Origin of the sequence: Alkalibacterium sp. AK22 (genome assembly GCF_000585255.1) — a bacterium.
Lineage (GTDB): Bacteria > Bacillota > Bacilli > Lactobacillales > Carnobacteriaceae_A > Alkalibacterium.
On the sequence record NZ_JANL01000042.1, the window covers coordinates 1 to 57,671 of the forward strand.

The 57,671-nt window shown below is 45.6% G+C and carries 59 protein-coding genes (1 of these 59 running past the window's edge); 57 read left to right on the plus strand and 2 right to left on the minus strand.

Going from position 1 to position 57,671, the window contains the following annotated elements:
- Positions 1–48: 48 nt before the first annotated feature.
- Positions 49–1,422, minus strand: coding sequence for an MATE family efflux transporter (locus ADIAL_RS09430; RefSeq protein ID WP_034302941.1), 1,374 nt, complete (start codon positions 1,420–1,422; stop codon positions 49–51).
- A 345-nt stretch (positions 1,423–1,767) separates the two neighbouring features.
- On the opposite strand from ADIAL_RS09430, the gene ADIAL_RS09435 reads away from it, so the two are divergent.
- The 51 genes from ADIAL_RS09435 (at position 1,768) to ftsE (ending at position 48,212) form a co-directional block, all read left to right on the plus strand.
- Entirely contained in the window at positions 1,768–5,055 is a 3,288-nt protein-coding gene (locus tag ADIAL_RS09435) for a DEAD/DEAH box helicase (RefSeq protein ID WP_051503845.1), read from the plus strand.
- A gap of 196 nt (positions 5,056–5,251) precedes the next feature.
- Positions 5,252–5,431: a four-helix bundle copper-binding protein gene (locus ADIAL_RS11580; protein WP_231492178.1), complete on the plus strand. Its 180-nt coding sequence runs from the start codon at positions 5,252–5,254 to the stop codon at positions 5,429–5,431.
- 283 nt (positions 5,432–5,714) lie between these two features.
- On the plus strand, positions 5,715–6,191 hold the full coding sequence (locus ADIAL_RS09440; RefSeq protein ID WP_155849212.1) for a hypothetical protein: 477 nt from the start codon (positions 5,715–5,717) through the stop codon (positions 6,189–6,191).
- Between the two features lie 41 nt (positions 6,192–6,232).
- Complete coding sequence (miaA, locus tag ADIAL_RS09445) at positions 6,233–7,168, plus strand: tRNA (adenosine(37)-N6)-dimethylallyltransferase MiaA (protein WP_034302945.1); 936 nt, start codon at positions 6,233–6,235, stop codon at positions 7,166–7,168.
- Complete coding sequence (hflX, locus tag ADIAL_RS09450; protein ID WP_034302947.1) at positions 7,169–8,404, plus strand: GTPase HflX; 1,236 nt, start codon at positions 7,169–7,171, stop codon at positions 8,402–8,404.
- Between the two features lie 481 nt (positions 8,405–8,885).
- Positions 8,886–11,207: a methyl-accepting chemotaxis protein gene (locus ADIAL_RS09455; protein ID WP_034302949.1), complete on the plus strand. Its 2,322-nt coding sequence runs from the start codon at positions 8,886–8,888 to the stop codon at positions 11,205–11,207.
- A 14-nt stretch (positions 11,208–11,221) separates the two neighbouring features.
- The gene (locus ADIAL_RS09460) at positions 11,222–11,692 is read left to right on the plus strand and encodes a chemotaxis protein CheW (protein ID WP_034302951.1); all 471 of its coding nucleotides are present in this window, start codon (positions 11,222–11,224) and stop codon (positions 11,690–11,692) included.
- Between the two features lie 25 nt (positions 11,693–11,717).
- Positions 11,718–12,200 (plus strand): chemotaxis protein CheD, encoded by a 483-nt coding sequence (locus ADIAL_RS09465; protein ID WP_034302953.1) that lies wholly within the window; start codon positions 11,718–11,720, stop codon positions 12,198–12,200.
- Positions 12,201–12,221: 21 nt separating this feature from the next.
- Positions 12,222–13,235, plus strand: a complete 1,014-nt coding sequence (locus tag ADIAL_RS09470; protein ID WP_051503846.1) for a protein-glutamate methylesterase/protein-glutamine glutaminase — start codon at positions 12,222–12,224, stop codon at positions 13,233–13,235.
- A 4-nt stretch (positions 13,236–13,239) separates the two neighbouring features.
- Complete coding sequence (locus ADIAL_RS09475) at positions 13,240–14,019, plus strand: CheR family methyltransferase (protein WP_034302955.1); 780 nt, start codon at positions 13,240–13,242, stop codon at positions 14,017–14,019.
- Between the two features lie 18 nt (positions 14,020–14,037).
- Positions 14,038–16,089: a chemotaxis protein CheA gene (locus tag ADIAL_RS09480; protein ID WP_034302957.1), complete on the plus strand. Its 2,052-nt coding sequence runs from the start codon at positions 14,038–14,040 to the stop codon at positions 16,087–16,089.
- A gap of 1 nt (position 16,090) precedes the next feature.
- Positions 16,091–16,687 carry a chemotaxis protein CheC gene (locus tag ADIAL_RS09485; RefSeq protein ID WP_034302959.1) on the plus strand — a complete coding sequence of 199 codons (597 nt, stop codon included), beginning with the start codon at positions 16,091–16,093 and terminating at the stop codon, positions 16,685–16,687.
- An 18-nt stretch (positions 16,688–16,705) separates the two neighbouring features.
- Positions 16,706–17,068, plus strand: coding sequence for a response regulator (locus tag ADIAL_RS09490; protein WP_034302961.1), 363 nt, complete (start codon positions 16,706–16,708; stop codon positions 17,066–17,068).
- An 86-nt stretch (positions 17,069–17,154) separates the two neighbouring features.
- Positions 17,155–17,571: a chemotaxis protein CheW gene (locus ADIAL_RS09495; RefSeq protein WP_034302963.1), complete on the plus strand. Its 417-nt coding sequence runs from the start codon at positions 17,155–17,157 to the stop codon at positions 17,569–17,571.
- Complete coding sequence (gene fliM / locus ADIAL_RS09500; protein ID WP_034302965.1) at positions 17,568–18,572, plus strand: flagellar motor switch protein FliM; 1,005 nt, start codon at positions 17,568–17,570, stop codon at positions 18,570–18,572. Before ADIAL_RS09495 ends, fliM begins: the two co-directional genes overlap by 4 nt.
- Positions 18,565–19,683, plus strand: a complete 1,119-nt coding sequence (gene fliY / locus ADIAL_RS09505) for a flagellar motor switch phosphatase FliY (protein WP_034302967.1) — start codon at positions 18,565–18,567, stop codon at positions 19,681–19,683. The genes fliM and fliY overlap by 8 nt, the downstream gene beginning before the upstream one ends.
- A 559-nt stretch (positions 19,684–20,242) precedes the next feature.
- Positions 20,243–20,521 carry a flagellar biosynthesis anti-sigma factor FlgM gene (gene flgM / locus ADIAL_RS09510; RefSeq protein ID WP_197017797.1) on the plus strand — a complete coding sequence of 93 codons (279 nt, stop codon included), beginning with the start codon at positions 20,243–20,245 and terminating at the stop codon, positions 20,519–20,521.
- 6 nt (positions 20,522–20,527) lie between these two features.
- Positions 20,528–20,893, plus strand: coding sequence for a flagellar export chaperone FlgN (locus ADIAL_RS09515; protein ID WP_034302971.1), 366 nt, complete (start codon positions 20,528–20,530; stop codon positions 20,891–20,893).
- A gap of 12 nt (positions 20,894–20,905) precedes the next feature.
- The gene (gene flgK, locus ADIAL_RS09520) at positions 20,906–22,408 is read left to right on the plus strand and encodes a flagellar hook-associated protein FlgK (protein ID WP_034302973.1); all 1,503 of its coding nucleotides are present in this window, start codon (positions 20,906–20,908) and stop codon (positions 22,406–22,408) included.
- Positions 22,409–22,410: 2 nt separating this feature from the next.
- On the plus strand, positions 22,411–23,331 hold the full coding sequence (flgL, locus tag ADIAL_RS09525) for a flagellar hook-associated protein FlgL (protein WP_034302975.1): 921 nt from the start codon (positions 22,411–22,413) through the stop codon (positions 23,329–23,331).
- Between the two features lie 140 nt (positions 23,332–23,471).
- Positions 23,472–24,329 carry a flagellin N-terminal helical domain-containing protein gene (locus tag ADIAL_RS09530; RefSeq protein WP_034302977.1) on the plus strand — a complete coding sequence of 286 codons (858 nt, stop codon included), beginning with the start codon at positions 23,472–23,474 and terminating at the stop codon, positions 24,327–24,329.
- Between the two features lie 114 nt (positions 24,330–24,443).
- A complete protein-coding gene (locus tag ADIAL_RS11150) occupies positions 24,444–24,827 on the plus strand; it encodes a flagellar protein FlaG (protein ID WP_051503847.1) in 384 nt (127 codons plus the stop codon).
- Between the two features lie 5 nt (positions 24,828–24,832).
- Positions 24,833–26,242, plus strand: coding sequence for a flagellar filament capping protein FliD (gene fliD / locus ADIAL_RS09540; RefSeq protein WP_034302979.1), 1,410 nt, complete (start codon positions 24,833–24,835; stop codon positions 26,240–26,242).
- A 13-nt stretch (positions 26,243–26,255) separates the two neighbouring features.
- Positions 26,256–26,621 carry a hypothetical protein gene (locus tag ADIAL_RS09545; protein WP_034302981.1) on the plus strand — a complete coding sequence of 122 codons (366 nt, stop codon included), beginning with the start codon at positions 26,256–26,258 and terminating at the stop codon, positions 26,619–26,621.
- A 10-nt stretch (positions 26,622–26,631) separates the two neighbouring features.
- Complete coding sequence (fliS, locus tag ADIAL_RS09550) at positions 26,632–26,997, plus strand: flagellar export chaperone FliS (protein WP_034302983.1); 366 nt, start codon at positions 26,632–26,634, stop codon at positions 26,995–26,997.
- Positions 26,998–27,454: 457 nt separating this feature from the next.
- On the plus strand, positions 27,455–27,835 hold the full coding sequence (gene flgB / locus ADIAL_RS09555; RefSeq protein ID WP_034302985.1) for a flagellar basal body rod protein FlgB: 381 nt from the start codon (positions 27,455–27,457) through the stop codon (positions 27,833–27,835).
- An 18-nt stretch (positions 27,836–27,853) separates the two neighbouring features.
- Positions 27,854–28,294: a flagellar basal body rod protein FlgC gene (flgC, locus tag ADIAL_RS09560; RefSeq protein WP_034302987.1), complete on the plus strand. Its 441-nt coding sequence runs from the start codon at positions 27,854–27,856 to the stop codon at positions 28,292–28,294.
- Between the two features lie 28 nt (positions 28,295–28,322).
- Positions 28,323–28,637 carry a flagellar hook-basal body complex protein FliE gene (gene fliE / locus ADIAL_RS09565; protein ID WP_034302989.1) on the plus strand — a complete coding sequence of 105 codons (315 nt, stop codon included), beginning with the start codon at positions 28,323–28,325 and terminating at the stop codon, positions 28,635–28,637.
- Between the two features lie 33 nt (positions 28,638–28,670).
- Complete coding sequence (gene fliF, locus ADIAL_RS09570; RefSeq protein WP_034302991.1) at positions 28,671–30,266, plus strand: flagellar basal-body MS-ring/collar protein FliF; 1,596 nt, start codon at positions 28,671–28,673, stop codon at positions 30,264–30,266.
- A gap of 60 nt (positions 30,267–30,326) precedes the next feature.
- Positions 30,327–31,322 carry a flagellar motor switch protein FliG gene (gene fliG / locus ADIAL_RS09575; RefSeq protein WP_034303444.1) on the plus strand — a complete coding sequence of 332 codons (996 nt, stop codon included), beginning with the start codon at positions 30,327–30,329 and terminating at the stop codon, positions 31,320–31,322.
- Positions 31,306–32,082 (plus strand): FliH/SctL family protein, encoded by a 777-nt coding sequence (locus tag ADIAL_RS09580; RefSeq protein WP_034302993.1) that lies wholly within the window; start codon positions 31,306–31,308, stop codon positions 32,080–32,082. The genes fliG and ADIAL_RS09580 overlap by 17 nt, the downstream gene beginning before the upstream one ends.
- Positions 32,083–33,408 carry a flagellar protein export ATPase FliI gene (gene fliI, locus ADIAL_RS09585; RefSeq protein ID WP_034302996.1) on the plus strand — a complete coding sequence of 442 codons (1,326 nt, stop codon included), beginning with the start codon at positions 32,083–32,085 and terminating at the stop codon, positions 33,406–33,408.
- 14 nt (positions 33,409–33,422) lie between these two features.
- Entirely contained in the window at positions 33,423–33,860 is a 438-nt protein-coding gene (fliJ, locus tag ADIAL_RS09590) for a flagellar export protein FliJ (RefSeq protein ID WP_034302998.1), read from the plus strand.
- Positions 33,861–33,895: 35 nt separating this feature from the next.
- Positions 33,896–35,413 (plus strand): flagellar hook-length control protein FliK, encoded by a 1,518-nt coding sequence (locus tag ADIAL_RS09595; RefSeq protein WP_034303000.1) that lies wholly within the window; start codon positions 33,896–33,898, stop codon positions 35,411–35,413.
- A 17-nt stretch (positions 35,414–35,430) separates the two neighbouring features.
- On the plus strand, positions 35,431–35,856 hold the full coding sequence (locus ADIAL_RS09600; RefSeq protein WP_051503848.1) for an FLgD tudor-like domain-containing protein: 426 nt from the start codon (positions 35,431–35,433) through the stop codon (positions 35,854–35,856).
- A gap of 1 nt (position 35,857) precedes the next feature.
- Positions 35,858–36,253, plus strand: coding sequence for a TIGR02530 family flagellar biosynthesis protein (locus ADIAL_RS09605; RefSeq protein ID WP_231492161.1), 396 nt, complete (start codon positions 35,858–35,860; stop codon positions 36,251–36,253).
- A gap of 80 nt (positions 36,254–36,333) precedes the next feature.
- Positions 36,334–37,236: a flagellar hook-basal body complex protein gene (locus ADIAL_RS09610; RefSeq protein ID WP_034303002.1), complete on the plus strand. Its 903-nt coding sequence runs from the start codon at positions 36,334–36,336 to the stop codon at positions 37,234–37,236.
- Positions 37,237–37,308: 72 nt separating this feature from the next.
- Positions 37,309–37,506: a flagellar FlbD family protein gene (locus ADIAL_RS09615; protein ID WP_034303004.1), complete on the plus strand. Its 198-nt coding sequence runs from the start codon at positions 37,309–37,311 to the stop codon at positions 37,504–37,506.
- 3 nt (positions 37,507–37,509) lie between these two features.
- A complete protein-coding gene (locus ADIAL_RS09620; RefSeq protein WP_034303006.1) occupies positions 37,510–38,316 on the plus strand; it encodes a motility protein A in 807 nt (268 codons plus the stop codon).
- Between the two features lie 75 nt (positions 38,317–38,391).
- Positions 38,392–39,198, plus strand: a complete 807-nt coding sequence (locus ADIAL_RS09625; RefSeq protein ID WP_034303008.1) for a flagellar motor protein MotB — start codon at positions 38,392–38,394, stop codon at positions 39,196–39,198.
- The gene (locus ADIAL_RS09630) at positions 39,185–39,685 is read left to right on the plus strand and encodes a flagellar basal body-associated FliL family protein (protein WP_034303010.1); all 501 of its coding nucleotides are present in this window, start codon (positions 39,185–39,187) and stop codon (positions 39,683–39,685) included. The genes ADIAL_RS09625 and ADIAL_RS09630 overlap by 14 nt, the downstream gene beginning before the upstream one ends.
- 61 nt (positions 39,686–39,746) lie before the next feature.
- Positions 39,747–40,151 (plus strand): FliO/MopB family protein, encoded by a 405-nt coding sequence (locus ADIAL_RS09635; protein WP_034303011.1) that lies wholly within the window; start codon positions 39,747–39,749, stop codon positions 40,149–40,151.
- The gene (gene fliP, locus ADIAL_RS09640) at positions 40,148–40,813 is read left to right on the plus strand and encodes a flagellar type III secretion system pore protein FliP (protein ID WP_034303013.1); all 666 of its coding nucleotides are present in this window, start codon (positions 40,148–40,150) and stop codon (positions 40,811–40,813) included. The genes ADIAL_RS09635 and fliP overlap by 4 nt, the downstream gene beginning before the upstream one ends.
- A gap of 42 nt (positions 40,814–40,855) precedes the next feature.
- Entirely contained in the window at positions 40,856–41,119 is a 264-nt protein-coding gene (gene fliQ / locus ADIAL_RS09645) for a flagellar biosynthesis protein FliQ (protein ID WP_034303015.1), read from the plus strand.
- A gap of 4 nt (positions 41,120–41,123) precedes the next feature.
- Positions 41,124–41,879, plus strand: a complete 756-nt coding sequence (gene fliR / locus ADIAL_RS09650) for a flagellar biosynthetic protein FliR (protein WP_034303017.1) — start codon at positions 41,124–41,126, stop codon at positions 41,877–41,879.
- Positions 41,880–41,973: 94 nt separating this feature from the next.
- Positions 41,974–43,044, plus strand: coding sequence for a flagellar biosynthesis protein FlhB (flhB, locus tag ADIAL_RS09655; RefSeq protein ID WP_034303019.1), 1,071 nt, complete (start codon positions 41,974–41,976; stop codon positions 43,042–43,044).
- Between the two features lie 19 nt (positions 43,045–43,063).
- Entirely contained in the window at positions 43,064–45,145 is a 2,082-nt protein-coding gene (gene flhA, locus ADIAL_RS09660; protein WP_034303021.1) for a flagellar biosynthesis protein FlhA, read from the plus strand.
- Between the two features lie 15 nt (positions 45,146–45,160).
- A complete protein-coding gene (locus ADIAL_RS09665) occupies positions 45,161–45,877 on the plus strand; it encodes a sigma-70 family RNA polymerase sigma factor (protein WP_051503849.1) in 717 nt (238 codons plus the stop codon).
- Positions 45,870–46,646 carry a flagellar hook-basal body protein gene (locus ADIAL_RS09670; protein WP_034303022.1) on the plus strand — a complete coding sequence of 259 codons (777 nt, stop codon included), beginning with the start codon at positions 45,870–45,872 and terminating at the stop codon, positions 46,644–46,646. The genes ADIAL_RS09665 and ADIAL_RS09670 overlap by 8 nt, the downstream gene beginning before the upstream one ends.
- Before the next feature lie 15 nt (positions 46,647–46,661).
- Positions 46,662–47,438 carry a flagellar hook-basal body protein gene (locus ADIAL_RS09675; protein WP_034303023.1) on the plus strand — a complete coding sequence of 259 codons (777 nt, stop codon included), beginning with the start codon at positions 46,662–46,664 and terminating at the stop codon, positions 47,436–47,438.
- Between the two features lie 54 nt (positions 47,439–47,492).
- Positions 47,493–48,212, plus strand: a complete 720-nt coding sequence (gene ftsE / locus ADIAL_RS09680) for a cell division ATP-binding protein FtsE (protein WP_034303025.1) — start codon at positions 47,493–47,495, stop codon at positions 48,210–48,212.
- A gap of 489 nt (positions 48,213–48,701) precedes the next feature.
- On the opposite strand, the gene ADIAL_RS09685 is transcribed toward ftsE, so the two are convergent.
- Positions 48,702–50,300, minus strand: a complete 1,599-nt coding sequence (locus tag ADIAL_RS09685; protein ID WP_034303026.1) for a methyl-accepting chemotaxis protein — start codon at positions 50,298–50,300, stop codon at positions 48,702–48,704.
- A gap of 143 nt (positions 50,301–50,443) precedes the next feature.
- Here ADIAL_RS09685 and ADIAL_RS09690 point away from each other — a divergent pair, with 143 nt between their 5' ends.
- The 6 genes from ADIAL_RS09690 to ADIAL_RS09715 form a co-directional block, all read left to right on the plus strand.
- Positions 50,444–51,793 carry a DUF2254 domain-containing protein gene (locus tag ADIAL_RS09690; protein ID WP_034303028.1) on the plus strand — a complete coding sequence of 450 codons (1,350 nt, stop codon included), beginning with the start codon at positions 50,444–50,446 and terminating at the stop codon, positions 51,791–51,793.
- A gap of 243 nt (positions 51,794–52,036) precedes the next feature.
- A complete protein-coding gene (locus ADIAL_RS09695; RefSeq protein ID WP_197017798.1) occupies positions 52,037–53,509 on the plus strand; it encodes a methyl-accepting chemotaxis protein in 1,473 nt (490 codons plus the stop codon).
- A gap of 160 nt (positions 53,510–53,669) precedes the next feature.
- Positions 53,670–55,250: a putative bifunctional diguanylate cyclase/phosphodiesterase gene (locus ADIAL_RS09700; protein ID WP_051503850.1), complete on the plus strand. Its 1,581-nt coding sequence runs from the start codon at positions 53,670–53,672 to the stop codon at positions 55,248–55,250.
- Between the two features lie 285 nt (positions 55,251–55,535).
- Positions 55,536–57,248: a GGDEF domain-containing protein gene (locus ADIAL_RS11155; protein ID WP_051503851.1), complete on the plus strand. Its 1,713-nt coding sequence runs from the start codon at positions 55,536–55,538 to the stop codon at positions 57,246–57,248.
- Positions 57,235–57,648 carry a hypothetical protein gene (locus ADIAL_RS09710; protein WP_034303033.1) on the plus strand — a complete coding sequence of 138 codons (414 nt, stop codon included), beginning with the start codon at positions 57,235–57,237 and terminating at the stop codon, positions 57,646–57,648. The genes ADIAL_RS11155 and ADIAL_RS09710 overlap by 14 nt, the downstream gene beginning before the upstream one ends.
- Positions 57,649–57,658: 10 nt before the next feature.
- A protein-coding gene (locus ADIAL_RS09715) for a prepilin-type N-terminal cleavage/methylation domain-containing protein (protein WP_034303035.1) crosses the window boundary here: on the plus strand, positions 57,659–57,671 show its start. Its footprint extends 428 nt past the window's final position; the window shows 13 of its 441 coding nt (coding positions 1–13); its start codon is at positions 57,659–57,661; its stop codon lies off the right edge, out of view.

Genomic DNA, 57,671 nt, shown 5'->3' on the forward strand with positions numbered 1-57,671 from the left:
TCAAATCAGCAGGTCAGTCTAGTGGTCAGTCCGGCTTCGTATGCCTGTTCAGGCTTGAGTGGGTCCTTTCACGAGACGTTTGTTCATCCAGCGTTTCTTTTTCCAACGGAAGTACATCAAGCTGCCTCTGATCCATTCGTCAATCAGCATGGCAAACCATATGCCAGGAAGGCCTAAACCCAAAACAATGGCAAACAGATAGGCCAGTGGAACGAGAATCCCCCACATGACGGCAATGCCGACTAGGACTGGGAATTTGGCATCACCAGCGGCTCGCAGCGCGCTAATAATGACCAGGTTCCCGGTCCGGGCCGGCTGCAGCAGCAGTTCGATAATCATGATCGTTGAACCCAGTGCAATCAGCTGAGGATCGTCAGAGAAAAAGCCGAAGATCTGCCGGCCGAAAAGGGCAAAGAGGCTGCCGATAATCACCGTAACAATGACCGCAAATTTAAAGCCGGTAAACATGTACTGGTAGGCCTCATCTTCTTTGCGGGCACCGACTAGCTGGCCGATAAAGATCTGCATGCCCTTGGCAATTGACAAAGAGAAAATGACCAGGACAGACAGGAAGTTCTGCGAATAGACGCGGGTAGCCAAGGCCGTCGCACCAAGAGTTGTAACCATGACGGTCAAAACGAGCTGACTGACATTGTAGGACAGCTGCTCACCGGCAGACGGGACCCCGATATTCAATATCTTGGATGCAAATTCCTTTTTCAGCTTGAAGAAGTCACTAAAGGGCATCCGTACCGGCAGACGTTTGACCAGGAGGAAAAACATGCCCACCATAATCAGAATTCTGACAGACGCAGTTGAGATTGCCACGCCGGTGACACCCAGTTGTGGAAAGTTCAAAGCCCCAAAAATCAAGACGTAGTTACCGAAAATATTTAGTATATTCATGATCAGTACGGAAACCATAACATCCTTTGTAAAGCCCATCGCCTGAAGCAAAGAAGACAAGGTCAAAATCATGGCATGAGCAAACAAGGCAAAGCCGACAATCATCGCATAATTGTTGGCATAGGCAAAAAGTTCCGCTTCCAGGGAGAACAGGCCTAAAAGCATGTGGCGGTTGAGGCCGACAAACAGACTCACACCGAGCCCGAAAAGCAGGTTAATCGTGACCGCACTGGCAATCGTTCGCCGGATTCCTTCTTTGTCGTTAGCACCCACGTACTGGGAAACAACCACACCGGCACCCATCGCAGTAAAGTTGAATAATACAAACATAAAGGTCATTAGCTGATTGACTACGCCGACAGCAGCGACTGCTTCATCTGAAATAAAGCTGATCATAAATACGTCAGTCAGTTTCATAAGCATTTGCAAAAACACTTCAATAAAGATCGGCCAGGTGATCATAAACATATAGCGTTTGGCAGAAGCTGGATTATCTAAGGTAATGGCTTTTAACATGGTTATCCTCTTCCCTTGCTTTTGTTAAGCACAAAGTGAATTCTACCATTATCAGTCTGATTAGCAAGGAATACTTGACATAATTAAGGTAATTTAAGAATAAAGAGGGGACAGTAGTGTAAACGCCTCATTTAGGAAAAGAATCGGACTTTTTATTTATAAAACAAGTGGATTAAAGAAGTCTTTAAGTGTGCACGCGTACGCAATCGGGTCGTGAACGTATGGATTTATGTAAAAAGGTCCAATTAAGGCGCTTTTTTTGATATAATAAATTGATAAACTTTTCGATGGATGAATGAGCAGAAGAAAATTAGACACTATAGTTGAAAAGGGATGACGGATATAATGAAGAAACAGGCCTTTCCAGAAATGACAATCACTTCGCTAGCCAGTAATTACTCAACTTTTCTTCAAGGAAAAGAAGTGTATAAAAACAGGGCAGTAAGCAATCTTAAAGTTGACAGTAAAAATAATACCATTCAGCTGTCGGTTGAAGACCGTGAAACGGAGACTGTACACTTGCGGTTTTATCCTAATGGAGTGGCTAGGAAGTATCACTGCAGCTGTAAGGCTTTTGAAAAAGCGTCTGGTGCGTGCAAGCATGTTGTTGCTGGACTCTTTTACTTGAACGACTTGGATGCTGAAGATCTTAAAGAGAAAAAGGAAAGTAAAGGAGCTACTTCAAGTAGCCAACCGGTCCAGCCCATGTTTTCTTACAAAAAAAGTGAAAAGGCCGTCCAGGAACTGTTGAACTTGTCGAAGCAGGAAATTGCTAGGCAGACAGATTCACTGTATAAACGCCCGGTTTATGTAGAGTACATCCTCAATGTCAGCGGGACAATCCATAACCCAATTTATGAAATTTTCATGAAAATCGGTAAAGATTATCTTTATATCATCAAAAATACATCTAAGGTGATCGATGACATTATTGCAGGTGAGCCGATTGAATTCGGTAAGAATTTCACTTTTGAGCCCAATGACTATGCACTCATGCCGGAAGACCGGATGGTGTTTGAAAAATTGAATGACATTCAGGAAATCACGCAGTCTCTGGTCCCTGTTGGTTATGACAACCAGTTCTCCAATCGGGAAAGTTTCACTGTCCCATCCTTATATATTAAAGAAGTGATTCAGCTTTTGGAAAAGACTATGGGGGCCTTTATTCGCTTTGGACGCCCTCCACGCCAGCTCACTCAAATGGAGCGGGAAGACAGTCTGAAAGTAGAAAGAGGAGTCAGTAAATTAGATCTGATATTTACCTTTGAAAAGCACAACAATTTATTCCATTTTTCGTTGGCCGACACAAGCATTGATGTTGAAGCCTTTCATTTTCATCAGAAAGCAAAAATGATTGAGTTTGAGGGTATCTTTTATCTGATGACCTCCCCGACGTTTGAGCTGCTTTATAGTATTTTTGATGGCCTCAAAACATCTGGCTCTTATACCCTGGTAATGCGCAAGTCAGAAATTGAGACCTTTCTTTCCGTTACGCTTTCTCAGCTCAGAGAAGTGGTAAAAATAAATATGGATGAAGCTGTCCAGCAACTGGTGTATCAGGCAACGTTTGAACCCCAGCTCTATATCGATACGGAAGGGGCCAATCTCCTGATTCGTCCAGTCTTCTCGTATGGCCAAACCACTCTTTACCCGCTAGAAGAAAATGAAGTCTCTCAAGAAGACAGTATCCTCGTCCGTGAATGGACCAAGGAATCCGATACCTTGAACACGCTCTACACGCATATTCCATCAGTAGCCAGAGAAAACAGTATGTGGCGCTTGACAGAAACAGATACAATCAGCAGTTTTTTATATGATTCGCTGCCTGAACTGGCCGACACGATGGAAATCTTCCTGTCTCAGTCTGCTCGCCGTCTGATTTACAGCCCGAACAAGCAGCCCCGGGTAACAATGGAGATGCGGGAATCTTCAAAACTGCTGGATATCAGTTTTGAAACAGAAGATATTCCAGGAAATGAACTGCAGGCTCTACTTAAAGATCTGGAGAACAACCAGCCGTTTTTCCGGCTTTCAAGCGGCCAACTGGTCAACCTCAAAGATCCGGCATTCCAGGCCATGAAGCGGGCCAAGCAGTCGCTGGATATCGAAGATGACGAATTTGACAGTGAAATGACGGTATCTGTCTTCCAAGGTTTGTCTGCTTTGGATGAAGATACAATCAGTCGGGGAAGACGCTTCAAATCACTGGTTAACCAGCTGCTCAGCCCTGAAGAGCTGGCTTTCGAACTGCCTAAAAAGATCAAAGTCGATATGCGCCCCTATCAGATTACGGGATACAAATGGCTCAGAAGTTTGGATCATTACGGATTCGGCGGCGTACTGGCTGATGACATGGGTCTGGGGAAAACTGTTCAAACGATTGCTTTCCTCCAGTCTAAAATAGAAGAAAAAAGCGGACGCTATCTGATTATCTGCCCGTCAAGTGTGGTGTACAACTGGCAGCATGAGTGGTCCAACTTTGCCCCGGATACGGAAACCATCATTATCTCCGGGACGCGGGAAGAGCGTGAAGCTAAAAAGCGCGAGGCAATCGAGAATAATATTCCGGTCTGGATTACCAGTTATCCACTCATTCAACGGGATTCGGATTTGTATGAAGAGGAAGTGTTCGAGACCATCATACTGGATGAGTCTCAGACAGTAAAAAACAGTGCCACTAAAACTACGCAGGCTGTTAAGCGTCTGAAGGCAGAAAATAAGTTTGCCTTGTCTGGCACTCCAATCGAGAATCACCTGGGTGAACTCTGGTCACTCTTTTCGATTATTCAGCCTGGGCTTTTTCGAAATAAAAAAGCTTTCCAAGCGATGGAAGCCGACCGGATCTCTGCTAAAATAAAGCCGTTCATTCTTAGACGTCTCAAGCGCGACGTGCTGGATGATCTGCCCGAGAAAACAGAGACAACAGAATACATCGAACTCTCTGATAGTCAGAAGCGTCTGTATCAGACGCAGCATGCCGCTATTAAGCAGGAAATCAAGACATTAGTAGACAGCGACTCGCTGAATGCCAATCGTATCAAAGTTCTCGCCGGGATGACTCGACTGAGACAAATTTGCTGTGATCCCAGGTTAATCACTTCGAAATTTGAAGGGACGTCCAGCAAGCTGGAGCGGTTGATGGAGTATCTGGAAGAAGCCCGGGCCAACGGCAAACGGGTCGTTCTGTTCTCCCAGTTCACTTCCATGCTCAAACTTATTCGTGAGCGTCTGGATGCTATCGGTGTAGATTACCACTATCTGGACGGACAGACAAAAAATGAGGACCGTCTGCATCTGACGACCCGCTTCAATACAGGCGAAAAAGATTTATTTCTTATTTCCCTGAAAGCCGGAGGAACGGGCTTGAACTTGACTGGTGGAGATACAGTGATCCTTTACGATTCTTGGTGGAACCCGGCGATTGAAGATCAGGCAGCGGACCGAGTGCACCGTTTCGGTCAGAAAAAATCGGTTCAGATCATTCGCCTGATTACGACCGGCACAATCGAAGAGCGCATCAATGATTTGCAGGAGAAGAAACGGGAACTGATCGATTCGGTCATCACGAAGGGCAATGAGCAGTCTCTGTCTAGCTTGTCGACCCAAGAAGTGCTGTCTTTGCTGGAAGATTAAATTGAGAAACAGGTCGGGGTGATGACAATCCTAACCTGCCCGTATCTTGTCTTTTTGTAGCGTAAATGCAACAGGTTGATAACGGCTATAAGTTGAAGCGGTCCATTTGAACTAACTACACTGAAGGCACAAAACAGTATAGGGTGGGAGAAAATGGATGCTCAGCTGGAGCTGCAGGATTGTCTGACGGTTGTCCATGACTGCTTGCCATCACTACTTCGATTTCTGTCTGGATGAAGAAGATGTGAATCATGTGCGTACCTGTATTCGTCTGGACCGGGAATGTGCGGATGTGTGTCAGATGGTGCTGTATTCAGGGGGGCGTCTGGACTCGCTGAGAAATGACCTGGTTGCCTTGTGTGCCACGATCTGTTAGGCCTGCGGCAAGGAAGGTGAACGGCATGACTATGATTACTGTCTGCAGTGTGCAAAAACCTGCTTCGCCTGTTTTAAAAGCCTGTCACACCTATCTCAGAGACTGAAATCTGTTGTAATTCAAAGGCCTGCAAGGCTGTTGTCACTGCTTTGAGCAGAGGCTTGTCCTTGCAGGCTTTTTGGGTTGACACAGAAATCTGCCAACTTCATCTTTTGTTAACGGAAGCGACTTGTCTTGCAAGTCGCTTTTTCACATACAAATAGAATAGAAGGGAGGCTTTGCTTTGGCAAAGCGTTTCATTATGATGCAGGGGTTAGGGTGTAAGCCATCGTGGGCAGCTTTGAATATGCGGAGCGACTCGGGCGGGAAAGTAGTGGAGCTGCCGCGCAAAATGGGTTTGCGGAGCGACTCGGACGGGAAAGTTTTGGAGTTGCCGCGCAAAATGAGTTTGCTGAGCAACTCGGGCGGGAAAGTAGTGGAGCTGCGGCGCAAAATGAATTTGCGGAGCGACTCGGGCGGAAAAGTAGTGGAGCTGCGGCGCAAGATGAGTTTGCGGAGCGACTCGGGCGGGAAAGTAGTGGAGCTGCCGCGCAAAATGAGTTTGCGGAGCGACTCGGGTGGAAAAGTTGTGGAGCTGCGGCGTAAAGGTTTCAGTACCGTATCCGTTGTTTTTAAGAAGGTTAAGTTTGAATCGTCTTTAGCCAGTCAGGAGGGAATCGGGCACGTTGCACCGACATATGCTTTTAATCAGTCCCTCTGATTATGCTATACTTAAGCTACTATCATGCTTGGAGGATTACTGTGAAAGATAAGATTATAGTTATTGTAGGACCAACAGCTGTAGGGAAAACAAAGCTGGGGATCGAGTTGGCAAAAGCTTTTGATGGAGAAGTGATCAATGGGGATTCGATGCAGGTGTACCGTGGACTGGATATCGGAACGGCAAAAGTAACGCCTAATGAAGCGGAGGGTATAGTCCACCATTTGATCGACATCAAAGATCCGGCGGAACCATATTCTGTCTCGGATTTTAAAACCGATGCAGCAGAGAAGATAAAAGAAATAACTGCCAGAAAGAAAATCCCGATTATTGTCGGAGGCACTGGATTGTACGTGGAATCGCTATTGTTTGATGTTAGCCACGGAGGAGAAGCTCAGCCGAACCAAGCCTTTAGGCAGAGGATGCAGCAATTGGCTGAAGAGTCAGGGAAAGATGTCCTTCACCGCAAGTTGACTGAGAAGGACCCTGAGGCTGCGGCTAAAATTCACCCAAATAATGTGAGGCGAGTCATTCGGGCGCTTGAAGTGATTCATGAAACAGGAGAGCCCTTTTCATCCTATCAGTCAGAGAAAGTGAAAACGCCTCTTTATGATACTTTGACAATCGGCCTGACGGCAGAGCGAACCCTATTGTATGAACGAATTGAAAAGCGGGTCGATCTGATGATGGAGGCTGGACTGTTAAATGAGGCCAAGGAGTTAATTGAAACAGTTTCAGAAGATGCCCAAAGTATCAAGGGTATCGGCTATAAAGAGTTTATTCCTTATTCGAAAGGTGATTGTAATATAGAAGAAGCCGTCCAGAAAGTGAAACAGCATTCCCGTAATTATGCCAAAAGACAGCTGACCTGGTTTAGAAACCGTTTCGATTTGTCGCTATGGGCAGATCTGACAGCGAATGAACAGGCGATGCAGCAGGTTTTCCAGGCAGTTAAAATTCATATAGGACGTGATTAGATGGAAGAGAAAAAGACTTACGAGCGCGTGATTATTGTGGGCATTGAAAAACAGAACGAAGCCGACGCTTTTCGCTATTCTTTTGATGAGCTGGAGCAGCTGGTCGAGAATGCAGGAGGCAGAGTGGTTGCCCGACTTTCACAGAAAAGAGAAAAAATCGATCACAAGACGGTGATTGGAAAAGGAAAGATTACTGAACTGAAAAACCTAGCAGAAGAGCTGGACGCCCAGACGATTGTATTCAACCAGGAACTGTCTCCTAGCCATGTAAGGAACATTCAGGAGATGGTGGACACGAAGGTAATCGACCGGATACAAGTGATTCTGGATATTTTCGCCTTAAGGGCACAGAGCAAGGAAGGAAGGCTGCAGGTCCAGTTAGCCCAGTTGTCCTACATCCTGCCGCGACTGGCCGGTCAAGGAGAAAATATGTCCCGACTTGGTGCCGGTATTGGGACACGTGGACCGGGGGAAACCAAGCTGGAAACAGACCGGCGTCATATCCAGCGTCAGATGACCGATATCAAGCGGGAGCTGGACAAAATTGCGGCCCACCGCCAGAGAAGCCGCCAGCAGCGCAAGGACAGCAACGTTTTTCAAATCGGCCTGATCGGCTATACCAATGCCGGCAAGTCGACTCTTTTGAATCAGCTGACGGAAGCGGAGACCTATGAAAAAGACCAACTGTTTGCGACGTTGGACCCCCTGACCCGACAGTGCGAGCTGCCTTCAGGCATGCAGGTGACCCTGACAGATACGGTCGGTTTTATACAGGAGCTGCCGACTCAGCTGATTGAGGCGTTCAAGTCAACGCTTGAGGAATCCAAGTATGTGGACATGCTTTTACATGTTGTTGATGCGTCGTCTGAGAATATTAAAGCGCATGAGGAAACGGTCATGACCTTGCTAGATGAACTGGGTATGAGGCACATTCCGATATTGACAATCTACAATAAACGGGACTTGATAGATCAGCCGGTGCGCTCTACCTTGTATCCCAATTATACAATCTCTGCCAGAGATCCAAAAGATATCGATCATTTGAGAGAAGCAATCGAAAAAGAAATGAAAAAGCAGATGACCCATTATCAGCTGAGCATTCCTAGTGACCGGGGCGACTGGCTGATTGACCTACGTCAGCACACCTTGCTTGAGCGCCAGCTATTTGACGAAGACGAGCAGGCCTACTGCGTTGAGGGCTATGCTAAAAAAGGGTCCCGCTGGGTCCAGAACTGAGCACTAAACAGTCCCCTGACTCCTCAGCCTTCATGAGGTCAGCGGATAATTCGATAGGTTAGAAGCAGAACCCCTGTATAATTAAGCCTTTCATGCAGGCTGACTCATTTTTTCTGTTCTGAAGAGTGCTCAATCAGGCAGGCCTCTTGTCTTTTAAGGCAGGGGGCTTTTTGCTTGCTTAAAAAAGGCAGTATAGCATCTATTCTAAGCTGTGGCAGCGTACAGAAGTCTAGTGAATATTAGAAGATAGAGACTGGCAAAAGCCACTGCCGGCTCCTATGAGATAAAGAGAAAGGGAGGTGTTCAGTTTAAAATGATTCTAATTCGAGTATATTATAAGCCGAAAATTACCTTAAATTCGGGACTTTTGTGTCTGAAATACGAACAATGCCTTTATTCCTGATTTAACATAAACTTTTACAAGGGGTGACCGATAATATGAGGAGAGGCAGACATGAAATAAATAATGAGGAGCGTTTGTATGGAAAAAAGCAAAAAGCAGCTAAAAAGGATGAGAGAGCAGTTTCAGGCTGTAAAATGGCCCAAACTAGATACAGGAGGGTTTAGGGAAAAGATGGGGAAGCTGAAAGTATCGCGTAAACATAAAAACAGACACAAGAGTCTGCGCCTACCGATTGCTCTGAGCCTGATCATTCTGATGCTAGTACCGGCTCTTGGCGCGTTAACTTATACATATTATAGTACGACAGATATTGTCACTGAACGGGTGGAGGCTCAGGAGCGGCAGATCACATCCAACCTGGCTACAAGTATCAGCGATACCGGTGAGGCCGCTGAAGAAGTACTTAGAATGCTACTTCAGGGGGGAGGACTGCAACGGCTGACTTCAGAGCGGGATGAGAACCGTCAGGAGCTGATGTCCACCTTCGATTATGTATCAAACGGCAATCCATACATTTCTGCCGTACACTATATTCCAGGAGATACATCAATTCCTTATATATCGTCTTTGGCAGCAATCCGTGTGGGGGCTGATCCGCTCACTATTTTTCCATGGCTGGATGATGCTTTTACATCAACCCGAGTGACCTGGTCTGAACCTTACCGGATCAATCACCGCAATGTCGTAACGGTTTACCGGGGAGTGGGTAGTCGAGGAGATGTTGATGGTGCCATTGCGATCGATATCAATATCGACACGATTCAGCAGGACTTTATTACTACCCAGATTGGAAATACTGGCTATGTCAATTTGATTGCTGATAATGGGATGGTTCTTGCTTCATCAAGAGAACAGCTGGTAGGTGAAGATCTGTCTGACTCAGGATACTTCCAGCAGTCTACAGAGGCTGGTGCTCAACCGTCAGGCTTTGTTTTTGATCAGGCCTTAAATGGTGGGGACTTTGGCGTCTACTACGAACGGATTCCCAATCTGGGATTGAATGTCTACGGGATGGTGCGGTCAAATGAAATGGCCCAGGAAACGCAGGCAATCAGAGACGCCATTATCGTCTTAACAGTCATCATCATCATTTTAGCCATCATGATTGGTTCAATCATCAGTGGTCTAGTCGATTCCGTCACCCATGCCCTGCTGGATGTATTTGAGCAGGTAGCCAAGGGAGACCTGACTCGCCGAGTTGAGCGAAAGGATTTGTTCCGCTTAAAATGGCCGCTTGCGGGCTGGCTGAAACATAAAGTGAGAGCCGTCAAAGATGGCCGGACGAATGATGCTGAGATCAAAAATGTGACACAAGGCAAAGAACTTGATCAAAAAGGCAACGAGATCCATCAGCTAGGACTGTCGCTCAACCGCACGCTGGATAGCTTTGAACAGACAATTCGCATCATCCAGGGGAATAGCCAGAACGTATCTACCATGGCAACGACATTGACTGAAATCGCTGACCAGACCAGCCGTTCAACGGCAGAGGTCTCCGAGACCATCACCGGTGTAGCTGAAGCGACGTCGATGCAGACACAGGATACAGAAGCAACGGCGACTCAAATGAATATCCTGGCTGAATCACTGAAGGAAATCGATCAGGCTGTTGCCCAAATGGGAGAGCACGCAGATAAGACAATGATTGTAAACGGTCAAAATACTTACGCCACTCAGGAAGTGGAACAAAAGTGGAAAGAAACGCTAGAGACTTTAGAAGACTTGAAAGTCCGGATTGAGGAAGTGGATACCGATATTCAAAACATTGAAGGTATCGTTCAGGCCATTACGACGATTGCATCCAAGACGAACTTGCTGGCGCTCAATGCCTCTATTGAAGCGGCTAGAGCCGGCGATGCGGGGAGAGGATTTGCTGTCGTAGCGGAAGAAATCCGTAAACTTGCTGAACAAAGTGCGACATCCTCCAAAGATATCCAAACAATCATTCGGACGATTCAGGACAAATCTTCCCAGATGGTTCATCATTTGGAAGAAACGAATGAAGACAGTCAGGTCCAGACAGAGAAAATCGATGAAGCGATCAAAGCTTCTGAGAATGTGGCGGCGTCACTTGAGCGGCTGGTCCGCAGTATGATGGTTGTCATGCAGTCCTCGGCCGTCATCAATGACAAGAAAGAAGAAGTCGTCGCCCAGTTGGAAAGCATCGCAGCAGGTGCCCAGGAAAACTCGGCGGGTACTGAACAAGTTTCAGCCAATGCTGAAGAAATTCTGGCCACCATGGAAGACTTCACAACACATATTAACCGTTTGGAACAAGTCGCCCTGACGTTGAGAAGCTCAGCTGAGCAATTCATCATCGACCAGTCTGACGAAAAGTCATCAGAAAATGATAATCTGATCATGGACGATGAAAACGGCCTGGCACCTGAATTTGCATAAAAGGAGTAAACTAAATGGCACAGCATCTCATTTTCAAGGCAGGCCAGCAGTCTTTCGGCCTGCCGATTACTGAAACAGATAAAATTATTGCTTTAGAAAACTATACACCGATCCCTGACGTTTCTTCTTATATCGTCGGGGTACAGGAGATCGATGGTGAAGTCTATGCTATGATTGATCTCGCTGACCGTTTTTACAGCGAGGCCCACCCGCAGCCTGAAACAGCTGATGTCATTATGGTCAACTGGAAAGAAACACGTATTGGCCTGCTAGTCGACGAAGTTCAGTCGGTCCAGGCTTATCAGACGGAAGACCTGATGGAAGCAGATGAAGAAAAAGTGGATGGCCTCTCGACTTCTTATATTAGCGCTTTTATCCAGTCAGCTGACGGCGTGATTCCAATCCTTGACAGTCACCGGCTGTTTGCGGAAGATAAAGCTGAAGAGATGCGAAAACTAGTCGACATTCAGAAAGTTAAAGTATGAGCAGGACAAACCACTGGAGAATGATATGGGTGAGCAAATAAAAGTAGGTATTTCAGATTATAAAATCACGTCGGCCCCCAACCAGCTGCTGACTATCGGGCTGGGCTCCTGTGTCGGGATTGCGCTGTATGCCCCAAAATCGAAAACCGGTGCGTTAAGTCATATCATGCTGCCGGACAGCACGTCCTTTACAGATAAAAGCAACTGGCCCAAATTTGCCGATCTGGCCTTGCCCGCAATCGTCAAAGAACTCAGAGAGCAGACAGGTGAGCATAAGCTGCGGGTCAAAATTGCCGGAGGCGCGAGCATGTTTGCTTTTTCTACAGAGTCTTCAATCCTCCAGATAGGCCAGCGCAATATTCAGGCGGTCAAGGACGTTTTATATGAACTGGATCTGAAACTGGAGGCGGAGCATGTCGGCGGAAAAATGGGACGTTCGATGTTTGTCGATCTGACAACGTTTGATGTTAGAGTCCGGATGGTCAACAGAGAAGAACATATTCTATAGGAAAAGTTTGAGGATTAAAGCATGAGGATTAAAGTATTAGTAGTAGATGATTCGGCCTTGCTTAGAAAAGTGGTATCCAATGTATTGAAGGATGCCTCGGGGATTGAAGTCAGCGATGTGGCCCGTAATGGAGCCGAAGCTTTGAAACTGATTAGCCAGAACAAGCCGGATCTAGTCACTTTGGATGTGGAAATGCCAGTAATGAATGGTTTGGAAACGTTGAAAGCCATTAAGGAGCGCTACAAACTCCCAGTAATCATGCTGAGCTCCCGGTCCAATGAAGAGATAACACTTGAAGCACTGGAGTTAGGCGCAGAAGACTTTATAGAAAAGCCGGCTTCTATCAGCCGGCAGTGGGACCGCTTTAGAGATGATTTAGGTGATCGGATCCGAGTCCATTTTACAAAAGATCAAAGTGAAAGTTTCAAGGTTGTCCGCTCGCATACTGTCAGCAAGCAGCTGGCTCAAAAAAAGCCGGACCTTCAGGCTATCGTCATGGGTGCATCCACGGGTGGACCCAAAGCACTGGTCAAAGTGATTCAATCCGTCTCAGCAAACCTGCCTTTTCCCATTTTTATTGTCCAGCATATGCCCGAAGGCTTTACCCGGTCCTTTGCCCAACGACTGGACAAAGCCTGTAAGGTACAGGTTCAGGAAGCAGCCGAGGGAATGAAAATAAGGGCAGGGGACATTTATCTGGCACCAGGCGGTCGTCATATGACAGTGAAAGCTGGGCGGATCTATTTGGATGAGCGGGACAAGGTTCATGGTGTCAGGCCGGCAGTAGACTATTTGTTTGAATCAGCTGCTGACACTTACGGAAAAAATCTGCTGGCCATCGTTATGACTGGGATGGGCAGTGACGGTGCACCAGGAAGCAGGAAAGTCAGGCAGGCTGGGGGATATGTGCTCACTCAGGACAAGGCCTCATCGACGGTATATGGGATGCCCCGTGCTGTCGCTGAACTGGGGCTGTCAAACCAGACGGTAAGTTTGGAGGAAATCGCACAAATATTAAAGGAAATGACAGGGTGAATAGATGTCGACACTAAATTATGATTTTTTCTATGACTGGGTTCAGACCCATTTGAATATCCGACTCGGCGCCTACAAAGAAAAGCAGCTGAACAGACGGATCCAGACGATTATGCGCCAGTCAGGAGCAGCGAGTCTGGAAGAGTACTCTGATCTGATTTATGGCGATGAAGGGATAAAGAAGCAGTTTCTGGACTATATCACAATTAACGTGACAGAATTTTTTAGAAACAAGGATTTGTTTGAGACATTTGAGGAGCTGCTGATTACCGATTTGTCGATGAAATTCGACAAGATCAGCATCTGGAGTGCCGCTTGTTCGATCGGAGCTGAACCTTATTCACTAGCCATGATCATTGACCGAAACAATCTTCCATTGAAGCAGAACATACTGGCAACCGATATCGATGAAACAATCCTTCAACGGGCGAAGACAGGTACCTTTAAGGAAAGCGAACTAAAGAATGTGTCGTTATTTGACCGGACACATTATTTCAATAAGGAAGCCGACCGCTATGTTCTAAATGCACATATCAGGGATATGGTTGATTTCAAAAAGCACGATCTGGTTCTGGATGAGTTTAGACCTAATCTGCATGTGATTGTCTGTCGGAATGTCACGATTTATTTTAAAAATGAGGTTAAAGAGGATATCTACCGGCGCATGAGCCGTGCTCTGGTCAAAGGCGGCCTGCTGTTCACCGGGGCAACCGAAACGATTTATCAGCCGGAACAGTTTGGACTGAAGAAAGTATCCTCGTTTATTTACGAAAAAATGAGTTAAGGCAAGAGGAGGGGAACAATGGAAGACAACAGTGCATACCGTGATCTGTTTTTTGAAGAAACAGATGAAAACCTGGCCATACTGAATCAGGAAGTACTGCAGCTGGAGCAGCATCCGAATGACAAGGCTATCATCGATGCGATTTTCAGAGCGGCCCATACGCTTAAAGGAATGGCAGCGACCATGGGATACGAGACCATGGCTGAACTGACCCATGCGGTCGAGAACCTCTTTGAGATGGTCAAGAGCGATCAGATCAAAGTCAGCCGTGAACTGATTTCATTATTTTTTGAAAGTCTGGATCTGCTGACAGAAATCGTTGAGAACTTAAGAGTGGATGAAAGCGATGCGCTGGATATTTCAGATCTGGTCAGCCGCCTGCATCAGGTTGCTGATACTGACGTGGTGCTAAATGAGTCTACTAGGCAGGGAGAAGAAACAGGAGATCTGTTTACCTATCCTGAACTGGAAGAAGGAGACAAGGCAGCCATACAGGCAGCTATGAGCAGCGGCTATTATCTTTATGCCGTCGGTATCCAGGTCGAAGCAGATAGCATGATGAAAGCGGCCCGGGCATATATGCTCGTCAATCGGTTGGAGCAGTTTGGGGACATCCTTCTGATGCACCCGCCGGCTGACCAGCTTGAGCAGGGAGAGCTGGATGGGCCAGTAACCTTGTATTTTCTCTCCAAAGAACCAGCGGAAAATCTGCTAGCTGAAACCGAAGGCAGCAGTGAAATCGAGTCTCTAAAGATCCGCCAGACTACGGTTAAAGAAGAGCAGCAGCTTAAGCCAGATGAGAAAGATCTGGTCGAGGAAGTTTCACCTGGAGGGGATCCGGACCTGAGACAAGTCGACCCTGCTGATCAGGCAGACGAGCTGGAAGTCGGTAAGAAAAAATCCTCAGCCCGCAAGCGCACACCCGCCAAGCAGACAATCCGTGTAGACCTGACGCGTCTGGACCAGTTCATGAACTTGGTTTCGGAACTGGTTATTCACCGGACCCGTCTGGAGGATGTCTCCGAAAAAAATCAGCTGCAGGAATTGGGTGAGCCCCTTACGCAAGTCGGCCGGATCACCAATGAGCTGCAGGAACTGGTCTTGCAGCTCAGAATGCAGCCTTTCAATGCGGCCGTACAACGTTTCCCGCGGATGATGCGAGATTTGGCTAATGAACTGGGTAAGGAAATTGATTTCGTGACGGAGGGTGAAGAGACAGAACTGGACCGGACGGTAGTGTCTGAAATCGGAGAGCCGCTGATTCATCTGCTGAGAAATGCGGCAGACCACGGAATAGAAAAGCCCGATGAACGATTAAAAGCCGGTAAGCCTAAGCAAGGCACAATCAAATTGTCCGCCTATCCTGAGGGAAATCGTGTGATCGTGACCTTGCAGGATGACGGCAAAGGGCTGGATCCCAGACTGATTGAACAAAGCGCCTGGAAAAAGGGTATCTCGACTGAAGGCCTCAGCGATGAACAAATCCAGGCCCTAATTTTCCACCCGGGCTTTTCAACCGCAGAAGTTGTGACCGGTGTATCCGGCCGGGGCGTTGGCATGGACGCGGTCAAGGAAAAAATTGCCAGTCTGAACGGGACAATCGAGACCCACAGTGAAGTGGGGGTGGGAACAACGTTCCGGATCACCCTGCCCTTGACCCTGTCAATCATCCAGTCGCTCCTGGTCAAAGTCGGGACGGAAACTTTTGCTATTCCGCAGGCGGTAATCGACAAGGTCAACCGCTTTGAAGAAACCCAAGCGGTTCCTGTCCATAAAGGCGAAGTCTACCAGCATGAAGGCCAGACCATCCCGCTGATTCGTGTGGGAGAAAAGCTGGAACTGCCTCAGGCAGAACAGGCCCTGCAGCATGTGATCGTCGTTTTGATTGGCGACAAGCGCTATGCATTAGTCGTGGATGACCTGGTCCATCAAAAGGAGATTGTCATCAAAAAGCTGGGGAAAGAACTGAACGGGCTGTCCAGTTTCCTTGGGGCAACGATCTTGGGAGACGGCGGGATTTGTCTGATTCTGGACGTTACCTCGATCTGCACCCGAAAGAAGGCGACATGAGATGACTAAAGATCATGCATTGCTGAGGTATGATGCCCTGCAGGAAGTCGTTAATATCGGGGGTGGACATGCGGCTACCAGCCTGTCCAAAATGATCGGCCGGCCGGTTGACATGGACGTCCCCTTTGTGGAAGTCCTTTCTTACGAAGAAGTCTACCAAACCATTCAGGCAGATGATACAATTGTCAAGGCAGTATTGTCTGAACTGATCGGCGGCAAATACGGGGTCTTTCTTTTTATGACAGATCCCAAAGACGCAGAAAAATTGGCGCAGATGCTGTTGCCGGGTCAAACGGACTATTCAGAGGAGCTGGTCGATTCAGCCCTAAAGGAACTGAGTAATATTCTGTTTCAGTCCTTTTTGCAGGCAGTAATGGAACTGATCGGCAAGCCGCTGATCGCATCACTTCCGGTTCTGACGACCGATTTGTTCGGTTCAATTTTGTCTAGTGTTTACATGCAGCAGGAGCAGTTCAGTGAAGAGCTGTTTATTATCAAAAACAACTTCTACAGTGAAGGGCACAAGATTGAAGGCAGTCTGTACTTTGTCCCTAAACCGGACACACTGGAGCAGTTGTTACACCAACTAGGAATATAAAACAGGAGGAAAAAACAAATGAGTAAACGTGTACTGATTGTTGATGATGCAGCATTTATGCGCATCAAGCTAAAGGATATTTTGGAGAAAAACGGTTATGAAGTAGCGGGAGAAGCGCAAAACGGAGTCGAAGCTGTTGAACTGTACAAGGAAGTCCAGCCCGATATCGTCACGATGGACATTACGATGCCTGAAAAAGACGGCGTCGAAGCACTTAAAGAAATCAAGGCTCATGACAGCAAGGCCATCGTGTTGATGTGTTCAGCTATGGGACAGCAGACCATGGTCATGGATGCCATCCGTGCAGGGGCTATGGACTTTATCGTGAAGCCTTTTGACACTGAACGAGTCATCAAGGCGCTGGACAAGGCCGTCAGCTGAGTCAGCCTGAAATAAGCGTCAAAAAATTGTCGAAATCCGTTTGACCAAAGCACTGACAGCGGATGGAATAAAGGGGGACTCAGACCATGCAGCTTATTGTGTTTAAACTGAAAGAGCAGTTTTATGGCTTTACTACAGAAAATATCGAGGAAATCACGCGAACTCTAGACGCTACGACCATTCCACAGGGACCTGCCTGGACAAAGGGACTGGTCAACCTCAGAGGACAAATCATGACTCTGATTGACCTTGAGGTCCTGCTGAACGGTACTAGCGCTTCCAATGAATTGTGGTACAATAATACCATCATCGTGAATACGGACGATAACCCGCTGGCTCTTATGGTCGGCAAAGTTAGGGGTGTCACAGATATCCGGGAAGAAGAGATACATAAGGCGGAGGAGGATGCCTCCCTCATTACCGGATACGTGTCTGCTTACGGTGAAATGATCAGTATTTTGACGATCAATTCGATTCTTAAAGAGAAAGAGGAAGTAGCGTGAGCCAACAAGTATTGTCCCAACAAGAGATAGATGCCTTGTTGGTTGCCATGGATAGTGGAGAAATCAATTCGGACGAGCTGAGTGCAGAAGCAGCCGCTCCTAAAGTCAAGTCCTATGACTTTAGACGCCCGGTCCGCCTGTCCAAGGAATATCTGTCGACGATCACCATGGTCTTTGAAGATTTCTCCAAACTGGCTTCCAACCTGCTGTCTACTCAACTAAGAAAGCCTGTAGATATGAAAATCGCAGCAATTGAGCAAGTGTCTTTTGATGAATTTGTCCATTCAGTCCCAAGTTTTACACTCATGGGCGTTTTTCAAAGTGCCCCGCTAAACGGCATGCAGATCCTTGAAATCAATCCTCAGTTCAGCTTGCAGATTGTTGAGCTGATGTGCGGCTATACAGAACTCTCGACCGAAGAAACGGCGAAAGACAAATCCAGCTTTACCGACATCGAACTGGCTATTTTGGAAGATGTGATGAAAGCATTGCTTCGGTCATTTGAATCCGCTTGGAAGGAAATCAAGGAAATCGACGTGTCTCTGGAAGATACGGAAACCAAGCCGCAGCTTCTGCAGACCATGTCACCCAATGAACCGGTCGTCTTAGTGACGTTTGCGGTCAGTATTGGCGAACAGCGGACCTTTATCAATATGTGTATCCCATACATATTCTTTGAAGACATACTGGATAAACTGAGTTTCAAAAACTGGTTCCATTCCGGCAAGGAATTTGACTCGTCTGAAAGAGGACAAATCGCGAGCAGCCTGGACCGCGTACCGGTAGACATTGAAGTTATTCTGGGGGAGTCCAACATGGATGTCTCAGACTTTTTAAACATGGAAGAAGGCGATATTATCCAGCTGGACGACAAGACGTCCAAACCACTCACCTTGTATGTCGAAGACAAGCCCTACTTTAAAGTAAAGCCGGGTCTTTTAGACGGCAAGCTGGCAGTGGAAATACTTAAATTTACGGGAGGAGAGAGTGACGATGAGTGATCAGTTAACACAGGAACAAATTGATGCCATGCTTAATGGTGGTACAGATGATGCTTCAGAGGCGGAATCTCCTACAGACAAATTAAGCCAAGACGTCAAGGATATTATCGGAGAAGTGGGAAATATTTCCATGTCCCAGGCCGCAACGACCTTATCGCAACTGCTGAATCGGGAAGTGAAAATCACCACACCCAAAGTTAGGGGCCTCACAATTAGTGAGATCGTTAGCGCCAGCGAAGTGCCCAAAGTCGTGACCAAGATTGATTTCAAGCAAGGACTGGTCGGCAGCAATATCCTGATGATTAAGATGGAAGATGCCAATGTCATTGCTGATTTGATGATGGGCAATGACGGGAAAGATGTTTCGGACAAGCCCTTTACTGAACTGGAGCTGAGTGCGGTATCGGAAGCCATGAACCAGATGATCGGTTCGGCGTCGACGGCAATGGCCACCATGTTCAGCAGACGGGTCGACATTTCACCACCCGATGTCAAGGAATGGCACAATCCGGACGAAGCCGCCATCGACATGCCCAATCAGGATGAACTGGTCGCGACCATTGCATTCAATATGAGTGTCGACGGTCTAATCGACAGTGAGATCATGCAGGTCTTGCCGCTGGATACTGCGATGGAAATTGCGGATATCATGGTTGGCGATGAGGCGGAAGTCGTCTATGGACGAGAGGGTGTGCATGTCCAGCTTGCAGAGGAACCTGAAGCTCAGGCAGCTGAACCGGCAGTGGAAAAAAAAGCTGAAGAACAGCCGGCTGTTTCAGCAGATACTGTCTCTGTGCAGAAGCCTAAATTCCAGGATCTGACCCCGAACAACGACAAGCATGCCCCGCGCAATCTGGATCTGATTATGGACGTGCCGCTGGATTTCAGCGTTGTTCTGGGCAAAAGCCGCAAAACGATCAAGGATATCTTGTCTCTAAGCACCGGCTCCGTTGTGGAACTGGATAAAATGACAGACGAGCCGCTTGAAATTTATGTTAACGGTAAACTGATTGCGGAAGGTGAAGTCGTAGTCATTAACGAAAGCTTCGGCATCCGTATCACCAACATCTTAAGCAAAGAACAGCGTGTCCGTCATTTAAACAAAGACTGATTCAAGAGGGAAAAGCAGGAGAAATCCTGCTTTTTTTGCTTTATAGAGTATATAAGGGGGAAGCTGGCTCATCCATTTTTTCGATTTTATATCGGCTTTCAGCTGTGGGGACTCTGGTCTAGTTTGTGCTGATCAAAAAGGCGAAACTCAATCGTGTGATCGAAAAGTTGAGTGCGTCTGTCGAACCCTAGCCTAGACTGAACTTTATGATGCGATTATGCAGTTTAAAAGACAACGAAGTTCTAGACTATATAATTTAGAGGCATTGTTTAGTTCAGGCAGAGAAGTTTAAAGACAACTCAAGGCCCAAGCAGCGGTTCTCGGGCAACTGCTACTTTCTGATATGTATTCAATCCAGTCAGTCTCTGTTCAGTCACAACTATCGTGAATAGACGGGTTACATCAAGGGGATGAATCAGATATACTGAAAAGTGTTCAGCTTAATCTGACAAAACAGCTTAATTTTTGAGGATAAGCTCCGATAATAAGATTAGAGACACGTGTTCTGAGCTTTCAAACAGTTCAAGCCGTGATGTACAGGTAAGGAGAGTGTATGAAAATGAAAATAAATAAATATACTAGCGTGGTTTCTTCCGTAAACCAGGCCAAGCAAGTTAAAAAAGAAACAACAAAGGAAACGGCAAAAACGCAATCTAAAGAAGCGGTTCAGGTCAGCATCTCAGCTGAAGCGAAAGCGCTGCTTGAAGCAAATAAGCCCGCTTTTTCCGAACGGGTGAATGGCATCAAACAGGCTATTCAAAACGGGGAGTATGAAGTGGACGCCAGTAAAATCACGGAAGGCCTAGTAAAAACCCTCCAGGAACAGAAGGAGCAGTAAAAGACCATGACTAAAACAGAACAGGTAATTGACCAGTTGACCCAACTAAAAAAATTGCTAGAAAAAGAAAAAGCGATTCTGATCAATAATCAGGGCAGTGAACTAGCCCAAGTGCTTCGTGAAAAAGAAGAGCTGCTGGTGTCCTTGTCTGCTTTCAGTGAAGAAGGAGTGGACCTAAAGCAGCTCAGTTCTCTGTCGAGAGAAGTCAAGGCGCTTCAGGAGACTAACCTGATGCTGACGGAGCAGTCGATCCGCTATACGGAGACGATGCTTGAGCATATCAAGAAATCGGCCAAGCAGAACCATACTTATTCAAAAAAAGGCACGTTTGACCAGACTAAAAAGAGTGCCCTTGTCGATCAATCACTTTAAGGAGCAAAGCAGATGACTGGATTATTTGGAACATTAAATACGGCAACAAAAGGTTTAAATGCGCAGCAGACCGCCCTGCAGACAATTGGGCACAATGTGGCGAATGCCAACACACCGGGTTACACCAGACAGCGCGTCACCATGCAGGCGGATATCGCCCAAAGCGTGCCGGGAGTTGGACAGATCGGTACCGGTGTTCGAGTCAGCAACATTGACCGCGTCAGTGACCAGTACGTGAACACCCAGCTGAGAGAAGCACAGTCGACAACGAAAAAACACGAGTCCCTTTCGGACATTATCGGACAGCTTGAAGCCACTTTTAATGAACCGTCTGATTCAGGCCTCTCCAATCAGATCTCTGAAGTCTTCAATGCCTGGAACTACCTGGCGTCAAACCCCGAACAGACGTCGGCCCGAACGATGCTGGTCCAAACGTCAGAAACCTTTACGGATACCGTTCACCACATGTCCCAATCTATGGATAGCTTACATAAAGCCACACTAAATGAACTGGATAAATCAGCTCTGGACGCCAACTCGACCTTAAAGCAGCTGGAAAACTTGAACCATCAGATCTGGCAGGCATCCGTCAGAGGCTTCACTCCAAACGATCTGCTTGACCGTCAGGATCAGCTCTTAAACGACCTGGCAGGTAAAGTCGATTTAACCGTCGAAAGAGACCGGTTCAACCGGGTTTCCGTGGATGTTGCCGGAACGACCGTCCTGGACAGTTCTTCCAGAAAGGAACTAGCGGTCGTGACAGCCCAAAATGATGCAGGACAACCGGTTCTTGGCAGTAAAGAAGTACTGGAAGGCACGGAATTAAAAGTTGGAAGTATCGTAATCAAGGATCCTGAATCAGGAGCGGTCACAGGCTTTGAGCCAACGTCCGGTTCTATGAGAGGAACACAGGAAGCGCTGGAAGTGATTTCCGATATGCAAGCAGGCCTGGATGATTTTGCCTTCAGCTTTGCTAAAGCCGTCAATACCATCCATAGTGGAGGAAACAATGAAAACGGACAAGTCTTCTTTGAAGAACTGACTGAAAAAGCAGGCGCAGCTTCAAGCATCCGCACGAGTCAGGTTTTAAGACAGGATCCGGACAAGGTGGTTTCGGGCAAGAGTCTGGATAATGAATATGTCGGCGACGGCTCCAGAGCGCAGGCCATTGCTCAGCTGCAGTACCAGTCCTTATCTACGAATTTTGATGCATCCATCTACAATGAAGACACAATGCAGTTCACCAACAGCTCAACTGGCTCTACCTTATTCGGCCGCTATAACAGTATGGTGACGGATATGGGAATCATCAAGCAGCAGGAAGATAACATGCTGGAGACCCAGCAGGCACTGACCCATCTGCTGACTCAGCGCCGTGAATCGATTTCCGGTGTCGATATCAACGATGAAGTGGTCGATATGATCAAATATTCCAGCGCTTTTCAGGCCAACTCACGGGTATTGCAGACGATAGCTGACATGCTCGATACATTAATCAACAGAACAGGAGTCTAATCATGAGAATAACCAACTCCCTGATGTCACAGAGTTTCCTAAACAATCTCAATAAAAATTCCAAAAGCGTGTTCAAGTATCAGGAACAGCTGTCATCAATGAAACAAGTCAGCCGTCCCAGCGATGATCCGCTCAAAGTATCTAAAATACTGGATCTGAAAAACGAACTGAAACAGAATACGCAGTACAAAACAACAATCAACGATGCCATCGACTTCACTAACGTCCAAGATGCGGCACTGGCCAGTGCGACCAACTCTTTGCAGCGTATCTCTTCACTGACCCAGCAGGCCGCCAACGGCACTTACAACAGCCAGGACCGTCAGGCCATCAAGACGGAAATAGAAAACGAAGTGGAGTCCATGCTGGATGCTCTTAACACCAACTTTGGTGGCCGCTACATTTTTGGCGGTCAGAAAAGTACAGAAAAGCCTTTCACTATAAATAAAGACGCTGGCCAGTTTACTATCGAATATTCTGGTACAGACAGTGAAATAAACGGCAATACAACTAAAGAAATTGCCCGGGGAGTTAGCGTGGACCTGCAGACAGATGGAAAGCGTCTGTTTGAACCTAAGGGTGTAGAAGGAAATATAAGCACTGTGCTGAATGATCTGTTCAGCGCTCTTAATGAAGATGACACGCAAGCACTGGGAGGTCAGTCACTGAAAAAGATTGAGAAGCTGATTGATAATACCGTAAACTTGAGAACAAACATTGGAGCAATTCATAACCGACTCTCAGCAGCTAGAGACCGGAATGAATCAGAGTATTTAAACCTTGAAACCTCACTTTCCAACACGCAGGATATTGACCTGGCAGAAACGTACATGCAGTACTCCATGCAGATGGTCTCTTATCAGGCATCCATGAACATGGGCACACGCATCTTACAGACGAACATACTGGATTACGTCAGATAGTTTAGAAGAACTGAAGCATAAAGCTTCAGTTCTTTTTTTGTAAAAAAAGTTTTGAAAAAGACTTAACATAAACAGAGGTCTTCCGATAGTAAGAGTAGAAGGCAATCAGCCTTAAAAAAAAATAATGGAGGAACACAACTATGCGTATTAACACTAACACAGCAGCTATGAATACATACTCTCGTCTGACATCAGCTCAGGGTAGCCAAGCAAATTCATTAGCTAAATTATCATCAGGACTAAGAATCAACAAAGCAGGGGACGACGCTGCGGGACTGTCTATCTCAGAAAAAATGCGTAACCAGATCTCAGGTCTGAAACAGGCAACTCGTAATGCTCAGGATGGAATTTCTTTGATCCAAACAGCTGAAGGTGCATTGAACGAAACTCATTCAATTCTTAACCGTATGCGTGACTTATCTGTACAGGCAGCAAATGGTACAAACAGTGGTGACGACTTATCGGCAATTCAAGATGAGTTATCAGCACTGACAACAGAAATTGATAGAATCGCTGAAACAACTCAATTTAATACTAAGTCACTATTGAGTGCTGACGGAACAGTTTCTTTACAAATCGGGTCAAATACTAGTGCTGAGGATTCTATTGATGTTCAATTAAAAGATATGTCCGTTTCTGGTTTAGGATTTGAAGCAGATGGTTCCGATATTGAATTGGTAGATGCTACTGACCCTGACAATATCATAATTAATGCAGGTGCTGCTAACGATTTAACTGACAAGATTGATGCTGCAATTACATCCGTTTCTAAACAACGTTCTGAACTTGGTGCTACTCAAAACCGTCTGGAACACACAATTAACAACCTAACCACAACACGTGAAAACTTGTCTGAAGCAAATTCACGTATCCGTGACGTTGATATGGCTGAAGAAATGATGGAATTCACTAAGAATAACATCCTTTCTCAAGCATCTACAGCTATGCTTGCACAAGCAAACCAAATGCCACAAGGTGTCCTGCAACTTCTGGGATAATATCCTTACTGGGTATAGTGTTTCATATTTTGTCAGAACCGGAGCGGTGGTTGCTGCTTCGGTTCTGTTTACATAGGCAAGGTGTTGTATTTAAAACTTGAAGGAGCTAAAGGTATGGGTCAGCGTATAGAGTCCATTGATGCAATTAAAACGATCGACCGGGTTTTACATTCAAACAAAAGTGCGGTATCCTATTCGGGAGACAGACATGTGGAAGAAATCAAAGCTATTGAAGGTATTGATTTCTCAGGGGATTTTGTGCAGCAAAGACCGTCTAATGCCCAAGTACATAAATGGGTAAACGAAGCTGAAAATGTGGTACAAAGAGTGAATGCTCAGCTGACCTTTAAGGTTCATGAAGGTACGGGACGCACTTTAGTCCAGTTGGTGGAAAAAAATACAGAAGAAGTATTGAGAGAAATTCCGCCTGAAAAGATGCTGGATGTGATTGCAGGAATCTGGCAGTGGTCAGGAATAACCGTAGACAGATTGGAGTAATATAAATGAGCGACATGAGAATGATGGGTGCCTTTTCAGGCATCGATATGAGTATGATTGAAAAAATAATGGAGGCCGAAGCGGCTAAAGGCGTCCGTTTTACCCAGCAAAAAGAACAGTACACCAAGTCTCAAAATGCCTGGAGAGACATGAACACCCGCCTGGATTCTCTCTATAAGCGTCTGGAGGATCTGCAGAAACCCGATACCTTTAACTCTAAAGCCGTTAATATGGCAGGTCCAGAAAACATTAAAGTTGAGGCTACAACTACTGCTGCAACAGGCAATTACCGGGTACAGGTACAGCAGCTGGCTACTCAGACCAGGTTGACGGGAAGTCGTGTCGATACTGGGGGAGATATTCGCTCTGCACTCAGTAAAAGCGGCACACTGGAATTGAATCTGGACAATGATCGTACATTTTCTATCGATATTACAGAAGAAGACAGCTTGCGTTCCATCAGCGAAAAAATAAACAGCTCGACAGATGATACAGGGATTCGTTCCTCCATCGTCGATAACCGCCTCATCCTGAGTCATATTGAATATGGTGAAAAGAGCCTTAGTGTCGGAGGAAATCTTGCTGATGATCTGGGTTTTAATGGAGTAACGGCTGATATCGGGCGCACAGCGCGCTTTACGATTGACGGTCTGGAAATTGAACGTTCGTCTAACATCATTGATGATGTGATCGATGGCACAACATTTACATTGACCAATGTGCACAGCGGAAGCGAATCAACACTCGTATCGGTGACAGAAAATCTGGATAAAGCCGCTGAGGCGATGCAGAAATTTGTCGAGCAGTACAATTCGACACAAAACTTTATCAAGTCACAGCTGAGCGTTGGAGATCCCTCAGCTTCCGGGAATCAGACCGGTACATTAGTTGGTGACGGAACGCTCATGCGTTTGCAGTCAACTTTGAGGTCGAAATTGACCAGTCAAGAATCACATGGGACTTCCATCAAGGGCCTTCAGGATTTAGGAATAACCGTAGATCGCAGTGGTACGGCCTCTTTTGACCGATCCATACTAGACACCAAAATCAGAGATAATCCTAATGAAGTTGGCCAATTTTTCTCTTCTTCTGAACGTATCAGTGAAGAAACTACTGATGAAGAGGGCAATGCAATATCTTCTACTCGTACAGAACGCAAAGGTTTTTCTCAGGATATGCGATCTTTCGTCAACCAGTATATCTCCAGCTCCAACGGAATCATCAAGTCCAGACGCGATACATATGACCGGATGATCCGGGATGTGAACCAGCGTATCGAACGCTTTGAGGAACGTTTGGAGATGAGAAAAGACCGATATATCCGTCAGTTTTCTGCTTTAGATACAGCAATGATGCAGGCGGAATCCCAGATGGACTTTATGTTCAGTCAACTGGGAATGAACCAAGGGAAGTAAGGAGGTCCTTTTAATGGCAACCGAAATACCAACATTGTTCCAACAGAAAAAGGACTTTCTTGAAACGATGCTGGACCGTTTAGTCCTTTGGGACCAGACAGCTGATTCAGCTCATGCTGTACTCAAAGAAAATCAGCAAACGATTGAAGAGATCATTAAACTGGACAAGTCTTTGTCCGAAGAAGAACTGGCCCAGTTCACGAAAAGACACCGTCCGCTGATGGAACAGGTTATTGGGGTCCAGGAACAGCTGATCAAAGTTATCTGCGAAGAAAAAGAACAGTTGAATGACCAGATGAAACAAGTGAACCGTCGGGAGAAAGTGGTCAGTCACTATATGGATAAAGAAGAGTCGCTGTTTGTCGACCGTCAGGTATAGGAGAGATAAAATGAGTTATTCATCTGCTGCTAAAGTATATAAAAAGAATCAAATTGAAACAGCTTCACCCAAACAGCTCGTAGTCCTGCTTTATGAAGGAGCAATCAAGTTTATCCGATTGGCTGAACTGGCTGTTGAAAAAGAAGACTTCAATAAGGTAAATACTAACATGATCAAAGCACAGGATATTGTGACCGAACTGATGGTGTCACTGAATGACCAGAATGGGGAGAACCAGATCGCCAATGAACTGCAGGCGCTGTACTCGTACATACTGACGCAACTCATTCAGGCCAATTTAAATAAAGACCAGTCAAAGATGTCAGAGATACGTCACCTGATGTCGGAATTATTGGAAGCATGGGCCAGCATTTGATGCTGGCTTTTTTATTTAGGGAATAAATATTAGATTATTAAAATTCGTTATATTTTGTAGTTAAGGATAATATATATGTAGAGGAGGTTCATTTAGAGGCATAAAATCGTACGATTTGAAGGCGTGTTCACAAAAATGTCACAGATTATTTATGCATTTAGTTAAAATTTTGTGACAAAAAAATTAGTTCTAAATTAACATTATACATCACAATACAATTCTATCAGAATGCCTATAAAACATTGTTTTGATAGCGATACAATAGACGAACATCTTTTATACAGAGTTACGATTGTGTTATAAATACATCAAAAATTATAAATATCGAATTAAAGTCTTTAATCTTTACGTAATCTTTGCAAAAAAGGGTATTGCGAGTATGTTAGTACTTATATAAAATTAATCTTGTCGTTAAACAGGTAGAATAATTATTCAAAAAGAAAGGTGTGGTGAGAGGATGTTTATTGGTTCACAGGCACATTTGATTAAAAATGCACTGGATGCCTCGTCCATGCGCCAAGAAATGATTTCGTCAAATATAGCTAATGTCAATACCCCTGGTTACAAAGCCAAGCGGGTTGAATTTGAAGACGTGCTAAAACGCACGATGGACGGATCGGGTATGAGAGGGACGCATGAAAGGCACTTTGGTAGTGATGACTTGACTTCAGTGAGGCCAGAAATCCGGATGCAAAAAGGCAACCGAATCAATGAAAATGGCAATAATGTCGCGATTGACACCGAGATGGCGGAACTGTCTGCCAATGCCATCTACTACCAGGCCCTAACTACCCAGTTAAGCAACCAGTACGGAACGATCCGTTCGGTCTTGCGGTAAAGATAAGGAGAGATGAGCATGTCCATATTTAATTCTATGCAGATCAATGCTAGCGGACTGACCCTTGAACGCTTCAAGTTGGATACGGTCTCCACTAATATTGCCAATGTCAATACAACCCGAACAGCAGACGGCGAAGGGCCCTATATAAAGCAAACGGTTGAGTTTGAAGAAGCCCTGAAACGGATGAGTGGGGGTTTAAATGGTGAACGAGCAGCTAGAAGTGCCGGCGTCCGCATCACCGGTCTGGAAGCCGATCCGGGAAATGTGCGCATCGTGTTTGAACCCAATCATCCCGATGCTGATGAAGACGGTTATGTCGTATATCCAAATGTCGACATGGCTGATGAAATGGTCGATATGATGACCGCAATCCGAACCTATGATGCCAATGTTACAGCCATTAACAGCAGCAAAGATATGCTGAAGCGTGCGTTGGAGATCGGGCGGCAAGGATAAAACCTAATAGAGAACAGGAGCCAAGCAGTTGAATAATCCCATAAATCCGCTGAGCACTCAGATGATGAATCCCATAAATCAGACAGTCCAGCGACAGACTTTACATAATACAGAAGGTAAGGGTGATGCCTTTACCGCCTTGCTTAAAGATTCTCTGGCCTCTCTGGAAACAAAGCAGAGTGAATCAGCCCAGGCTGTGCAGTCCCTGATCGATGGATCAGCTGATGACCTGCATTCAGTCATGATCAAAACAACGGAAGCCCAGCTCTCTCTGGAAATCGCAGTGCAGATGAGAAACCGTGCACTCGAAGCATATAATGAAATCAAAAATATGCAGTTTTAAGTACAGACGAACAGAGTAGAGGGAGAGTCATAAATGAATAAAGTAAAAGAAATCGGCACATCGATCAAGGATGGCTGGCTTCAGCTTGATGAAAGCAAGCGCAAGCGGCTGGTTATTTTAGTGACAGCGGCTTTGGTTTTACTAGGAACGCTCGGCTACTTTACTCAGCGCAGTCAGTATACCGTCTTGTTTTCCAACCTGGAAGAAGCCGATGCCGGAGCGATCGTTGAAGATCTGAAAGCCCAGAACATGAATTACCGCCTGGAAGATAACGGGACAACGATCTTGGTCGATGAACGAGATGTCGACAATTACCGAATCGATCTGGCCGTCAACGGACTAATGCCGGAGCGGTCTACAGGTTTTGAAATATTTGACAATACCAACATGATGACAACGGATGATGACCGTCAAATCATGTATCAGAGAGCACTAACCGGTGAACTGGAACGGTCGATTTCCTCGCTCCAGCAAGTGGATACAGCTAAAGTGATGCTGTCTCTGCCGGATGACAGTATTTTTCAGAATCCGGCCTACCGGAGTGAAGCATCCGCTTCAATTGTTATTCAGACAAGAGGAACCGTTTCCCAGCAAAACATTCAGGGGATCGCCTCGCTGGTGACCGGTGCTGTTGAGAACTTACCGATGGAGAATGTTCAGATTGTTGATACGAGCGGCAATCTGCTCAGCGGCTTTATGCAAGCCGGTGGAGATGCCTTCAGCTCTTCTGACTTTTCAACCAACCATCAAAACATAAAGCGGAGCTACGAGCAGGATTTGGAAGAACGTATCTTATCTTTACTGGCCCCTGTCTATGGCTACAACAATCTTAGAGTCGTCGTGAATGCCTCGATGAATTTTGACAGAGTCGAAGGTGAATCGGTGGAATATTCAGCGCCAATGACGGAAGAAGGAGACGAGAACCGTGAAGGTTTGATCAGGAGTCAGACTGAGAGTTTTGACGGCGCCAGAAATATGGTAAACAGTCTGATTGAGGGTGGGGAAATGCCACTCGCTGAAGACGAAGACTCCGAACTGTCTGCATCCATGGACCGCACAGTCAACTACGAACTGGACCAAGTCACTGAGCGCTATGTCAGAGCTCCGGGTGTGGTTGAGGCAGTGAATGCCTCAGTTGTTGTGAACCAGAATTCAGGCGTTGTCCCTGCAGCCAACCAAATTAACGGGATTGTCAGCCGGGCTTTAGGTTTGGATGATCAGGCTGGGATTACACTGGCCGGTGATGTTTCGGTAGAGATTCTGCCTTTTGCTGAGAGTGATGATGTTGCGCTTGGAGGCGGAGAGGGTCTGCTTTCCAGCTTGCTTTCATTCCTGAGATCCAGCTGGCTGTATATGGCTTTGGGACTGGTATTGCTAGTATTCGCTATTGCTATCTTGACCCTGCTCAAACGTGGCCAGGAGGATGTAGAAGAAGAAATCAACATGGATACCGAAACTGAAACGGTCGTACCAGAAACGACTCCAATAGAAGAAATAGACAAGGAAAATGAAGCACTTCAGCAGAAAAATAAAGTGATGAGTGAAAAAGAAGACCTTGTCCGTCAGCAGGCTAAGGAGAATCCTGAACTGGCCGCTGAGCTGATGAAAGTCTGGTTAAAAGACAAGTAAATGTGAGTGAGAGGATGAGCAGATGTGACGGAAACAGCGGCTAAAACAGCATCCAAGCCGATGGACGGCATCCGTAAAGCTGCCATATTCATGATTTCGCTGGGGCCTGAGACTTCAGCTCAAATCATGAAGCAGCTGCCTGACAAATATATCCAAAAAGTCAGTTACGAGATCGCCAATATTGATCACGTGAGTCAAAAGGAAAGAGAAGCAATCGTCAACGAGTATATGGAAATGTCCCAAGCCAGAGAATATATTCTTGATGGGGGGATCGATTATGCCAAGAATTTGCTGAATAAGGCCTTAGGTACCCAACGTGCCAAAGAAGTGATTGACATGCTGAACCAGATCCAATTGCGGGAGCGTCCCTTCAATATTGCCCGCAAGGCAGACCCGGCTCAGCTGACCAATCTGCTGCTAGGCGAACAGCCGCAAACTGTTGCTTTGGTGCTCTGCTATATGCAGCCGGACAAGGCGGCTCAGATCCTGGTCAATTTCCCTTCGGAGAAACAGTCTGAGATTGCCGAGCGAATCGGAACAATTACCAGTACTTCCCCAGTGGTGATTGAACGCATTGAGAAAGTGATCGAAAGCAAGTTTGCTACATATATAGAAAACGATACCGAACATGTCGGTGGCGTGAATGCCCTGGTTGATATACTTAATCAGGTCGGCCGGACAACCGAAAAAACTATTGTCGGCGAACTGGAAGTTCGTCAGCCGGAATTGGCTGAGGAAATCAAAGCCAGTCTCTTCACCTTTGAGGATATTGTGTCGCTTCAAAAAGGAGATGTTCAAAAAGTGCTCAGAGAAGTCAAGCAGGACGATCTGGTCTTGGCACTCAAAGGCGTCTCCGACGAGCTGCGTGATTATATCTACGAAAACCTCTCTACCCGTGCGGTCGAGACACTTAAGGAAGACATGCAGTTCCTCGGACCAGCTCGTCTGTCTGCGGTTGAAGAAGCCCAACAGAGCGTGGTTACCGTTATTCGCCGGTTGGATGAACTGGGAGAGATCTACATTATGAGAGGTGATCAGGATGCTATCATCGAGTAGAATCATCAAATCTGTCAAAGCGTCTTCGGGAGAAGTCACTGACTGGGTCATTGATACCGCATATGATTACTTGCCGGAAGAAGAGCTTGAACAGGATGTGACCTTCGATGAAGCCACTCAAAAGCTGAAAGAAGCTAAGCAGAAAAGCAGTCAGCTGATTGAACGGGCTCAGACAGAAAAAGAAAAACTGATGGAAGAAGCCCAGCAGGAGATTGACGAACTGAAGCAAAAAGCCTATGAAGAGGCCTATGAAAAAGGGCAGAACGCCGGTTTTGAACGGGGTTTCAGCGAAGGCCAGAGTCAAGGATTTAAAGAAGGACAGATAGCCAGCCAAGAACTTTTAAATCAGGCCAGACAGATGATCAGAGCCGCTCAGCTGGATATTGAGCAGTATATTGCGGCTAAGAAAGAAAGTCTGCTGTCACTGTCGGTCCACATGGCAGAAAAAATAGTGCAGGAACAGCTGGACTTGACACCGGACGGTATTTTGGAATTGGTTCATCCCATCCTGCATCAGCTGGACCGCAAGGAGGATTATGTCAGTATAAGTGTCCATCCTTCTAAACGAAAGACGATACGGGACAGTATACCGGACCTAGAAAAGAACTATCCTGGTGTCCGTTTTGTAGTGTTTGGCGATGATGAAATCGATCCCCTAGGATGCATCGTAGAAAGTGCCCATAAGTTGGTCGATTTGCAGGTCAAGAAGCAGTTGGAAGCAATGGTCGAGGAAATGAAAGAAAGAGAACGTGAGATGTAGATGATCGATATACCTTTTGAACTCTACCATGAAACACTCAATAAAAAACATACCCGACTGAAACATGGAAAAGTCAGCCAGGTCATCGGCCTGATCATCAAAGTCGATGGGCTGGATGCCTTTGTCGGTGAAGTATGTGAAATCGAGATCCGTTCCAAAGAAAAAACAGTTTTGAGTGAGGTGGTGGGCTTTGTAGACGAAACCGTTCTGCTCATGCCTCTGGATGATCTGGACGGAATTGGACCAGGCTGTCTTGTACGCCCGACAGGCAAAGCGTTAAAAATCGAAGTCAGTGACGCCATGCTCGGAAGGACGTTTGACGGTCTGGGCCGTCCCTTGAGCACGGAGCAGCTAAAAGACACAGCGACTTATGCTGTCCACCGGGCATCACCCAACCCGTTTGAGAGACCCAGGATCGAAGAAATCATGCAGACAGGTGTCAAGGCGGTCGATGGTCTACTGACAGTCGGCGTCGGCCAGCGCATGGGCATCTTTGCCGGGTCCGGGGTTGGAAAGTCAACCCTTTTAGGGATGATGGCCCGCTATAGTGATGCCGATGTCATTGTTATTGGTCTAATTGGTGAGCGTGGACGGGAAGTCCTAGAGTTTATTGATAACGACTTGGGACCGGAAGGCTACAAAAAGTCTGTTGTCGTGGCAGCGACTTCGGACCAGCCGCCGCTGGTGCGTCTGAAAGGGGCTTATGTCGCGACGGCAATCGCTGAGTACTTCAGGGATCAGGGGAAAAACGTTGTGCTGATGATGGACTCGGTTACCCGGGTGGCTATGGCCCAGCGTGAAATCGGACTAGCTACCGGAGAACCGCCAACTACTAAAGGGTATACGCCTTCAGTCTTTACCGTTTTGCCCAAGCTTCTCGAACGTAGTGGAAATGCCCTGACCGGCTCCATCACGGCCTTTTATACTGTTCTGGTGGAAGGGGACGATATGAATGAACCGATTGCCGATTCTGTCCGCGGTATTTTGGACGGACACATCATTTTGTCCAGGCAGATGGCCTCCGAAAACCACTATCCGGCTATCGATGTGCAGAACAGCTTGAGTCGTTTAATGAAAGAACTGGTGACGGAAGAGCATGTCGAAGTGGCTGGAAAAATGAGAGAGAACCTGGCTACGTACCGTGAGTCGAAGGATCTAATTGACGTGGGGGCCTATAAGCAAGGGTCCAATCCGATGGTAGACCAAGCGATACGTCTGAATCAGCCGATCAAGTCCTTTCTAAAGCAGAAAACCAGTCAGGCCTTTACCTTTGAGGACACGGTCGAGGCCATGAAGACCGTATTAAGCAATCAGACGCTCAGATAACAGGAGGTTAGTGCATGAATCCTTACCGTTTCTCAATGGAAAAAGTACTCGACTGGCGCTCCGATCAGGAAGAAGCCGCTCAGCGCTTTGTCAAAGAAAAAGAAAGCCAGCTGGCTTTGGAACAGAACAAGCTAGAACGGATCCTGTCTGAGAGCAGGCGGATCAAGAACGAGAACTTGTTTAATCAGGGGATCGACCATCTCAAACGCCACAGCCTTTATAAAGATATGCTGGATGACAGGATCATCAAGCAGAAACTCAGTATGCAAAAAGCCCAAAAGGAACTGGAAGCGGCACAAAGCGCTTTGCAGCTTGCTCATCAGGACAAGAAAGTCATGCAGAAGCTCGAAGAAAAGGAACAGTTCAAGTACAAGGAACTGGTAAAGAAAAAAGAGCAGTCCCAACTGGATGAGATTTCAACCTTGAGTTTTGGGCGTCCATCTGTTTTATAACGTCCTATGTGACCTTATTGAAAGGAGGTGAGAAAGTGGAGATCAGCGCATTTAATCATGTGTCAGGGCACACGCCTAAAGTATCTGACTCTTTATCTACAGAAGATCAGGATTTGTTTGAACAAACGTTAAGCCTTCAGAGAATACTAGAAGGCAAAAACAATAAAGCATCGGCTGATTCCTACTCTAACTTGTCCCAAAGTAAAGAGGAAAGAGAAGTCGGTGAAGACGAAAAGATCGATTCAGAAGAGAAAGAAGAGTCTTTTACCCTAGTCGATCCTTTCCTGACATGTTCAATTTTCAGTGAAGCGACCTATTCTTCAATAACAACTGATTTACATAAAGAACAAACATTTGGAGAAGCGACGACTGGCGAGCTGGAAGAGGTATTGAAGTCACTTCAGGGTTATGGCCAAAAAGTAAAGTCTGTGACCGTCCTGAGCGATGAGCTACTGGAAACAGGCGAGATGAAAGAAGCAGGGCCGGAATATGTCCAAACACATCAGTCAGCGCAAACAGTTTTACCAGCAGAAAGTATCGGTGAAGAACACAACCACCAGATCCATACGCGTTCAAGTCAATTAGACGCGGTTGCGAGTGTTTTAGCGGGTGAGGAGTTAGAGTATACAGCTTCATCAGGTATGAACGCTTTGAATTTAGACTTCAGTCATGACCTGCGAGCTATGTCAGATGCAAACATTTCAGGATCTATTAGCTCAACGGATGGAGCAGTTCAGGAAATCGTTCAAAAAGTCAAAGCGATACGTTCGAGTGATCCCCTGGGGCCAGCTGCTGAAGATTTGTCAAGTCCAGCTGCAAAAATTCAGGAAAACAGCGATTATGTATTTCTTGCTGAAGAGGTAAAGCCGGGCACTCTCCCAACTGATTATGAAATGAGGGCTGATTTAGCAGCGGACGTGCAAGACGTCTTAAAAGCAGGACAAACGTTTAATGAGCTAGCAACATCCAAAACGGAAGAAGATGCTGAGAAGATTATCTTTCAAATGGGAGAACAGACACCATCAGCGAGTACAGGTGTTTCACGTTCTGTTCTCACAGGTCCGCATAGGGAAGCCAGTCTGTCAGACTATAGTGAGCAGAATGTGAAAATGCTGGAAGAACTTGTCTTCGAAACAGTGACAGCTCATCCTGGCAAAAATGAATTTACGTCCAGACTGACTTTAACACCAAAAACGCTTGGCCAGGTTACGGTCGAGATGAAGCTGGATGAGGAAGGCTTGAGTGGTCGGCTGATATTCGATTCTGAAGAAGCCAGAAACTGGCTGGAGAACAATTGGCAAGAACTAAAACTGCCTCTGGAGTCAAAAGGCCTAAACCTGAATCATTTCGATTTTGTCTACGCTGAATCAACCTCAGCTGAATCGGCATTCAGTGATCAGTTTTCATTTTCACAGGGTTCTGAACAGTCTGACCGGGAGCGTCAGAAAACAGACAAAAAAAACAGAAAGTATACCGGTAATGTTAAGCAGAAGCAAACCAAGGTTCGAGCCTATAAACACAGCGGTTTGAACGGTCTGAATTTGTATGCTTGAGAGACAAGGAGACTAAAATGAATATTCCAAACAATATGATGATCGGATCACTCAGAGCAATCCAGCCTGAACAGGAGATGCGCAACAATTCCGATCTGGATATGGAGCAGTTTCTGTACATCATTTCTAATGCCATGAGCATGCCATCCTTTGACGGCCAAGGCAGTGGAGGGGGATCAGAAACTGATTATATTGGCCAGATGGTCCAGTTCGGTATGCTGAACGCGGTCAACGATCTGAATGAAACCATGCAGACCAGCTTGCTAATGAATCAGCAGCAGCAGGCGTTATCCTTTGTCGGTAAATCCGTCAAAATCGCTGATTCAGGTGATCAGCTAGTCAGTGGAACGGTTGATAAGGTCCGCTTTGACAACGGATATGCTACTTTGCAGGTCAACGGACGGACGTATCAGATGAACGACGTAATCGAGGTGAGTGAGTAACGTGCTTCAACCAATCAGAGGGAGTCAATCAGCAGTACCTGATGTATCTGTATCCAGAAAAGTGTCCGACAGAACAATCAATTCGGCTTTTCAGTCTTTCATAGAAGAAGCGATGCTAGATAAGACTCAGAAACATCCAGCAGTCACTTTTTCCAGCCATGCACAGAAACGGCTGGATCAGCATGGCTTTCAGCTGAATCAACAGGATCTAAACCGGCTAGAAGAAGCAGTAGAGACTCTCGAGTCCAAAGGCTCCAAACAGTCCCTGATTCTCTATGATGACTTGGCACTTATTGCCAGTATCAAAAACAGGACAGTGATCACCGCTTTAAAGTCAGATGAAATGAATGAAGTCACCAATATCGACAGTGTCATACACATCAATCAGAAAAGATAAAACGCATAAGCTGGACTGAAAAGAGGCTTTTCTCTGATGACCGACAGATTCAGAGACGTTTACCAATAGGAGGAAAACACATGTTAAATTCACTTTATTCAGGTATTACAGGAATGAAAGGTCAGCAGACCAAAATGGACGTTATCGCCAACAACATTTCAAACGTCAATACGACGGGCTACAAGTCTCAGCGTGTCCGTTTTCAAGATATGATCTCACAGATGAATGCCAACGCCCAAGGCGCCAACAATAACGGCCGTGGAGGGATCAACGCCCAGCAAGTGGGTCTGGGAACACAAGTTGCGACTACTGATGTCATGATGGGCGGGGGATCCCTGCAGTTTACCGGACGTAACCTGGACTTTGGTATCCAGAATGGAGACAATTCTTTCTTTGTCGTAAGTGAATCAGGAAATGCAGGAGAGCCTATGCAGTATACACGAGATGGGGGATTTTATACTGACACTAACGGAAACCTGACAACTTCTAATGGATTTCGTGTCATGGGTTATAGTGCGGGAACACCGGCCAACGTGAACGGGTTTAATGCCGCTAACTTAACCGGGCAGGCCGTGGGTCCTTTATCCATACCGGAGACGATTCCTAACCCTGCCGGAGGAGGAGTCTTAACCATTCAGGATTATAGTATTGATAATACGGGGACAATTTTAGGTACTTACAGTAACGGTGAGGCTTACGTTTTGGGTCGTATCGCCCTGTCCAACTTCGCCAACCCGGATGGTCTGGAAAAAGTAGGGGATAATATGTATAATTCCTCTGCCAACTCAGGTCAGCCGACTTATGGCGGCCCTTCAGACGACGGTTTTGGAACAATCCGCTCAGGCTTTATGGAAATGTCCAATGTGGATCTGGCCACAGAATTTACAGAAATGATCGTTGCCAGCCGTGCCTACCAGGCCAACTCGCGCAGCATCACTACCTCCGATGAAATGCTGCAGGAACTGATCAACTTAAAACGTTAATGACTCGCTGACAACGGGCAGATCTTAAGGTCTGTCCGCTTGTCTGAATGATCATTTGGAAAGAGGCTATGTATGATACCACTGCGTACCGTAACTGGAAAAGAGTTTTATTTGAACAATGACTGTATTTTAAAGATCGAACGGGATTACGACACGATCATCACTCTGGTCGATCAAAAGACGGTAAGAGTGATGGACACCCCTGACGAAATTGCGGAGAAAGTATTGGCATACAAGGCCAAGATCTATAAATCTACGAGGGGGATATAAGAAATGAAACGAAATTTATTGCCCATCATCGGCCTGTTAATGGGTATTGGACTAATTATCAGTGCCATGGCGACCAACGGTTCACTGGTCCGCTACTTTGATGTCCCGGCTTTGATCATCACACTTGCCGGTTCTTTTTCAGCCTTGCTCATTAGCTTTCCGATGCAGGCCCTAAAGAAAGTTCCAGCCTTGTTGAAAATGCTGATGTTTGCCCCAGATGATGACCGGATGGCTGTGGTCGACAAGATTACTTTTCTAGCTAAAAAAAGCCGGACCGAAGGGATTTTGGCTATTGAAGCGGAAATTGATAATCTTGAGAACACCATGCTGATTCATGGGATTGAGATGGTCGTTGACGGAAACGATGTCGATACAATTGAAGATATTTTGAATGTGGAACTGGAACAGACTGAAAGCCGGCACTCGGTGGGTCAGGAAGTCTTCCTGAAATGGGGCGAGTACGCTCCGGCTTTCGGGATGATCGGGACGCTGATTGGTCTGATTGCAATGCTTGGAGATCTGCAGGATCCTTCCCTGATCGGAACGGGCATGGCGACAGCTCTCTTGACGACTTTTTACGGCAGTTTCATGGCCAATATGGTCTTTCTGCCGATTGCCAAGAACCTGGAGATGCAGACAGCCAATGAAATGAAGACCAACGAGATGATTATTGAAGGTGTTCTGGCTTTGCAAAGAGGGGACAACCCGCGAATCATCGAGCAGAAGCTTAAGAGTTTCTGTTCACAGAAAGATATGAAGGCAGCTAAGGAAAAAAACACGGATGCTGTAGCTGTTGCAGAAGAGTTTTAAAAGAGTTTATTAGCCGTTCAATATTTACAGGAGGGGAACACATTGTTTTCCTTTTCTGACAGTTAGGAGAAAAAAATGGCTAGAAAGCGAAGAAAAACAAGCAAGAAAGTTCAGGCTGGAGCTCCTCCCTGGATGACGACCTATTCTGATCTCATGTCGCTGCTGCTGACTTTCTTTATCCTTTTGTTTTCGATGTCGATCGTGAGCGAAGAACGCTTCCGAGAAGTAGCAGAATCCTTAAGGATGGCTCTAATTGGAAGCAGCAGTGATTCGATCCTTGACGATAGAGGCAACTCCTTCGGAGACCAGTCATTTGAAGACTACGGTGACTTGAGTGAGTTTGAGGGCCTGGATCCAGATGATCTGGCCGTAGAAGATGAGGAAACGGATGCCCAGTATATCCCGGAGCAGGTTCTGGAGCTCTTCGATACGGTAAACGTTTACCTGGTGGATGAAGGGCTCAATGCAGACGTGACCTTGTCCCGGGACCAGCAGGGCGTTTATATCGACATCCAGGAAGCCATCATGTTTGATCCTGGGAGCGCCAATCTAAAGGCTAATGGTTTGCAAACGATGGATCAGCTTGCCGGTTTGTTTGATCTGTTTCCCAATGAAATCATCATTGAGGGCTATACAGATGATGTGCCGGTGGGAACCTTGTTTGAAACCAACTGGGAGTTGTCAGTTGCCCGGTCGGTTACCGTACTCAGATATTTATATGAAGAGCATGGGATCGACCCGGACCGCCTCTCCGCTAAGGGATACGGGGAATACCGACCAATCGTACCGAATGATTCAGTTGAAAACCGGGCTTTAAACCGTCGGGTAAATATCGTTATCGTTTACGATGAAAGAGAGGAAGTATCAAGTGGCACAGACTAATGACAGAGAGAAAAAGAAAAAGGTAGGAAAGATACTCACCTTCATTTTATTGGGTGGGGTACTGATTGTTTTAGGTATCGGTTTAGGAGTGACTGTTTTTGACACGGATTCAAATGCTGATGCGGATACAAATCTATGGGACCGTTTCAGTTTTAATGCAGAAGCGGAGGCCGCTGAAACGGCTATTCCATTAGAAGAATTTCTGGTCAATGTCAAAGGTGATTCATCCAGAGGGCATGCAATTGTCCGTATGGAAATCACAGTGACGAGCTTTGACGATCAGGCCAAGGACGTGATTGCTGAAGACATTGCTAAAGTCAGAGATGCAGTTATCCATGTCGTATCCGGTCATAGCACCCAAACAATCCTTGAAGAAGCTGAAGGTGAGTTCATCATCAAAGACGAAATCAGAGACCGAATCAACCGGTCTCTGGAAGAAGACCTGATTGAAGAGGTCTTTGTAACTAATATCCTGATTCAGCGCTAATCACATATTTGTAAGACAATAAAAGATTATCCCAAATACTGAGACAAGAGAGGAGAGGAATATGGACCTGAACGATTTACTACAGATGATACTCGCGCTTATTTTAATCGTCTTTCTGGCTAATTTCCTATTAAAAAAATTGAATCATTTCCAGCAGCCGGCAGGACAGGTGATTACAATCATTGAGCGGGTTCAGATGTCTAAAGCCTCCTCTATCTGTATCGTGCAAGTTGGGACGGAATATATGCTGATGAGCGTGTCGGACAGTCAAAATGAACTGCTTAAAACCTTCACTCCAGAAGAAAAAGAAGCGATTCAGCAAAAACTGGCACAAAAACAGTCGGCTGCAAAGGTATTTAAATCAGAAGGCAAGGCGGAAAAGCTAATCGGACTTGCAGGCAGCCAGTACAAGAATATGAAAGCTCAGTACGCTGACTTTCGGGAGAAAGGAAAGTCCAGGAGATGACGGAAAATTTAGTAGACGCTCTAGCAGCAACGAATGACTCCTCTGAAGTTGTCAATTTATACCTGCTGCTTTTCTTAATAGCGCTGATTCCTTCCTTTCTCGTTTTGACGTCAAGTTTTACCCGTACCATCATTGTCTTGTCGTTCACCCGTAATGCTTTGGGAACCCAGCAGAGTCCCCCCAACCAGGTTCTGATCGGACTGGCTTTGTTTCTATCCCTCTTTGTCATGCGACCGGTCTATCAGGAAGTAAATGATCAGGCTCTGCAGCCCATGCTTGCTGGAGAGGTGTCCCGGGAAGAAGTCTTTGACTTGGCAGAAGATCCGATCAAAGGGTTCATGCTGGAGCAGACCCGGTCGAGCGATTTGGAGCTGTTTGTTCAGTTGAGTGGAGAAGACTTCCCGGAGGATCCGGAAGATTTGTCTTTGTTTACAGTGATCCCGGCCTTTGCCATCAGTGAGCTGCGGACGGCCTTTACCATTGGCTTTCTGATTTTTATCCCTTTTCTGGTGATTGATATCGTCGTGGCCAGCATTTTGATGTCCATGGGAATGTTCATGCTGTCACCGGTTATGATTTCACTGCCCTTTAAGCTTTTACTGTTTGTCATGGTCGACGGCTGGTATTTAGTGGTAGAATCGCTGATTGGCAGTTTTTACTGATTGCTTTAATCGTTTAATCTTAAGGAAAGAAAGGACATACATATGTCAGCACAAAATGTTTTAGATGTACTGCAGGACGCTTTCCTCGTTCTGATTAGAGTAGGTGGACCGGTGCTGATCGTCGCTCTAGTCATCGGTCTGGTCATCAGTATCCTTCAGGCGACCACTCAGATCCAGGAACAGACCTTGAGTTTTGTTCCCAAGTTGTTCGCCATTTTACTGACACTGGTTTTACTGGGAAATTTCATGCTAAACACATTGATGGCCTTTACCGACCAGCTGTTTACGATTATCGCCGGGTTGTGACGGGATGACAGCAGAAGTGCAGCAGTTTTTGCTAGTCATGATTCGCCTGACGGTTTTTATAGCGGTGACTCCAGCTTTTTCCCACAGCTCTTTTCCAACCATCAGCAAGGTGGCTCTGTCAGTGGGTTTGAGTCTGCCGATCATGGGGATCATTGAACCCCTGCAGGAAGAACTGGCCATTGGCAGCTTTGTCACTATTGGCATAAAAGAGGTTTTTATCGGACTGGCTTTGGGCTACATTACCCTGCTGTTTTTTACTGCAGTAGAAATAGCAGGCTCACTGGTAGATTTTCAAGTCGGTTTTTCCATGGGTTCCATCTATGACCCTTCCCTGGGCGTGAATGCTTCTTACTATGGCCGGATTTACTACTGGATATCAATCATGATCTTCTTTATTGCCAATATCCATCATCAGGTAATCACGACACTGGTTGAATCCTTCCTGTGGGCGCCTTTAGACCAGTTGACTTTCAGTCATATAGGAATGGAAGGCATGATCCACCTGTTCGGTAATTTATTTGGAACAGCGATTCAACTGGCGATCCCTCTGATCATCGTGGCGTTACTGTCTGAACTGACACTGGCCTTGATTTCAAGGACTGTTCCTCAGATCAATGTCCTGATTTTAGGGATGCCGATGAAGACTTTGGTGAGTCTGATATTCATGTTCTTCTTTCTGCCGACATTGATGAACAACATCGGTGAACTCTTCCCGAACATGATCCGGCACATGAATGAATGGCTTTATTCACTGCAGTGAGACTAAGGTTGTAAAGCAAAGAGTGTTCGAGTGACTGGCACCGAAAACAAGCATGAATAATAGATTGGCAAATGATTAGAAGGGGTGAGGCACTGTGGCAGCAGATAAAGACGGTAAAACAGAAAAACCCACCCCCAAGAAGCTCCGTGAAGCGAGAAAAAAAGGGCAGGTTCCAAAAAGTCAGGATCTGTCTTCGGCTTTATCATTCGGATTGTTTGCCTTAAGCTTTACCTTTTTGGCGATGTACGTCCTGCAGCGGGCCTATGTGTTCATGCAGTCGTCACTCCGTATGGATAGCAAACCGGACACCGTCATGCATGAACTGCCGGCAGTCGGCATGGAGGCTATCATCTGGTTTCTCATTCTGGCAGCGCCTTTTCTGGCTATTGCCTTTTTTACCGGGGTCATTGGCAATATGGTGCAGGTCGGCTTCCTGTTTACAAAAGAGCCGCTTAAACCGAGTTTAAACAAGATCAATCCAGTCAGTGGTTTCAAAAATATCTTCGGCAAGAAAGCAGTGTTTGGACTGGCGAAGAACCTGATGAAACTGTTCATTGTTGTGGGCTTTACAGTTTATACGCTTTACCAGTCGGCGCTAGTCATTTTAAATGCCGGCCAAGTCGGTGTACCCGCCATTTTTCCGCTGATGATCGAGCTAGTCAGTCAGCTTGCTTTCCAGCTGGCGGTATTTCTTGCCGTTTTGGGCGTGCTTGATTATGTGTATCAGCGCTATGATCACAAAAAGAACCTTATGATGTCGATGCAGGAAATCAAGGATGAATACAAGGAAATGGAAGGCGATCCGCAGATCAAGTCTCAGCGAAAAGCCCGCTACCGGGACATGCTGGCAGGAAACATTCAGGATGTGGCAGAGGCGACCGTTTTGATTACAAACCCGACCCACTTTGCTGTCGCAATCCGCTACGACAAAAATAAGGATCAGGTGCCGGTTGTTCTAGTTAAAGGACAGGATCTGATGGCTTTGAAAATGAGAGAAATGGCGGGCGAGCAGGAAGTGCCAATCATTGAGAACAAGCCACTGGCTCGATCACTGTATAAGCAAGTCGAGCCGATGGACCCGGTACCCACTGAACTGTACCAGGCGATTGCGGAAATACTGGCTCTAATCTTCCAAGCTGAAGAAGCGCGTAAACATAAGATTTGATAAAGAATGGGTGGACTAAATGAACAACCAGACAACCGCCCAGCGTCGAGCGACGCTGGCCAATACATTGAACATACTGATTGCATTTGTCGTCGTGTCGATCATCGGGATTATTGTTATCCCTATGCCGACCTTTATTCTCGACTTTCTACTAGTGGTCAATATATCACTGGGAATCACTATACTGGTGCTGACCCTGTTCACCCATTCGGTACTGGATTTCCTCAGCTTTCCTACGCTGTTGCTAGTAACAACTATGATCCGTTTAGGCCTGAATATCAGCTCAACCCGGCTGATTTTGACTCAAGGGGATGCCGGGCGAGTTATCGATACGTTCGGTAGTTTTGTTGCTGGTGACAACTACATAGTTGGGGCCGTTCTGTTCATTATCATCGTTATCGTTCAGATTCTGGTCGTCACCAATGGAGCCAGCCGAGTGGCGGAAGTTTCTGCCCGCTTCACACTGGATGCCATGCCCGGAAAACAGATGGCGATTGACGCTGATCTGAACAGTGGTCTGATCAATGAAGAGCTGGCCAAAACCAGACGGTCCAACTTAGAAAAAGAAGCCAACTTCTATGGCGCCATGGACGGGGCCAGCAAATTTGTTAAGGGAGACGCAATTGCCGGAATCATCATTACCTTGATCAATCTGATCGGCGGAATCATCATTCACTCTCTTCAAGGCGGCTATACCATCACTGAAGCGATGGCGCATTTTGGCCAGCTGACGATCGGGGATGGTCTGGTCAGTCAGATTCCTTCACTGCTGATTTCCGTTGCCTCCGGAGTGCTCGTTACGAGAACCGCTAATGAGAAGGCCTTCGGAGACACAATCGGAGGAGAGCTATTCCATACACCACAGGTCATGTATATCGTTGCGACCTTGCTGTCGATATTTGCACTAGTGCCCGGCTTTCCCTTTTTCCCTTTCATTCTGCTAGCAACCGCACTGGTCGTCGCGGGCTATCTGGTAGGAGAAAGTCAGAAAGCGACTGCTCAGGAAGCCAAGGCCCAGCAGCAACAGGCTGTTACACAATTGGAAGCAGAGCCGGTTGACGAGTCAGCTTCTCAGTTTCAGGTTGACCGCATCGCTGTGGAGATCGGCTACGGGCTGATTCCTCTAGCTAATGAAGATCAAGATTCGAGCATGACAGATCAGATTGCAGCGATCAGAAAACAGTTGTCCTATGAACTGGGTATTTTACTTAATCCGATCCGCATCAGAGATAACCTCCAGATGAACCAGCATGATTATGTAATTAAAATCAAAGGGAATGATGTCGCTTCAGGAACATTATATCCCGACAAGTTCCTGGTCGTAGAGCCAGGGGGAATTGAAGAGGAAATCGACGGAATCGACGCCAAGGAACCGGCTTTTGGTCTGGATGCCTTATGGGTCACAGATAAAAACAAGGAAATAGCTGAGCTACACGATTACACAGTGGTCGATCCGCTGACGGTCCTGGTCACACATGTCAAAGAAGTGATGAAGCAAAATGCCGATGAACTGCTGGGCAGGCAGGAGGTCAAGGAGCTGCTGGAGGGACTCAAGGAACAGTACAATGTAGTTATTGACGAATTAATACCAGATATCCTACAGCTGGGTGATGTACAAAAAGTGCTACAGCGACTGTTGAAAGAAGCTGTGCCCATTACGGATCTGGTCACAATTCTTGAAACGCTGGCCGATTACGGTCATGCGACGAAAGACCATGAAACGCTGACAGAATATGTCCGTCAGGCCCTTAAGCGAACTATCGTCAAGGAGCATATGGACAATCAGGGCACATTGAACGTGATTACGGTTCATCCGGACGTCGAGGACCGCCTAGCATCCAGCATTCAGAAATCCACGCAGGGATCGATACCGGTGCTGCAGCCTCAGGAAGTCAATCAGCTCTTCGACAGTATCAACCAGCAGAGCAGTATGCTGACTGCACAAGGTATGCCTTTTATTTTACTAACTTCGCCTAAGATCAGACCGGCCATGCGTAACTTGCTGTCGTTCAACTTTCCGGAGCTGAGCGTTTTGTCTTTAAATGAAATTCCCAATGAATGTCCAATCGAAAGTGCCGGCATGATCAGTATGAACAACTAGTCAGGAGGGGAAAAAGTGGAAGAGAGCCTTCGCAATGAACAGGTGATGCAGTACATACCACTGGTACACAAGGTCGTGCATGGACTGAAAATCAACAACAAGGAATACGATCATGAAGATCTGGTCAACATTGGCGTGATCGGTCTGATGAGCGCAGTTGAAAAGTACAATCATTCCCTTAATGTCCCGTTCATCAACTATGCCTACATGCGGATAAAGGGAGCCATCATTGATGAGATCCGAAAAACCTCAAAAGTTTCTCGAAACAAGATCAAGGCAGTCAATGATTATTACGACGCAGTCACTCACCTTCAGCAAAGTCTACTGCGCACACCTACGGACCAGGAAATCTGTAAGGGAATGGAGATATCGGACAAGGATCTGAAAGATATATATGAAACGATCCATCAGCTTTCCGATGTATCACTGGACGATATTTTATTTGATCATTCTTCAAATGAAACGAATCTGATGGAAGTCATGACGGACCAGACTGCTGTCAAAGCAGAGGATAAAGTGATTCAAGCAGAACAGTTTGACTTTATGAAAAAAGCTGTTTTGACACTGACGGAAAGAGAACAGCAAATCCTGCAACTAATTTACCATGAGGAACTCAGTATGAAGGAAGTCGGCTATGTCTTCGACATATCCACTCCCCGCGTGTCGCAGATCCATGGTAAAGCCCTGCTTAAACTTAGAGAAACGATCAGAAAGGATTATGGACATGATTAGAGGAATCGACACCCTGTCAGGCAGCTTTAATGTCCTGACTCAAAAACAGAGAAACCTAGCTTCCAATGCAGCCAATACGCAGACCCCCGGTTACAAGGCACAGCAACTGGTGACCAGCACGACGGAAGCAGTTGACGTACATAATTATACTCGAGGTGTGAATGCTGACCGCAGACGAGAAATCGGTTCACTTGTATTCGGCAATCAGCTGGATGAAGCAGTACGCAACTTCTCAGCCGGCGGAATGCAGTCTACAGACAGCAGGACGGATGTCGCTGTGAACGGTGATGCTTTCTTCACTGTTCAAAGTGAAGCCGGTGAGATATTCTATACAAAAAATGGAAACTTTTCAGTTAATGCAGACGGTCAGCTGGTCACACAGGAAGGGTATACGGTTCTGGGCATCCTTGAAAACGGCGGCACAGCTCCCATTACAGTCGGATCTGATCTTGAAGCATCGTTCACGATCGACGCTAACGGCTTTGTCTACACAAACGATCAGGGTCCGCAATTTCTGTACCTGACCCGGTTCGATGAGCCGGAAGCCCTAACGTCAGAGGGCGGCACTCTGTTTTCGGGTGGGGCGGGTGAGCCGGTCGGTGTGGGGTTTACCATTCACCAGGGACAGCTGGAAAACTCTAATGTCGATATGGCCGATGTCATGACCGATATGCTTCAGATATCCAGAGAATTTGAGGCTAATCAGCGGGTCCTGCAGTCAATGGATGAAACACTTAAGCGGGCCACTCAGGAAGTCGGCCGCACATAAAGGAGCAGATAAGACGTGAATATTCCCTATAGTATTTCTAAAAGTGCGATGCGTTCCCAGCAACAGAAGATGGACCAGCTTGCACACAATATAGCCAATGCCAATACAATCGGCTACAAAAAAAGCGATACGAGTTTTCGCGAACTGGTACACAATGCCGTGACCGAACAGGATGTGCGCCTCTCTGGGACAGCCGATAATTCATCACTAAACCGGGGTGTGTGGACGAGTGCCGGAAAAAACCACTTCTCCCAAGGGAGTCTAACGCAAACGGGCGATCCGCTGCACATGGCCGTCGGCGGGAGCGGGTTTTTTGCTGTGCAAGGTGCAGACAACCTACAGCTGCTGACCCGTGATGGCGCCTTTCACTTGAACGGAACAGGGGAGATTGTGAATGATCGGGGCGACTATCTGGAAGTGGAGCTCTTTGTTCCCAGTAATCAGTGGGACTTGAACTCCCTTCAAATCAGCAAAAATGGAGATATTTTAAGTCAAATCAATGGTCAGGAAACGGTGGTGGGATCAGTACCGCTGTTTCTTCCGGCAAATGCTCAGGCTATGGAGTCTGTCGGGGGGAACATGTACCGTGTCGCAGATGGAACACAGCTGATTTCTTCTGTGGATCAGCCGGGTGCATTCGGCTCGATCATGAATAACTATCTGGAAGAGTCCAATGTGAATCTCGCCCAAAGTCTGACTGAGATGATCATGTCTCAGAGAGCCTACTCGCTGAATGCCAAAGTAATGCAGAGTACAGACGAAATCCAGTCTTTAATCAACCAGTTTACTTAATTTTTATCATGCTAAACAGGTCCGTCATAGAAGCAAGTAAGAGGGGGAAGCTCCATGATCAGACTGATCAGTGTATCTAATTACTATAAAAAAACAGACACAAAATCTCTTGAGCAAGTGTCCGTCGATATCGATCAGGGAGAGTTTGTCTACTTGATTGGAAAAAGCGGATCAGGCAAATCGACTCTGCTTAAGACACTTTATGGCCAAGTCAGGCCAACAGAGGGGCATGTGGTTTTTGATTCTTTCGTCGTCAACCAGTTGAAAAATCACGAACTGCATCAGTTAAGAAGACAGGTCGGTGTCGTCTTCCAGGAATACAATCTACTGGACTACATGACGGTTTTCGAAAATGTGGCCTATGTGCTGGAAGTGACAGGCGTAGAGGCATCTCTGATTGAAGACATGGTCATGGAAGCCCTAGAGACAGTGGGCTTGAAGCACAAGGCTCTGGACTTTCCTGAAAACTGTTCCGGAGGTGAGCAGCAGCGTATAGCCATTGCGCGGGCCATCGTACACAAGCCCAAACTGCTTATAGCAGATGAACCGACCGGTAGTCTGGACCCTAAGACAAGCTGGAAGATGCTTCGTCTCCTTCACAAAATCAATAAGACCGGTACCACAGTTATTATGGCCACTCATGAACAGCATTTTGTTCATCAAATGCCGTCACGTGTTATTCAGTTGGAGAACGGAAAAGTCAGGAGTGACCGCTCCAAGAACCATACCCTGCTGATTTTAAATAATACGATGGGCGAATACTATGTTGTTTAATACTGATGATTAGTGTAAAAATGAAAAGGTCAAGAGGCCTTTTCGTTTGAACTCTAAAAAGTAGTAGATTTAGCTGGCTTTTGATGATTAGGGCTGCTTATTTGAAGGAGGAATTCCAAATTTGGTAGTCTCCTCCAAATAAATACCGTTTAATTAAAGGAGGAGTCTCAAATGCAGGCTCTCCTTTAAACAAAGGCTACTTAAATGAAGGAGGAGCCTCATGTTCAATTGTCTCCTCCAAATAAATACTGTTTAATTGAAGGAGGGGGCTTATATACAGCCCTCTCCTCAAAATACATTCAAAGCAAAAGTGTGAAACTGGTCAAGATATAATAAGCTACAAACAATAAAGAAAGCAGAACAGTCTAAAAGCCTTAAATAGAAAAAGAGACGCGCAGGCGTCTCTTTTCATCTTTCAGCTGATCAAACTAAAAGAGCAGAAGCTTTATCCTTTACTGACTCACACACTCTACGGATAGCCTGTACTTATCAGGCTGGAGCCGTTACGGTCGTAGCAAGTGGGGCATTAAAGTCTGTCTCTTCTGCGCTGTCTTTTTGTTGCAGCTGCAGTTCTCTAATCAGAGGATCCAGTTTTTCAACTTCGCGCTGCAGGTTGGCCGCAATAGTTGTTGTTTCACTGATGCGTTTCATCTGGTCGACAGACAGCTGATCTGCGTGTTCAACAACTGCCGTTGTCTTGCTGGCGGACTGCTGAATTCTTTTCACTGCATGCTGGATGTCTTTGGATTTAACGGAAATCTGTTTCGCCGTTTTAGCAGTCAGCTGAATATCCTTATCAAGACCTATTGCTGCACCGTGAATATGATGAAATTTTGCTTCTGTTTTCGAAACGCTGATCAGACTTTCTTTCATTTTCTGTCCACCGTCCGTTACGGATAGACTTGCCTCAGCACTGTCTTTTTGAACAGCCTTGATTACACTAGATACCCGGGCAACTGCCTCGTCTGTTTGATCAGACAATTTTCGGACTTCTTCCGCAACAACAGCAAAGCCTTTTCCGGTCTCACCGGCTTGTGCGGCTTCGATGGCTGCATTCAGTGCAAGCAGGTTTGTTTTATCAGAAATATCTGAGATTACTGTAATGATGCCACTGATTTCTTTAGCCTTCTCATCCAAAGACATGATTATCCTATCGACTTGCTCAAAAGCTTCTGCAAGCTGAGTGATTTCACTTGTTGTTTGTCTGACGAGTTCAGATCCTTCAGCCGACTCTGAAGTCAGGATGCTTGAAGATGAGACGATACTCTCTGCATTCTGTTCAATGCTTTCGATTGAAGACAGAAGAGAGACCAGCACTGACTGACTGTTTTCGGTTTGACCGACCTGTTGATCAGTTATTTCTAAAATATCTTTTAAGGCTTCTTTAACTTTCTCGCTGCTGCTTCTGGTATTTAAAGCATTGTCTGTCAGCCTATGAGAAGTATCCTCCACATGGGCACTGGTACTTTTGAGCTGGTCGATAATTGAGAAGAGTGTCTGTTCACTGGATGCGTTGATCTTTTCAAGTACAGCTACTTGCTTCTTGCTGCTGGTGATTTGCCAGATTACTGTACCGGCAGTCAGTAACAAAAAGATAGCATGAATTAAGACCATCAGAAAAGAATATTCCCCAATCCCGTATACAAAAACAGTTGCTGGCGCAAAAAAATAGCCAAATAAATGCTGAAAAGTGAACAGACCTGTCATCAGCATCACCAGATTTGTGGACTGATAGTAGGTCATAGCTGCCAGCACTGTAAAGATGCCGAAATGATATTCAACTGATCCGTGCCCACCCATAATCATACTGATGACTGCAAAAGTTAAAATCAGAGTAACAAGCAGAGGCAGCAGTCGGTGCTTGGGATTTTTGAACAGCAATGCAACTGAAAGTAGCTGAAGAAGTAGTGGAAGAGAGAGGAAGGCGAAGCTGATGGGATAAAAAGTATCAGGCAGGCCAGCCGTTGGATGATGGTGCCCACCGTGTGTGTGGCTGCTCAAAATCGACAGGCGGTGCAGAATGTGAACCAGTACCGTCAGAGCCGTAATCATGCCTGCCAGTGTAACCATGAGTTTGTTTTTATTCATTTAATCATTCCTTCATGTGATATGCTTACAAAAGATACTATCGGAAAGTAAGCACAACAATTAAGCATTCCTATAAAATAATTTCTGATTTAAAGGTATAATAAAACAAGAGTTGTATAACTACAAGGAAAGGAGGAGCACAAATGCTCGAAAAACTAAATTTAAATATGGAAGAAACCAAGATATGGCTTACGCTAGGAGGAAGTGTTCTTTTTTCTTTTTTGCTTTCCATCGTGGTGATTGTGCTGGATACAAGAGTATTTGATGTGGTCAATGACTTGCCCCGGTGGAGCGTGACTAGTGTAAGTCTTGCGAGGGAAATACTCAGTCTTTTGGCGGGATCGCTGTTTTCTGTCGCCACTTTTACATTTGCAACAATGCTGACCATTATTACATTATATACCTCGAATTTTAGCCCAAGAGCCATGGAAAATTTTCTGATGAACCCTGTATCGATGCGTACTCTGGGTGTTTTTTTAGGTGGCTTTATTTACTGCTTGTCCTCTTTGTTCTTCATGCGTTCAACTGAAGAGGAGCTGCTAGTCATCTCCGCTACGGTAGCGCTGTTCTATGCTTTAGGATCCGTATTTATGTTTACCCGTTTTGTATATTCTAGCGCCCAGTATGTTCAGCTGGAAAAACTGATACACAATTTGTATGTGGAAGCAGAGGATGTCTATGATCGCTTCATTGAGCGGTTTGAACCCTACCAGACGCTCAAGCATCTTCCAGAACTGGATTTTTTATATGCCTATACTGTATCGGCCTCACAAAGTGCCTACATCGAGCACATTCAGTTTGACCCTTTGAAAAAAACTGCCGAAGAGCATGACTTGCTGATTCAGTTGTCTTTTCGGGTCGGTCAGTTCATTACCAAGGGAGAGTCAGTGGCAGAAATTTTGACAAACAAAAAAATTAAAGATATCGATACTGTGTTTAATCAAGTCAACCAGAGCTTCTCATATGAAGAGAAAAAATCTGCGTTGTTCGATCCGGGATACGCTCGCGTAAAACTGACTGAAGTAGCTCTGCGTGCGGTGTCTCCCGGCATAAATGATCCCAATACCGCCATTCATATTCTTAGATACAAAGCCCTTTTGGAACGGAAGCTTGCAGCACTTCCTGGAAAATATGCAATGATTAAAGACGATGAAAAAAAACTGGATAGCGCGGATTCGAATACGTACCAGGGAGTCGTTTTTTACCGTTATAACGATTTTGCTCAGGACCTTTACAGAGGCTACTGGCAGCTGGTGTTTTATATGCAACAGGACATTGCCGGTGTTCATGCTCTTTTTGAAGCCCTCAAGACAATCGCCTTTAAATCTCATGGTGATAACCTTGGGTTTATCAAAGAATATAACGATTATTTGTACAAAATGACAATTAAGAATTTCGAGGAAGACTTTGACCAGCAAGTAATCGAAAGAGGATACACTGACGTGACGGCCATCCTTGAGCAAAACAAAAACCAAATAAAAGAAAGCAAGTAAGCTTAATAAGCTAAGAGAGAGGAGCGGTCCTCTCTTTTTTTTATGAATAGAAATACAGTTTTTCTGCTTTTTTCAGTTGGTCCTCATTAATAGTCATCATCAGTATACACCCTCTTAACATATTACAAAAACAGCCGATAATAAGTCGTAAATACTATGGAAAAGAGGAAACTGTTCATGAAAGAAGGGGTTGCTGATATTAGACAGGAAGCTGAAAGGTCTGTATCAGGAGAAAATAAATGTATGAAAGTCCAATTCGATGAGAAAGCGACGCAAGTGCTGACCTATCTAATTGTTGGCATGATTTTGGCAGCTTATCCAATTGTTTACTACTTTTACTCCAATAACTGGATCACTGCAGATAGTTATTGGTCCTTCATGACTTATACGGTCGTAATCAATATTCTGATGCTTTTGACCTATGCATTTTTAGGTAAAAAGAACATAGGAAAATACCTGATTGTGACGCTGATGTACGCTCTACCTATCTCGATCACGTCAACGATTTACAGTTTGACAGCCTGGACGGTGCTGTTTTTGTATCTGATTCTGACTGTTATTTTTTTGGACCGGAAAATTCTCTATTTGTCCGGTACACTTGGGCTGATCAACCTCGCTGTTATTATTTTCAATGACTATACAGCCGTCAATGAAACAATCGAATTTTACATAATGATCTTGCTGTATTTATTTACAGCAGTAGCAGGGCTAGTTGTTGTCAATAATGGTGAAAACCTCATCAGTCAGATTGAGACCCATGCGTCAAAAGCCGGCTCTCAGTCTGATCAGATGAAGCGGATCATTGATGCCGCTCAAAATACCATTAAGAAACTGCGTGAAAGCTCCCAGTCTCTAGACAGGACCAGCAGTTCGATTTCTGAAGCAGCTCTGGAAGTCGACCGGGCCATCGAAGATATGGCCAGTTCAACGTCCAGTCAGGCTGTAGATACAGAGCGGGGAGCTGATAAAGTGAAGTCTTTAGGTAGTCTACTCAGCAGTCAGGCTAAATCAGTCAGCGAGTTGACAGTCAAAACTCACGAAGCTAGCTCACTCAGAGAAAGCAGCCTTGAAAATTTGACGTCACTGACTGAAAATACCCGTTCCAGTATCGAAAGCGTAAAAGAAATCGAAGCCATGATTCAGTCCACTTCGTTATCTGTTGAGAAAATAGACGCAGCATCCACAGAAATTGCTAGTATATCTGAGCAGACCAATCTGCTTGCACTGAATGCCTCCATTGAAGCGGCCAGAGCCGGTGAAGAAGGGAAAGGCTTTGCAGTCGTTGCGGAGGAAATTCGTAAACTGGCAGAACAGTCCCATCGGTTCAATGAAGAAATCGTTGAAGTCATAAGCCTGTTAACCAGTCAGGCTACAGAAGCCGTCAAATCTGTAAAAGCTCTTCGTGCGACAACAAGAGAACAGCAAAACAGCTTAAACGATACCAATATCCAGTTTGAATCATTATCAGAGGCACTGGTCATGTTGGAGAAAGTCATTTTTGCTGTTGCGCAGGCAGGGGAACAAATGGAAGTGAAAACAGAAGAACTGATCGACATCATGTCCAGCTTGTCTGCTTCTTCGGAAGAAAATGCCTCTACCACAGAAGAGATCGCAGCCTCAATTGGATCAACTACATCCGGTATCGAGTCTATTTCCACAGCTATACACGATATTACGCTAGAAGTCGGTGAACTCGAAAAAGTTATCGTGAAATAATTAAGACATTATTACTGTTCGCACCTTAATATATTTACAAAAAATGAAAATAGATATATGCAAATGATAAAAGTATGATAAACTGATGAAGAAGTCTGAATAGAGTGTATAAAGCATACTTAAGGATCAATCATCATATGGTAAAGGAGTACAGATTCATATGACAAATACCTTTGTCCATCATGTCCATGATACATTTCAGGGGTTGAACAATCAGGAGCTTAAAGACTATCTGCTTATAAGTGTGCTTTTGTTCTTTGTATACACGTTGTCGAAAGGACTGTATAAGCCAGCTTATATTTTATCTGTTGTCAATGATCCTTTAAACTATCCAAACAGCAGCAAAAGTGCACGCAATTGGTTCAGATTTTTGAAGGACAAAGTTTTCAACATCGACAAAAAAGAAAAAAAATGGCGGGAAGCTATTCAGAAGAAAAAAGAAGAACTACACCAGGTCACTTATTTTGACATGCTGACTAAGCTGCCCAACCGGGTCAAGCTTGTCAAGGAGTTTAAGGACCGCTTAGCGGTCAGTACGGTGAATGAAACAGAGATAGAATTCGCTATCTATATCCTGGATATTGACCGCTTTCGTACGATAAATGAACTGTACGGAAGAGATGCAGGGGATAAAGTCTTGATCAAAATAACTGAACGCTTGCGTACGCTTCTAGGCGAGGACGTCATTATCGCTAGACAAAGCGAGGACGAAGTGTACATCATGATTGAAGACATTTGTGAAAAAGAAACACTGGAATTGGGACAGTCAATCGTAGATCTCTTTGAACGTCCTTTTAAAGTCAATCAGTCGACATTTTATGTTACAGCCAGTATCGGGATCAGCCGCTATCCAGAAACGGCTCAGGATATGGATGCACTGCTTCAGCAGGCAGAAATCGCCATGTACAAAGTCAAGCGCTCGGGTAAGAACAACTACCATTTGTTTATGACCGACGACGCAGCCGCAATCGAACGCAAGCGTCGAATTGAATTTGGTCTCAAGGAAGCTCTGCTTCAAAATGAACTGTACCTCTTGTATCAGCCTAAAGTCAGAATGCTGAACGGAAAGCTTTATGGTGTGGAGGCACTGCTAAGGTGGGAACACCCCATACTTGGGTTAGTGTCCCCAGTCGAATTTATTCCCATTGCTGAGGAATCCGGCATGATCAATGAAATCGGCTACTGGGTTATTTATGAAGCGGTCAGGCAGGCCAAAGAATGGCAGAAAGACAATCTGTGTCTACATGTCTCTGTAAATGTGTCTGCACTACAGTTTGAAGATCCTTATTTTGTTACCCGCGTCAAAAACGTTCTGGAACTTTATGAGGTCGATCCTAAATATTTTATTATAGAAATTACTGAAAGCGTGATGCAAAATCTGGAACAGGCCAATAAAGTCATCGAGGACCTGCATGAGGTGGGTGTCAATATTGCAATAGACGATTTTGGGACAGGCTACTCTTCGCTAAGTGTTTTGAACAATGTTTTTATTGATATTGTCAAGATTGACAAGTCATTTATTGATCGTGTTCTCTGTACAGAAAATACAGCTTCTCTTGTCCGAACGATGATTCAGATGGGGAAAAGTCTGGACTTCAGGATTGTAGCTGAAGGGATCGAAAACAAGGAACAGTCCGCCTTTTTGAAAGAAAATGCCTGTGAGTTCGGACAGGGTTATTATTTCAGCAAGCCGGTTTTGCCAGCCGAGATCACTACTTATGCCAAAAAACAAAACAGCTGATGCTGCATACCTCTCAGTGGACGATGATCAAAAAGTAAGACGGACTGTTGTTCTTCTGAGGGTTTTTGTATACTGTGAAATGCAAAAACCATGAGCTTGCCATGAACAGTGGTGCTTTGCATGAAGATGAGAAGGGCTGTATTGAAATACGTTCTATACATCGCATCTTTGCGACGCGTGCCGCGTTTTCGTTTTTGAATGAAAGGCTATCGACGGCAGCCTCTTGAATGAACAAATGAGTTGTATCAGTCACTTTTTAATATAAACGGATATGGAGGTTATACCATGGTTTCTCAGCAGAAAAAGCTGGCTCTCTGGCTGGTTTACATAGTACTGAAGCCCTTGCTGTTTTATGGTGTTTATCAGTATGCTCCACAGCATCAGTCCATGCTCTCGATTGAGTATGCCATCCTGCTGCTGATTAGTATGGTTGTTGTCATGAACCCTATCCGAACAGAGGATTCAATCATTTTTTTAATTACCGGTATATCAATGGTGACCTTTATTATATTTGGCTTGTTGGCAGAAATGATTTTAACTACATATGCCGTCATCGTACTAATGGTCAAGGCAGAAATCAAGTTTGATGAGCATTACCGTTATCCGTTGAATTTGCTAGTCTTTTTCACCTTATCCATTTTATCTGCCAGTGCTTATTATTTAGTTAGACCTGTATTCAGTTCTGATTTAGATAATGGTTTCTGTGTCATGTCTATGACGGTGTATATGGTTACTTACGTATTGGGCAACCAGCTTCTTCTCTTTTATATAAATAAATATATATATAATGACCAAGATGCAAAGCTTGTAGATGAACAGTTCACTTTTTCTATTGTTTTAAGCACGATGATTATTCCATTTGCTTACATTATGATTTTTCTTTACGACTCCCTTGGAAGCATGGGCGTCATCATGGGAGCACTCCCGTTTATGACAATAACCGTGGGAACCAATATCTTTCACAAGAGCAAGACCAATAATAAGTACCTTGAAAAAATAAATCAGCTGGCTCAGCAGCTTAATGAGAAAAAGCATTCCGGACCAGTTGTCGAAACTTATTTGCAGTCTATCATCGGCATTTTCCCCATCGATGGCCTGTCTTACTTTACGGTTGAAGCAGATAAAAAAATTATAAGAAAAGCTGTTTTTTTCAAAGGCAATAACCTTAAGGAAACACATGAAGCCTTTTATCCCGATAAAGAATCGATTCTTTATCGGGCTGTTGAAGATCGCGAGCTGCGTGCTTTTGATCGCTCGGGTGAATGGATACAGTATTGCCGGCTCGATCTGACTTATCCTGCTGAAAGTGCACTGGTCATGCCAGTACACCACAAAAATGGTGTGACAGGTGTGATTTTGGTCAGTCACCGAACTAAAAATATGTATGACAAGATGATTGTATCGATTATGAAAGTACTGCATCAGTATTTTATTATTGCTCTAGAGAACGCCATTGAATACGAGCAACTGGAACAGAATACAGAAAAAGACTATCTGACAGGCTTGCCTAACCTGAAAGGCTTTGCCAAAAAACTGGAACAGGCTGCTTCTTGTGCAGACAGTGAAAAAATCTCTCTGGTCGTTTTAGACTTAGATCACTTTAAAAAGACCAATGATACATACGGTCACCAGGCTGGTAATGACGTTTTGAAACAGATTGCCCGACTTTTAGGCACATTTTCAAGTGAAGACATATGCATTTCACGCTATGGAGGAGAAGAGTTTATTATTTTAATGAGAGGATACAGCAAAGAAGAAGCAGGCCGTTTTGCTGAACGAATCAGACTGACTATCGAACAGGCCAGGCTTACCGTAAAAAACGCTCTGGATAATGATGAGCGTGTCGATATTTTTGTCACTGCAAGCTTTGGTGTCGCAAGTTACCCTGATGATTGCCAGGAAGTCGATGAACTCATTCCACTAGCAGATAAAGCGATGTACATCGGGTCCAAACAACGCGGACGCAACCGGGTGACTGCAGCTCATGAAGGAAGATAAAGTGATATCAAAAAACGTTAATATAAAAGAAGAAACAGGAACCACACTGGTTGAACTTCTTGCAGCCATAGCGATCCTGTCATTAATTGTGACTGCCCTTCTGGCTTTTTTTATCCAGGGGGCTCAGACCAACAGCCGTACCCATACTATGACTGAAGCCACCTTTATTGCTCAGCAGGAAATGGAAGACCTTGTCTATTATTCCCAAAAGTTATCTATAGAAGATCTTCCAGACCATCTTGCAGGGAATGAAGCATACGACCGATCCGGGTTCAGCGTGCAGACTAGGATTACAAAAGCAAACGATAATTTAGAAAGCCGGTTATATAAGGTAGTTGTCGAGGTGTCAAAGGACGGACAGAGGCAGGCCCTGATGGAAAATAGACTATTTTTTGAGTGAGGATGGTTGAATGAACAGATGGA

Bases quoted from the DNA above. Each gene is read 5' to 3' on its own strand.
- ADIAL_RS09430 (WP_034302941.1), bottom strand. From the start codon at position 1,422: ATGTTAAAAGCCATTACCTTAGATAATCCAGCTTCTGCCAAACGCTAT.
- ADIAL_RS09435 (WP_051503845.1), top strand. From the start codon at position 1,768: ATGAAGAAACAGGCCTTTCCAGAAATGACAATCACTTCGCTAGCCAGT.
- ADIAL_RS11580 (WP_231492178.1), top strand. From the start codon at position 5,252: ATGACTGCTTGCCATCACTACTTCGATTTCTGTCTGGATGAAGAAGAT.
- hflX (WP_034302947.1), top strand. From the start codon at position 7,169: ATGGAAGAGAAAAAGACTTACGAGCGCGTGATTATTGTGGGCATTGAA.
- ADIAL_RS09455 (WP_034302949.1), top strand. From the start codon at position 8,886: ATGGAAAAAAGCAAAAAGCAGCTAAAAAGGATGAGAGAGCAGTTTCAG.
- ADIAL_RS09460 (WP_034302951.1), top strand. From the start codon at position 11,222: ATGGCACAGCATCTCATTTTCAAGGCAGGCCAGCAGTCTTTCGGCCTG.
- ADIAL_RS09465 (WP_034302953.1), top strand. From the start codon at position 11,718: ATGGGTGAGCAAATAAAAGTAGGTATTTCAGATTATAAAATCACGTCG.
- ADIAL_RS09470 (WP_051503846.1), top strand. From the start codon at position 12,222: ATGAGGATTAAAGTATTAGTAGTAGATGATTCGGCCTTGCTTAGAAAA.
- ADIAL_RS09475 (WP_034302955.1), top strand. From the start codon at position 13,240: ATGTCGACACTAAATTATGATTTTTTCTATGACTGGGTTCAGACCCAT.
- ADIAL_RS09480 (WP_034302957.1), top strand. From the start codon at position 14,038: ATGGAAGACAACAGTGCATACCGTGATCTGTTTTTTGAAGAAACAGAT.
- ADIAL_RS09485 (WP_034302959.1), top strand. From the start codon at position 16,091: ATGACTAAAGATCATGCATTGCTGAGGTATGATGCCCTGCAGGAAGTC.
- ADIAL_RS09490 (WP_034302961.1), top strand. From the start codon at position 16,706: ATGAGTAAACGTGTACTGATTGTTGATGATGCAGCATTTATGCGCATC.
- ADIAL_RS09495 (WP_034302963.1), top strand. From the start codon at position 17,155: ATGCAGCTTATTGTGTTTAAACTGAAAGAGCAGTTTTATGGCTTTACT.
- fliY (WP_034302967.1), top strand. From the start codon at position 18,565: ATGAGTGATCAGTTAACACAGGAACAAATTGATGCCATGCTTAATGGT.
- flgM (WP_197017797.1), top strand. From the start codon at position 20,243: ATGAAAATAAATAAATATACTAGCGTGGTTTCTTCCGTAAACCAGGCC.
- ADIAL_RS09515 (WP_034302971.1), top strand. From the start codon at position 20,528: ATGACTAAAACAGAACAGGTAATTGACCAGTTGACCCAACTAAAAAAA.
- flgK (WP_034302973.1), top strand. From the start codon at position 20,906: ATGACTGGATTATTTGGAACATTAAATACGGCAACAAAAGGTTTAAAT.
- flgL (WP_034302975.1), top strand. From the start codon at position 22,411: ATGAGAATAACCAACTCCCTGATGTCACAGAGTTTCCTAAACAATCTC.
- ADIAL_RS09530 (WP_034302977.1), top strand. From the start codon at position 23,472: ATGCGTATTAACACTAACACAGCAGCTATGAATACATACTCTCGTCTG.
- ADIAL_RS11150 (WP_051503847.1), top strand. From the start codon at position 24,444: ATGGGTCAGCGTATAGAGTCCATTGATGCAATTAAAACGATCGACCGG.
- fliD (WP_034302979.1), top strand. From the start codon at position 24,833: ATGAGCGACATGAGAATGATGGGTGCCTTTTCAGGCATCGATATGAGT.
- ADIAL_RS09545 (WP_034302981.1), top strand. From the start codon at position 26,256: ATGGCAACCGAAATACCAACATTGTTCCAACAGAAAAAGGACTTTCTT.
- fliS (WP_034302983.1), top strand. From the start codon at position 26,632: ATGAGTTATTCATCTGCTGCTAAAGTATATAAAAAGAATCAAATTGAA.
- flgB (WP_034302985.1), top strand. From the start codon at position 27,455: ATGTTTATTGGTTCACAGGCACATTTGATTAAAAATGCACTGGATGCC.
- flgC (WP_034302987.1), top strand. From the start codon at position 27,854: ATGTCCATATTTAATTCTATGCAGATCAATGCTAGCGGACTGACCCTT.
- fliF (WP_034302991.1), top strand. From the start codon at position 28,671: ATGAATAAAGTAAAAGAAATCGGCACATCGATCAAGGATGGCTGGCTT.
- fliG (WP_034303444.1), top strand. From the start codon at position 30,327: ATGGACGGCATCCGTAAAGCTGCCATATTCATGATTTCGCTGGGGCCT.
- ADIAL_RS09580 (WP_034302993.1), top strand. From the start codon at position 31,306: ATGCTATCATCGAGTAGAATCATCAAATCTGTCAAAGCGTCTTCGGGA.
- fliI (WP_034302996.1), top strand. From the start codon at position 32,083: ATGATCGATATACCTTTTGAACTCTACCATGAAACACTCAATAAAAAA.
- fliJ (WP_034302998.1), top strand. From the start codon at position 33,423: ATGAATCCTTACCGTTTCTCAATGGAAAAAGTACTCGACTGGCGCTCC.
- ADIAL_RS09600 (WP_051503848.1), top strand. From the start codon at position 35,431: ATGAATATTCCAAACAATATGATGATCGGATCACTCAGAGCAATCCAG.
- ADIAL_RS09610 (WP_034303002.1), top strand. From the start codon at position 36,334: ATGTTAAATTCACTTTATTCAGGTATTACAGGAATGAAAGGTCAGCAG.
- ADIAL_RS09615 (WP_034303004.1), top strand. From the start codon at position 37,309: ATGATACCACTGCGTACCGTAACTGGAAAAGAGTTTTATTTGAACAAT.
- ADIAL_RS09620 (WP_034303006.1), top strand. From the start codon at position 37,510: ATGAAACGAAATTTATTGCCCATCATCGGCCTGTTAATGGGTATTGGA.
- ADIAL_RS09625 (WP_034303008.1), top strand. From the start codon at position 38,392: ATGGCTAGAAAGCGAAGAAAAACAAGCAAGAAAGTTCAGGCTGGAGCT.
- ADIAL_RS09635 (WP_034303011.1), top strand. From the start codon at position 39,747: ATGGACCTGAACGATTTACTACAGATGATACTCGCGCTTATTTTAATC.
- fliP (WP_034303013.1), top strand. From the start codon at position 40,148: ATGACGGAAAATTTAGTAGACGCTCTAGCAGCAACGAATGACTCCTCT.
- fliQ (WP_034303015.1), top strand. From the start codon at position 40,856: ATGTCAGCACAAAATGTTTTAGATGTACTGCAGGACGCTTTCCTCGTT.
- fliR (WP_034303017.1), top strand. From the start codon at position 41,124: ATGACAGCAGAAGTGCAGCAGTTTTTGCTAGTCATGATTCGCCTGACG.
- flhA (WP_034303021.1), top strand. From the start codon at position 43,064: ATGAACAACCAGACAACCGCCCAGCGTCGAGCGACGCTGGCCAATACA.
- ADIAL_RS09670 (WP_034303022.1), top strand. From the start codon at position 45,870: ATGATTAGAGGAATCGACACCCTGTCAGGCAGCTTTAATGTCCTGACT.
- ftsE (WP_034303025.1), top strand. From the start codon at position 47,493: ATGATCAGACTGATCAGTGTATCTAATTACTATAAAAAAACAGACACA.
- ADIAL_RS09685 (WP_034303026.1), bottom strand. From the start codon at position 50,300: ATGAATAAAAACAAACTCATGGTTACACTGGCAGGCATGATTACGGCT.
- ADIAL_RS09690 (WP_034303028.1), top strand. From the start codon at position 50,444: ATGCTCGAAAAACTAAATTTAAATATGGAAGAAACCAAGATATGGCTT.
- ADIAL_RS09695 (WP_197017798.1), top strand. From the start codon at position 52,037: ATGAAAGTCCAATTCGATGAGAAAGCGACGCAAGTGCTGACCTATCTA.
- ADIAL_RS09700 (WP_051503850.1), top strand. From the start codon at position 53,670: ATGACAAATACCTTTGTCCATCATGTCCATGATACATTTCAGGGGTTG.
- ADIAL_RS11155 (WP_051503851.1), top strand. From the start codon at position 55,536: ATGGTTTCTCAGCAGAAAAAGCTGGCTCTCTGGCTGGTTTACATAGTA.
- ADIAL_RS09710 (WP_034303033.1), top strand. From the start codon at position 57,235: ATGAAGGAAGATAAAGTGATATCAAAAAACGTTAATATAAAAGAAGAA.